The organism is Pseudoalteromonas sp. PAR1 (assembly GCF_947311895.1).
Taxonomy (GTDB): Bacteria; Pseudomonadota; Gammaproteobacteria; order Enterobacterales; family Alteromonadaceae; genus Pseudoalteromonas; species Pseudoalteromonas lipolytica_C.
Window position 1 is genome coordinate 173,015 of sequence record NZ_CAMZMY010000004.1, and the last position, 57,671, is coordinate 230,685.

At 40.9% G+C, this 57,671-nt stretch carries 56 protein-coding genes (2 of these 56 running past the window's edge); 25 read left to right on the forward strand and 31 right to left on the reverse strand.

The genetic code is table 11. The annotated features are described in order from the left end of the window. On the reverse strand, window positions 1-543 hold the 5' portion of the coding sequence (locus QL229_RS04795; protein ID WP_249930204.1) for a DMT family transporter. 315 nt of this gene lie to the left of the window's left edge; 543 of the gene's 858 nt are visible here — the first part of the coding sequence; its start codon is at window positions 541-543; its stop codon lies beyond the left edge, outside the window. A 134-nt stretch (window positions 544-677) separates the two neighbouring features. Here QL229_RS04795 and QL229_RS04800 point away from each other — a divergent pair, with 134 nt between their 5' ends. The 4 genes from QL229_RS04800 to QL229_RS04815 are packed head-to-tail and all read left to right on the forward strand — an operon-like array spanning window position 678 to window position 3,578. Beyond that, window positions 678-2,042 (forward strand): adenine DNA methylase, encoded by a 1,365-nt coding sequence (locus QL229_RS04800; RefSeq protein WP_138557365.1) that lies wholly within the window; start codon window positions 678-680, stop codon window positions 2,040-2,042. Between the two features lie 8 nt (window positions 2,043-2,050). After that, window positions 2,051-2,476: a YcfL family protein gene (locus QL229_RS04805; RefSeq protein ID WP_135926286.1), complete on the forward strand. Its 426-nt coding sequence runs from the start codon at window positions 2,051-2,053 to the stop codon at window positions 2,474-2,476. Between the two features lie 7 nt (window positions 2,477-2,483). Next, on the forward strand, window positions 2,484-3,098 hold the full coding sequence (lpoB, locus tag QL229_RS04810) for a penicillin-binding protein activator LpoB (protein WP_135925149.1): 615 nt from the start codon (window positions 2,484-2,486) through the stop codon (window positions 3,096-3,098). A 12-nt stretch (window positions 3,099-3,110) separates the two neighbouring features. Beyond that, on the forward strand, window positions 3,111-3,578 hold the full coding sequence (locus QL229_RS04815; protein WP_135925151.1) for a glycine zipper 2TM domain-containing protein: 468 nt from the start codon (window positions 3,111-3,113) through the stop codon (window positions 3,576-3,578). Between the two features lie 25 nt (window positions 3,579-3,603). Here QL229_RS04815 and QL229_RS04820 read toward each other — a convergent pair whose 3' ends face one another. Beyond that, the gene (locus QL229_RS04820) at window positions 3,604-4,821 is read right to left on the reverse strand and encodes a pyridoxal phosphate-dependent aminotransferase (RefSeq protein WP_135925153.1); all 1,218 of its coding nucleotides are present in this window, start codon (window positions 4,819-4,821) and stop codon (window positions 3,604-3,606) included. 93 nt (window positions 4,822-4,914) lie between these two features. Further along, on the reverse strand, window positions 4,915-5,259 hold the full coding sequence (locus QL229_RS04825; protein WP_135925156.1) for an Hpt domain-containing protein: 345 nt from the start codon (window positions 5,257-5,259) through the stop codon (window positions 4,915-4,917). Window positions 5,260-5,386: 127 nt separating this feature from the next. Here QL229_RS04825 and QL229_RS04830 point away from each other — a divergent pair, with 127 nt between their 5' ends. Continuing rightward, window positions 5,387-5,986 carry a tRNA-uridine aminocarboxypropyltransferase gene (locus QL229_RS04830; RefSeq protein WP_138557380.1) on the forward strand — a complete coding sequence of 200 codons (600 nt, stop codon included), beginning with the start codon at window positions 5,387-5,389 and terminating at the stop codon, window positions 5,984-5,986. Then, window positions 5,986-6,762 (forward strand): CLCA_X family protein, encoded by a 777-nt coding sequence (locus QL229_RS04835; RefSeq protein ID WP_138557364.1) that lies wholly within the window; start codon window positions 5,986-5,988, stop codon window positions 6,760-6,762. Before QL229_RS04830 ends, QL229_RS04835 begins: the two co-directional genes overlap by 1 nt. Here the strand turns inward: QL229_RS04835 and QL229_RS04840 are convergent. Further along, window positions 6,728-9,223 (reverse strand): EAL domain-containing protein, encoded by a 2,496-nt coding sequence (locus QL229_RS04840; RefSeq protein ID WP_138557363.1) that lies wholly within the window; start codon window positions 9,221-9,223, stop codon window positions 6,728-6,730. The genes QL229_RS04835 and QL229_RS04840 overlap by 35 nt on opposite strands. Before the next feature lie 129 nt (window positions 9,224-9,352). After that, on the reverse strand, window positions 9,353-9,940 hold the full coding sequence (gene dcd, locus QL229_RS04845) for a dCTP deaminase (protein ID WP_281546509.1): 588 nt from the start codon (window positions 9,938-9,940) through the stop codon (window positions 9,353-9,355). A 276-nt stretch (window positions 9,941-10,216) separates the two neighbouring features. Here dcd and QL229_RS04850 point away from each other — a divergent pair, with 276 nt between their 5' ends. After that, window positions 10,217-10,543, forward strand: coding sequence for a hypothetical protein (locus QL229_RS04850; RefSeq protein WP_135925164.1), 327 nt, complete (start codon window positions 10,217-10,219; stop codon window positions 10,541-10,543). An 82-nt stretch (window positions 10,544-10,625) separates the two neighbouring features. On the opposite strand, the gene QL229_RS04855 is transcribed toward QL229_RS04850, so the two are convergent. From QL229_RS04855 to apbC, 3 genes are all read right to left on the reverse strand, one after another. Beyond that, window positions 10,626-13,574, reverse strand: coding sequence for a TonB-dependent receptor (locus QL229_RS04855; protein ID WP_135925167.1), 2,949 nt, complete (start codon window positions 13,572-13,574; stop codon window positions 10,626-10,628). 76 nt (window positions 13,575-13,650) lie between these two features. Next, complete coding sequence (locus QL229_RS04860; RefSeq protein WP_253039532.1) at window positions 13,651-16,293, reverse strand: glycoside hydrolase family 16 protein; 2,643 nt, start codon at window positions 16,291-16,293, stop codon at window positions 13,651-13,653. 310 nt (window positions 16,294-16,603) lie between these two features. Then, entirely contained in the window at window positions 16,604-17,683 is a 1,080-nt protein-coding gene (gene apbC / locus QL229_RS04865) for an iron-sulfur cluster carrier protein ApbC (protein ID WP_235382506.1), read from the reverse strand. A 178-nt stretch (window positions 17,684-17,861) separates the two neighbouring features. Here apbC and metG point away from each other — a divergent pair, with 178 nt between their 5' ends. Then, window positions 17,862-19,886, forward strand: a complete 2,025-nt coding sequence (metG, locus tag QL229_RS04870; RefSeq protein ID WP_138557360.1) for a methionine--tRNA ligase — start codon at window positions 17,862-17,864, stop codon at window positions 19,884-19,886. Between the two features lie 62 nt (window positions 19,887-19,948). Here metG and lepB read toward each other — a convergent pair whose 3' ends face one another. After that, the gene (lepB, locus tag QL229_RS04875) at window positions 19,949-20,608 is read right to left on the reverse strand and encodes a signal peptidase I (protein WP_138557359.1); all 660 of its coding nucleotides are present in this window, start codon (window positions 20,606-20,608) and stop codon (window positions 19,949-19,951) included. Between the two features lie 185 nt (window positions 20,609-20,793). Between lepB and QL229_RS04880 the strand changes: the two genes are divergently transcribed. Further along, a complete protein-coding gene (locus QL229_RS04880; RefSeq protein WP_138557358.1) occupies window positions 20,794-21,252 on the forward strand; it encodes a hypothetical protein in 459 nt (152 codons plus the stop codon). Continuing rightward, entirely contained in the window at window positions 21,253-21,459 is a 207-nt protein-coding gene (locus QL229_RS04885) for a helix-turn-helix transcriptional regulator (RefSeq protein WP_054552938.1), read from the forward strand. It abuts the gene before it with no gap. 58 nt (window positions 21,460-21,517) lie between these two features. On the opposite strand, the gene QL229_RS04890 is transcribed toward QL229_RS04885, so the two are convergent. The 4 genes from QL229_RS04890 to aceK are packed head-to-tail and all read right to left on the reverse strand — an operon-like array spanning window position 21,518 to window position 25,076. Next, window positions 21,518-21,778, reverse strand: a complete 261-nt coding sequence (locus QL229_RS04890) for a DUF2999 family protein (RefSeq protein ID WP_054561248.1) — start codon at window positions 21,776-21,778, stop codon at window positions 21,518-21,520. Between the two features lie 53 nt (window positions 21,779-21,831). Further along, the gene (locus QL229_RS04895) at window positions 21,832-22,794 is read right to left on the reverse strand and encodes a zinc-binding dehydrogenase (RefSeq protein ID WP_138557357.1); all 963 of its coding nucleotides are present in this window, start codon (window positions 22,792-22,794) and stop codon (window positions 21,832-21,834) included. A gap of 8 nt (window positions 22,795-22,802) precedes the next feature. Continuing rightward, window positions 22,803-23,195: a hypothetical protein gene (locus QL229_RS04900; RefSeq protein WP_171040403.1), complete on the reverse strand. Its 393-nt coding sequence runs from the start codon at window positions 23,193-23,195 to the stop codon at window positions 22,803-22,805. Between the two features lie 51 nt (window positions 23,196-23,246). Next, window positions 23,247-25,076: a bifunctional isocitrate dehydrogenase kinase/phosphatase gene (gene aceK, locus QL229_RS04905; RefSeq protein ID WP_138557356.1), complete on the reverse strand. Its 1,830-nt coding sequence runs from the start codon at window positions 25,074-25,076 to the stop codon at window positions 23,247-23,249. A 105-nt stretch (window positions 25,077-25,181) separates the two neighbouring features. Between aceK and QL229_RS04910 the strand changes: the two genes are divergently transcribed. Both QL229_RS04910 and QL229_RS04915 read left to right on the forward strand, forming a co-directional pair. Beyond that, a complete protein-coding gene (locus QL229_RS04910) occupies window positions 25,182-26,129 on the forward strand; it encodes a LysR family transcriptional regulator (RefSeq protein ID WP_105180795.1) in 948 nt (315 codons plus the stop codon). 111 nt (window positions 26,130-26,240) lie between these two features. Then, window positions 26,241-26,684, forward strand: a complete 444-nt coding sequence (locus QL229_RS04915; RefSeq protein WP_138557355.1) for a hypothetical protein — start codon at window positions 26,241-26,243, stop codon at window positions 26,682-26,684. A gap of 5 nt (window positions 26,685-26,689) precedes the next feature. On the opposite strand, the gene icd is transcribed toward QL229_RS04915, so the two are convergent. The 6 genes from icd to QL229_RS04945 all read right to left on the reverse strand — a co-directional run bounded on the left by icd (window position 26,690) and on the right by QL229_RS04945 (window position 36,989). Next, window positions 26,690-27,955 (reverse strand): NADP-dependent isocitrate dehydrogenase, encoded by a 1,266-nt coding sequence (gene icd, locus QL229_RS04920; RefSeq protein ID WP_281546510.1) that lies wholly within the window; start codon window positions 27,953-27,955, stop codon window positions 26,690-26,692. A gap of 107 nt (window positions 27,956-28,062) precedes the next feature. Beyond that, the gene (locus tag QL229_RS04925; protein WP_281546511.1) at window positions 28,063-30,741 is read right to left on the reverse strand and encodes a 7TM diverse intracellular signaling domain-containing protein; all 2,679 of its coding nucleotides are present in this window, start codon (window positions 30,739-30,741) and stop codon (window positions 28,063-28,065) included. 37 nt (window positions 30,742-30,778) lie between these two features. Beyond that, complete coding sequence (locus QL229_RS04930) at window positions 30,779-33,043, reverse strand: TonB-dependent receptor (RefSeq protein ID WP_281546512.1); 2,265 nt, start codon at window positions 33,041-33,043, stop codon at window positions 30,779-30,781. Between the two features lie 142 nt (window positions 33,044-33,185). Then, complete coding sequence (locus QL229_RS04935; protein ID WP_138557351.1) at window positions 33,186-35,417, reverse strand: NAD(P)-binding protein; 2,232 nt, start codon at window positions 35,415-35,417, stop codon at window positions 33,186-33,188. A gap of 9 nt (window positions 35,418-35,426) precedes the next feature. Then, a complete protein-coding gene (locus QL229_RS04940) occupies window positions 35,427-36,290 on the reverse strand; it encodes an acetoacetate decarboxylase (protein WP_281546513.1) in 864 nt (287 codons plus the stop codon). Between the two features lie 123 nt (window positions 36,291-36,413). After that, window positions 36,414-36,989: a dienelactone hydrolase family protein gene (locus QL229_RS04945; protein WP_168246738.1), complete on the reverse strand. Its 576-nt coding sequence runs from the start codon at window positions 36,987-36,989 to the stop codon at window positions 36,414-36,416. A gap of 366 nt (window positions 36,990-37,355) precedes the next feature. On the opposite strand from QL229_RS04945, the gene QL229_RS04950 reads away from it, so the two are divergent. Together QL229_RS04950 and QL229_RS04955 are read left to right on the forward strand one after the other, a co-directional pair. After that, entirely contained in the window at window positions 37,356-37,523 is a 168-nt protein-coding gene (locus QL229_RS04950) for a hypothetical protein (protein WP_165381452.1), read from the forward strand. A 115-nt stretch (window positions 37,524-37,638) separates the two neighbouring features. Further along, window positions 37,639-38,502 (forward strand): TIGR02285 family protein, encoded by an 864-nt coding sequence (locus tag QL229_RS04955; protein WP_138557348.1) that lies wholly within the window; start codon window positions 37,639-37,641, stop codon window positions 38,500-38,502. Between the two features lie 22 nt (window positions 38,503-38,524). Here QL229_RS04955 and QL229_RS04960 read toward each other — a convergent pair whose 3' ends face one another. The 9 genes from QL229_RS04960 to QL229_RS05000 form a co-directional block, all read right to left on the reverse strand. Continuing rightward, complete coding sequence (locus QL229_RS04960; protein WP_138557347.1) at window positions 38,525-39,103, reverse strand: YceI family protein; 579 nt, start codon at window positions 39,101-39,103, stop codon at window positions 38,525-38,527. Between the two features lies 1 nt (window position 39,104). Next, on the reverse strand, window positions 39,105-39,659 hold the full coding sequence (locus QL229_RS04965; protein ID WP_281546514.1) for a cytochrome b: 555 nt from the start codon (window positions 39,657-39,659) through the stop codon (window positions 39,105-39,107). 242 nt (window positions 39,660-39,901) lie between these two features. After that, window positions 39,902-40,279 (reverse strand): hypothetical protein, encoded by a 378-nt coding sequence (locus tag QL229_RS04970; protein WP_138557345.1) that lies wholly within the window; start codon window positions 40,277-40,279, stop codon window positions 39,902-39,904. A gap of 218 nt (window positions 40,280-40,497) precedes the next feature. After that, window positions 40,498-41,349, reverse strand: coding sequence for a GNAT family N-acetyltransferase (locus tag QL229_RS04975; RefSeq protein ID WP_138557344.1), 852 nt, complete (start codon window positions 41,347-41,349; stop codon window positions 40,498-40,500). A gap of 94 nt (window positions 41,350-41,443) precedes the next feature. After that, window positions 41,444-41,944, reverse strand: coding sequence for a hypothetical protein (locus QL229_RS04980; RefSeq protein ID WP_135925212.1), 501 nt, complete (start codon window positions 41,942-41,944; stop codon window positions 41,444-41,446). A gap of 174 nt (window positions 41,945-42,118) precedes the next feature. Next, window positions 42,119-42,481, reverse strand: a complete 363-nt coding sequence (locus QL229_RS04985; RefSeq protein WP_138557343.1) for a hypothetical protein — start codon at window positions 42,479-42,481, stop codon at window positions 42,119-42,121. A gap of 232 nt (window positions 42,482-42,713) precedes the next feature. Further along, a complete protein-coding gene (locus QL229_RS04990) occupies window positions 42,714-43,550 on the reverse strand; it encodes a segregation/condensation protein A (protein ID WP_138557342.1) in 837 nt (278 codons plus the stop codon). Window positions 43,551-43,558: 8 nt separating this feature from the next. Further along, window positions 43,559-44,182, reverse strand: a complete 624-nt coding sequence (locus QL229_RS04995; protein WP_135925218.1) for an L-threonylcarbamoyladenylate synthase — start codon at window positions 44,180-44,182, stop codon at window positions 43,559-43,561. Window positions 44,183-44,191: 9 nt separating this feature from the next. Further along, the gene (locus QL229_RS05000) at window positions 44,192-45,031 is read right to left on the reverse strand and encodes a PHP domain-containing protein (protein WP_138557341.1); all 840 of its coding nucleotides are present in this window, start codon (window positions 45,029-45,031) and stop codon (window positions 44,192-44,194) included. 524 nt (window positions 45,032-45,555) lie between these two features. Between QL229_RS05000 and QL229_RS05005 the strand changes: the two genes are divergently transcribed. The 6 genes from QL229_RS05005 to trpA are packed head-to-tail and all read left to right on the forward strand — an operon-like array spanning window position 45,556 to window position 52,116. Beyond that, complete coding sequence (locus tag QL229_RS05005) at window positions 45,556-47,124, forward strand: anthranilate synthase component 1 (protein WP_138557340.1); 1,569 nt, start codon at window positions 45,556-45,558, stop codon at window positions 47,122-47,124. Further along, window positions 47,124-47,729, forward strand: coding sequence for an aminodeoxychorismate/anthranilate synthase component II (locus tag QL229_RS05010; protein ID WP_062565123.1), 606 nt, complete (start codon window positions 47,124-47,126; stop codon window positions 47,727-47,729). The genes QL229_RS05005 and QL229_RS05010 overlap by 1 nt, the downstream gene beginning before the upstream one ends. A 9-nt stretch (window positions 47,730-47,738) precedes the next feature. Further along, on the forward strand, window positions 47,739-48,758 hold the full coding sequence (gene trpD, locus QL229_RS05015; protein ID WP_138557339.1) for an anthranilate phosphoribosyltransferase: 1,020 nt from the start codon (window positions 47,739-47,741) through the stop codon (window positions 48,756-48,758). Continuing rightward, the gene (gene trpCF, locus QL229_RS05020) at window positions 48,751-50,115 is read left to right on the forward strand and encodes a bifunctional indole-3-glycerol-phosphate synthase TrpC/phosphoribosylanthranilate isomerase TrpF (RefSeq protein WP_138557338.1); all 1,365 of its coding nucleotides are present in this window, start codon (window positions 48,751-48,753) and stop codon (window positions 50,113-50,115) included. The genes trpD and trpCF overlap by 8 nt, the downstream gene beginning before the upstream one ends. Before the next feature lie 7 nt (window positions 50,116-50,122). Beyond that, window positions 50,123-51,307: a tryptophan synthase subunit beta gene (trpB, locus tag QL229_RS05025; RefSeq protein WP_135925232.1), complete on the forward strand. Its 1,185-nt coding sequence runs from the start codon at window positions 50,123-50,125 to the stop codon at window positions 51,305-51,307. Next, the gene (gene trpA / locus QL229_RS05030) at window positions 51,304-52,116 is read left to right on the forward strand and encodes a tryptophan synthase subunit alpha (protein WP_199526206.1); all 813 of its coding nucleotides are present in this window, start codon (window positions 51,304-51,306) and stop codon (window positions 52,114-52,116) included. The genes trpB and trpA overlap by 4 nt, the downstream gene beginning before the upstream one ends. A gap of 60 nt (window positions 52,117-52,176) precedes the next feature. Here trpA and QL229_RS05035 read toward each other — a convergent pair whose 3' ends face one another. Both QL229_RS05035 and QL229_RS05040 read right to left on the reverse strand, forming a co-directional pair. Next, window positions 52,177-52,749: a type 1 glutamine amidotransferase domain-containing protein gene (locus QL229_RS05035; RefSeq protein ID WP_138557336.1), complete on the reverse strand. Its 573-nt coding sequence runs from the start codon at window positions 52,747-52,749 to the stop codon at window positions 52,177-52,179. Between the two features lie 136 nt (window positions 52,750-52,885). Further along, the gene (locus QL229_RS05040; RefSeq protein ID WP_138557335.1) at window positions 52,886-53,155 is read right to left on the reverse strand and encodes an HU family DNA-binding protein; all 270 of its coding nucleotides are present in this window, start codon (window positions 53,153-53,155) and stop codon (window positions 52,886-52,888) included. 193 nt (window positions 53,156-53,348) lie between these two features. On the opposite strand from QL229_RS05040, the gene QL229_RS05045 reads away from it, so the two are divergent. Together QL229_RS05045 and QL229_RS05050 are read left to right on the forward strand one after the other, a co-directional pair. Continuing rightward, entirely contained in the window at window positions 53,349-53,936 is a 588-nt protein-coding gene (locus QL229_RS05045; RefSeq protein WP_135925239.1) for an inner membrane-spanning protein YciB, read from the forward strand. 58 nt (window positions 53,937-53,994) lie between these two features. Continuing rightward, entirely contained in the window at window positions 53,995-54,633 is a 639-nt protein-coding gene (locus QL229_RS05050; RefSeq protein WP_138557334.1) for a CPBP family glutamic-type intramembrane protease, read from the forward strand. A gap of 49 nt (window positions 54,634-54,682) precedes the next feature. Here the strand turns inward: QL229_RS05050 and QL229_RS05055 are convergent, their stop codons facing one another. Further along, the gene (locus QL229_RS05055; RefSeq protein WP_135925243.1) at window positions 54,683-56,107 is read right to left on the reverse strand and encodes a sodium-dependent transporter; all 1,425 of its coding nucleotides are present in this window, start codon (window positions 56,105-56,107) and stop codon (window positions 54,683-54,685) included. A gap of 198 nt (window positions 56,108-56,305) precedes the next feature. Here QL229_RS05055 and QL229_RS05060 point away from each other — a divergent pair, with 198 nt between their 5' ends. The 3 genes from QL229_RS05060 to QL229_RS05070 form a co-directional block, all read left to right on the forward strand. Continuing rightward, window positions 56,306-56,605, forward strand: a complete 300-nt coding sequence (locus QL229_RS05060; RefSeq protein ID WP_135925245.1) for a YciI family protein — start codon at window positions 56,306-56,308, stop codon at window positions 56,603-56,605. Window positions 56,606-56,756: 151 nt separating this feature from the next. Continuing rightward, window positions 56,757-57,008, forward strand: coding sequence for a PepSY domain-containing protein (locus tag QL229_RS05065; protein ID WP_138557333.1), 252 nt, complete (start codon window positions 56,757-56,759; stop codon window positions 57,006-57,008). A 2-nt stretch (window positions 57,009-57,010) separates the two neighbouring features. Continuing rightward, window positions 57,011-57,671: the 5' portion of a response regulator transcription factor gene (locus QL229_RS05070; RefSeq protein ID WP_054552907.1), read on the forward strand. It continues 14 nt past the right edge of the window; 661 of the gene's 675 nt are visible here — the first part of the coding sequence; its start codon is at window positions 57,011-57,013; its stop codon lies beyond the right edge, outside the window.

Here is a 57,671-nt window from a genome sequence, read left to right on the forward strand (position 1 = left end):
TAAAAAGTTAAAACTAGTTGCTTGCAGCGGTGATCTGCATGATTTTCCACGAATGCTGTAAATTCCCCACGCTACGCCACTTATTGCCATAAGCATAGCGGGTAAAAAAGAGGGCACTGTTGCAGAGGGCAACATTAAATAAATAAAGCCAGCAAAGGCTACAAACAACGCCCCCCACTGCACTTTACTAAGCGGCTCTTTGTTAAAAACACTATGGCCTATCATAGTCAGTTGCACCGCAGAAAATAAAATAAGTGCGCCCGTGCCGGTATTTAAATCAACGTAGGCAACTGAAAAGCAGAGCGCGTAAACAAATAAACTAAGCGCACTAATATTGTTACCTTTATCGGTTAAAGGCTTAGCTCTTTGCGATTTTAATTGCCACTGCAACAGTATAAGCAGCATCAATGCCCCACTTACCAAGCGTAAGGCAGTGAAACTTAATGGGTCAATATCACCACTTTGTAATGCCATACGACACAGCAAGGAGTTAGCTGCAAACGCACACAGTGCAATTAAAGTATAGAGTACAGTACTTAACAAATGTGGTGTTCCTTTAACATTAAAAAACACTAGACCAGTAAGTTGTCTATTAACTTACGATTTTTTACATAATTTATCATAGAAGGTTAAGCCGCGTATGCTAATCTGAGTACATTGTTTAAAAGGAGTGTTCAGTGCATCGACGTTTATTTATTGGCGCTGTTTTACTGTTATCAGGCTGCAGTACCATAGGTATTACTGATCTATTCCAAGATTATGCGACGCAGCTAAGACCTGTGCGCCAAGCTGTATCTCAAAATAATATAGAAAATGCGCAGCAATTGTTGCCGAGCAATAGCCGTGGCCACAGTAACTATTTATTGAATCAGCTTGAAACTGCTCGTCTTGAATTTTTAGCGAAACAGAATTCTCAGGCCAATGAGACCTTTGAAACTGTTTATCAAAACATGGAAAAAAAGCGTCAAGCAGCCAAAATACAACTAAGCACAAGTCTTGAACAAACAAATTCATTATTAACAAATGATTCAGTGATTGGTTATGAGCCTGCTGCCTATGAAATGACCATGTTACATAGCTACAAAGCACTGAGCTACGTATTTGATAACCAACTTGAATCAGCATTAGTTGAAGTTAGACGCGCAAATAAAGTGCAAGAAGATGCATTAAAAGACAACCAAGCTGTACTTGATGAACAAGCAGAAAATGCAGCTGAGGGTTATCCCGATATGGCCGAGTTAATTGGCAATGTTAAAAATGGTTTTCAAAATGCCTTTACGTTCTATTTATCGGGCCTCCTTTATGAGGCGGATAAACAGTTTGATGATGCCTATATCGACTATAAAAAAGCGCTCGAAATAAATAGCGATAATAGCTACCTACAACAAACTGTTTTACGACTTGCTAAAAAACAAGGCTTTGAGCAAGACTTTGAAGAATTTAGTAAACGCTTTGGTGAACTTAAGCAGCATAAGCCAAACACAGGCCAAGTAATTGTAATTGCAGAGCAAGGTTTAATACCAGCAAGACAAGAGTTTCAATTACGCTTGCCTATTTATTCGTCCCGTGGAGATGCGCGTTTTTATAGTATCGCTATGCCTGTATACCGCGGCGCACCTTATGCAAATAACGACAAGAACATTACATTGGATGGCGACAACTTCATCCTTAAACCAATCGTTAGGCTCGAGGCACTAGCAGCGAAAACACTTAAAGATCAAAGTACAGGAAGAATTACCAGACAAGTAATGCGCTTGGTTGCAAAAGAAAAGATGCGTGCTGAACTGGCAAGAAGCGGCGGCGATGTGGGTAATATTTTAGCCAATATATATAACATGGCCTCTGAACAAGCAGATACAAGAAGTTGGCTTACCTTACCAAGTCAATTAAGTATTGCCCAAAATACCATGACAACTGGTGAACATGTTTTATCTGTACCAGGTCGTGGCGAAATAAACTTTTCGGTTAGTAAGCAAGGGTTAACCTTAATTTTCCTAACCTCTATTAATAGCTACTATGACACACATGTCGTTCAACTTTAGGAGCAATGATGAAATATTTAGTGCCACTATTAACCATTTTACTTGTTGCGGCCTGCTCCTCACGCCCGACCACTTCTGGCATTGGTGTTGAGCAAACTGCAAAACAATATAACCAACAATTGATCGTTAATAACCCAGAACTAGGGCAAAAACTTGCAATTACAGATGTAAAAACACGCCAAACAAACGGCTTAACAGATGTGGTTGTGACATTGGCAAGCCAATATAAAAAATCACAGTATTTACAGTACCAATTTACTTGGTATGACGCTGATGGTTTTGTTATACGCGGCAATCACTCTCCTTGGCAACCCATTACCTTATTTGGATTTGCTAAAACACAGTTACCGGGCTTAGCCCCGACAGCCAATGCTGTCACCTTCTCGCTTGCAGTGCGTGAAGTGTCAACAGAAGCACAAGAATTTGAAGATTAAGGAAACCATGATGAAATTACTTTCTGTTAAATCGGCTGCGGCCATTGCGATAACTAGCACTTTGCTGCTTTCTGGTTGTGCCAATAAAGCGGTGGTTAGCTACGGCGATGCTCAGGCTGTTGAAACAACTGATATCAACTTTGGATCAACCGATCTACAAAAAGTAGCAAGCCAAATGACAGACTCGTTACTTGCTTCACCTGTGGTTGGCACAATGACAGCAAATAGTCGCCCAGTCGTGTTTGTAGAGCGTATTAAGAATAAAACCAGTGAACACATTGATACCGAATCAATCACCGATTCAATCTCAACACAATTACTACGCAGTGGTAAGTTTCGCTTTGTTGATATGACACGCGTTGAAGCGGTACGTGAGCAACTTAATTTTCAAAACGATGACCCGCTAGTTAACCCAAGTACAGCGATTGCATTTGGTCAACAAGTTGGAGCTCAGTACATGTTATACGGCAACTTATCGAGCATTGTTAAGTCAAATGCTGATAAGGCTGATGTGTATTACAAATTTACTATGCGTTTAATGGATTTAAAAAGTGGCCTAGTTGAATGGGCTGATGAAACTGAAATCCGTAAAACACGCGAGAAATCAACTTTTGGCTGGTAGTCAGGAGGATGTATGAAATACTTAGTAACAATCCTGGTAAGCTGTTTATTACTCAGCTCGCCTAGTTACGCTGATTATCAGCGTAATAAAGCAGTGCCAGTACAGCAGGTGTTATTTGGATCTGTGCAATCGGTACGAACGATTACTGATCAAGAGCTAGTTAGAGACAAAACTAATGGCTGGGAAACCTTTGGCGGTGCATTACTCGGGGGTGTTATTGGTAATCAGTTTGGCGGCGGCAGTGGTCGTACCGTCGCAACTATTTTAGGTTCAATGATTGGTGGCTCTGTTGCTCACAACCGTCAACAAAACAGTCGCGTTATACAATATCAACTCGTTGAATTAATGATAAAAGTAGAAAACGGTGAACAATACATGGTTGTTCAAGATAAAGACAACCAGATGCTGTTTAATCAAGGCGATAAAGTTCGCCTTGTGTATCTCACCGATAACACGGTGCGTGTTGATAAAGCTTATTAAAAAAGCGAGCCTCGGCTCGCTTTTTTTAGCTTTGTCGATAATCAGCGAAGAATCGCTGCATCTTACTCATCGCTTCTGTTAAATCATCTTTGTTTGGTAAAAACACCAATCTGAAATGATCAGGATCTGGCCAATTAAAAGCACGACCATGCACAAGTAAGATTTTCTCGGCTTTGAGTAAATCTAAAATCATGCGTTCATCGTCTTTAATATTAAAGTGCGCCGTATCTACTTTCGCAAATGCGTAGAGTGCCCCTTTAGGCTTTTTACAGCTAATGCCATCAATAGCATTCAATCCACGCCAAGCTATGTCGCGTTGCACATACAAGCGACCACCAGGGTTAATCAAATTGTCAATTGACTGCACACCACCTAAGGCTTGCTGAATAGCATATTGTGCCGGTACATTGGCACATAAACGCATTGATGCCAGCATATCCAAGCCACGGCTTAAATCGTCCATCATGCTAGTGCGGCCGCTTAACACCATCCACCCCATTCGCAAACCTGCTGCGCGGTATGTTTTAGCTAAACCATTAAAGGTGATAATTGGCACGTCATCGCATAAGGCCCCAATTGAGCTGTGAGTTGCACCATCGTATAAAATCTTCTCGTAAATTTCATCGCTCAATAACAGCAACTTATGTTCGCGAGCAATGGTAATAAGCTCCATAAGCAAGTCATCGCTGTAAACTGCACCTGTTGGGTTATTTGGGTTAATAAGTACCAAAGCTTTTGTTTTCGATGTGATTTTACTTTTTATATCAGCAATATCAGGAAACCAATCCTGCTCTTCATCACATAAGTAATGCACTGGGTTACCGCCAGCCAACTTAACTGATGCAGTCCATAATGGATAATCAGGTGCAGGGATCAAGACCTCATCGTCATTATCGAGTAATGCTTGTGTGGTCATTTGAATTAATTCACTTACCCCATTGCCAATATAAATATTATCGACATCAAGATTGTGTAAGCCACGCTGCTGATAGTGTTGATAGACAGCCACACGGGCTGAGTAGAGGCCTTTAGAGTCACAGTAGCCTTGGGCTGAATATAAATTACGGATGATATCTTTATGCATATCTTCAGGCATATCAAAGCCAAAGGCGGCAGGATTACCGATATTTAACTTTAATACTTTTTGGCCTTCATCTTCCATTTTTCGAGCTTGTGCAAGCACAGGCCCACGGATGTCATAACAGACACCGTCAAGTTTGTGACTCTTTTTTATTTGTGACATGGTTACCTCTACTAATGAGCCTTTAGACTACCCCAGTAAAGGGCCACCATGCTAGTGGATTTTTGAAGTTACAACTGAAATAAATTCAAGTTTTTAACGGCCAGTAAACCAAGCCTGTAATTTTTCAACTGAACCTATAACTTGCTCATCTAAATAGCCAGCTTTTTGCTCAGCCGTTGCGAAATCACTTTCGTTTAAAGCATGTTCAATCGCTTGAGCAACTTCTGACAAACTTTGCGCGCCAAATTGCGCCGCATTTGACTTTAAGCTATGTGCATGGCGTGCTGCAGCTTCAGTATCGGTGCCTATGTTAGCTAACACCTCTGAACCTAGTCGCTGAAACTCACTACAACAAAAGCTCAAGGTATCTGCAAACTGATCACCTAAAAGCGATTCCATTCCTTCAAGTGCACTTTCGTCTATGGTGATTGTCGTCATTTTTATCCCTCAATCAAAAACATAAAACTAGAACCGCAACTTTAGCTGTTCTTAGTCAAAAAGCAAACCTGCTTTGTAGGTTAAGCTCATGTATACTATGGATACTTTTACCGTATTCCGAGTTTATATGGCTAGAGAATTATGCTCCCACTGTGGCTTTTCTACTAAAACTTGCTTATGTGATTCTATAAACATAATCAATAATAGACTAAAAATCATTATATTACGCCACCCAAGTGAGGAAAAAATTACTAAAAACACGGCGCATTTATTGAATTTAGGCTTAGCCAATTGCCAAATTATTGCTGGAGAATCTGAGCAAGACTTTGTTTCGCTGCAAACTTTGCCAAAATCTAGCACTGCTGTTTTATACCCAAGCCATGACGCATGGTGTCTTGATGAGCAAAGCTCAGAAGTGAATATATTTAAACAAACATTAACACATCTGATTGTTATAGATGGCACGTGGAAAAAAGCATTTAAAATGCGCCAACTTACCCCTAGTTTACAACAGTTTAAGACCGTTAGTTTTAAGCAACTACCTCAAAATCAGTATTTAATACGAAAAGCTCCCCGTGAAGATAGCTTGTCAACATTGGAGGCTGTAGCCCATAGTCTTCACTTAATTGAACAGCTTGACGTTACGCCATTGTATAAATTACTCGCAGCATTAGTTGACAAGCAAACTAAGCACATGCCAGAAGATGTAAGGGCTCGATATCTTTAATGCGTGTTTCTAAACGATTGAGTGCAGGTTTTAATCGCCAAGGCCCCGACTACCGCTTTGATGATCAAGTTGATTTCAATGACATTCGTGACACGTTTGGGTTTCGTACTATGTTAGTGGGTAGCTGGGTGAACAAACAAGAGCGTCTACTCGCGGCTAATTTAATTTATGATGCCCTAGCCGATCTTGCTCAAATATTGAGCTTACCGCCAACAGCTATTGGTCTGCGGGGTAAGCTTAATTTTGCTTTTGGTCATGGCGGCCAAAAAGGCGTACAAGCACATTATAATGCCCATAGCCAAACGTTAGCACTGGCTAAAAATGCCGGGGGTGGCGCACTTGCACACGAATGGTTTCATGCCTTTGATCATCATATCTGCCAACATTTATTTGTGAATAGAAAAAGCATGCAGTTTTGTTCTGCCTTATGGCTCGAACAGTCACCAGATTTAAGTCACCCACTTAATCAGCGCTTAAATGATTTTTATCATCAGGTTTTTTTAGATAACTCAGGTGCAAACCCAAATGAGTATGTAAAACAATCTATGGCTTTTGATCAGCAAGTAAAACAGTTATATATGAGCATGCCTGAGGAACTCGCAGCTCGCTGTTTTGAAAAGTGCATTGCCATGCACCCTGATATAAAAAATAGCTTTTTGGTAAGTGGTTTATCAACAAGTGGCTTAATCTATCCAGATGAGCAGCATGCGATGCGCTGCTTTGCAGCACTGCTAAATTACTTTAATCAACTAGGTTCGCTGTTGCATCAAAACTAAGTTCAACTTTCTGCACCTCACTAATCCAAGCTAAATAATCATCAGCACAAAGCGGCTTTGAAAAATAATACCCTTGTCCAAACTGGCAGCCATAACTTTGCAGCATAGTTAGGCTTTGCTGATCTTCAATTCCTTCTGCAACCACCTGCGCGCCTAGTGTGGCAGCAATGTCGCAAGTTGCCCGACAGATACTCTGATCATTTACTGAAAACGGCAGATTTAACACAAATTGTTTATCTATTTTCACTTCATCAAAGCCAAGTTGACTTAAATAAGCAAGTGAAGAATAGCCTGTTCCAAAATCATCAATCGCGAGTTTTAAGCCAATTAAACGATAGTCATCGAGTGTGGCTTTAATCTTTTTACTCTCCTCTAATGTAGCTGACTCAGTCAGCTCCAGCATAACCGACTCGGCACGCACATTTTGTTCATTTAAAATGGTGATTAACAGCACAGGTAAGTCTTTATTTAATAGATCTTTAGCCGAAATATTAATGGAAATAACGTGATCGGGTATCAGTGTGCAAAACTTCGCTTGCCACTGAATTCCATTTTCGACCACCCATTCAGTGAGCTGATTGATCACCCCCGCAGACTCTGCAATTGGAATAAACACATCAGGGCTCACTGCACCAAATACTGGATGATGCCAGCGTAAGAGAGCTTCACAGCCCACTACTTTGCCTGTTTTCAAACAAACCTGTGGTTGAAAGTGTAAGCTTAACTGATTTTCATCTATCGCCATTTTAAGTCCTGCGGCAATCGATAATCTTTGTTCAGAAAGCCGCGCACTCTCAGAGTCGAACATTCGCCAACGCTCACCTTGTAAACGTTTTTCAGACATTGCTTGTATGGCACATTGTAAAATTTGCTTCGCGGTATTGCCGTGCATCGGATAATAGGCAACACCAATATCAACACTATCGACTAAATTAATACCTTCATGGGTGAGCCCTTCTTCAAATACCCCATGGATCAAACATGCAAACTGCTCTATATGACTGAGTTCTAATTCTCCTATCACTAAGCAACCAAATGTACTGTCATCAACATGAGCAAGCCATGCACTTCTACTGGCTTGAATTTCAAGCTTTAATGCATTCATGGTCTGTAGCTGAGTATTTAAGATACTTAATCTTTCATTGATACAAATATTTGCTTGCTCAAAACCAAACGTAGAACGCGCATTTGAAAGAACATGTGGTTTAAATAATAAGACAGAAAAGTGCTGTTTCTGCGATACTTTTTTCATCATTTGTGCGAGCAAAAATTGCTTATTAGGCAGTTTAGTCTCCGCATCATGCAGCATCGAATAATTAAATGCCGCTATTTGCTGACGATCTTTAAGTAACAGCACGGAACATATCGCCAGTGATGTGATAAGCAAAATGGTGTTATGAACACCATGGTAACCAATACCAAAGCCATTCCAAATGAATAAACTAAGCACCTGAGTCACAATCGTCATTAACATAAATACACGTAGATAGGTGCGGCTATTTTTTCGCTTCATTACACTAAAAAATACAGCAGCTGCAAAACTTAAAAACCCAATACATGAAACTATAAATAACCATTGATGATTAAACTGAGGCAATAGTGATGACAACACGGCCGCGCTGAGTAAACAAGCCATCATTACTTGCCACGCTTTTTTAAAGCGGGGTTTATAGGTATGGATTGCCAGAAAGTGATATAAGAAATAGCTCGCAAAATATAATGCAAACTCATTAACAGGCCATTTTGCTTCCCAATCTATGCCATTAACGAAATAGCTTATTAGCCCGTTATCAATCAAAAATCCGATACTAACCAGTACGAAGTAAGCATTCAGCAGCAGGTATTTTGGTTGCTGCGATACCACAAAATAAATAGCGCACACAAACATGCATATAATCAGCACACCTAAAATAGCGCCATAGCTTAAAATGATTTGATGTAAGTTTATTTCAAAGGTTTTAGCAGCAACTACCCCAACTTCTATAGTCAGCGCCCTATCGTGCTCAAAGTTAACCAGTGCCCAGCGATGACCTTGACTATGCTCTATTAACCAATGTGGTCGCACATTCGATAAGCTTTCAAGTGAGGCGAGCCGCTGATTATTGGTAGCCTGAGAATTTTCATCTAACAGATAAAACTTTACCCAGGTTAAATTTGGCTCACCTAGATAAACAACGTAATTTTTATTGTCGGGTAGTTGCAATAAATCGATTATTAACCAGTGGGATGTTTGCGGGGCAAGGCGGATTGAACTGCTTTCGAGAGCGTTTAGCTGTTCTGCATTTTGAAGTGATTGTTCCAGCGATTGACTTAATTTGGCAAGAGGCTCGGCAGAGTCAAGCAGCCAAATCGATGAACTCTCATTGGCAGCAAAGGTACTAAAGCTGTGTAAAAATACACAACACATTGTTATGAGCAGCGTTCTAACAACCCGATGGATGTGCTTGCCAATAAAATGCATTTTAGCTCCGTGCTTTAAACACCAGCTAAAAGTATGGGGGTAATACGCTTAAATTGCCAATTATGCAGACTTTAATTAGGTAAAAAGTTTAGGCGTATGGGCGTGTGGCACTAAAAGCCACACAATACTTTACTTATTATCATCGCTTATTCGACTTGCAACAGCTGAGTTTTGATCCTTATATTTTGCATCTTTACGTGTGTTGTAAGGGTTCTCAGCAGGACTTGTCATGGTTTCAAAACTCATAGCGCCAATCTTCATCATTGGGCGTAGCGCTAATGGCAATTTACCTGAGTTATAAAACTCCAAAACAATATTTCCTGACCAACCGGGATCAATACGATGTGCAGTTACATGTACCATCAAGCCAAGTCGTGCTAACGATGAACGACCATCTAACCAACCTACAATATCAGCAGGTAAAGATACTTTTTCATAGGTAATTGCCAAAGCTAATTCACCTGGATGAAGGAAAAAAGCTTCTTCTTCAGCAAGCACAATTTCATCACTCATAATGGATTCCATCGCCTTGTTTAGCTGATCTTTTGGACCACTTAAGTCAACATAAGCTGCGGTATGATCTTGGAAAACTCGAAATTTATTGCCCAAACGCAAGTCCACCGTCACACCTGAAATCATTTCTTTACTCGGTGTAGGCTCAATAACTATACGGCCTTCGTCAATATACTGCTGAATATGGGTATCTGATAATCTCATTTATTATTCTACCTAAAACAACTTAAACATATGATTTTAAGCTGAAAAAACACGCTAAGCTTAAACTTAAAAACACAAAGAGTTTATTGTGTAGCAGTTAAGCAAAATGGAATGGACATAGTGTGACATATATTACACAAATCAGCAGCGTGTTGCGCTAATAAATCTCGATTAAATAAGTCTTCTCAGGTAACAACATCAGCTGTTTCTGATTTATCTGAAGTCATGAGTTTTGTTCTAATTGCCGAATTACAGGGAAAGTGAGGATGAGTTGTTATGGATTACGTTATTTTATCCGTAATAACATTGCCAGCATGTGTTGTTGCTATTTTAATCGCCAAACACTACGCTAAAAAACAAGAAATTTGGCACGGCTTTCTCGTCTTCATTGGCTCATTGTTACTAACAAGCTGGTCGGTGGTTGGCCTAGTCGCAAACGAAACTTTCTTTTTCCCGCTACCTTCATTACTCACCATGGTCTTTTATCTTTATTGTTATGGTGAAACCGACATTGTGTTTATGCCCAATTTATTAATTAACCCCGGCATTGCTATTTTCTGCTATTTTTCAGCTTACTTTTTCAGTCGCAATAAACTTTTTTAAGCGCTGTGTATCCTTTTTATATTTACTAAAATAAAAAGCCGCTCATTGAGCGGCTTTGGTTCTCATTAGGGTTCATATGAGATTAAAAGCTATAACGTGCACCGATTGTGTAACGAGGTCCGTATTGACGAGCAAATAAGAACTGCTCTTCATAACGGCCATAACCACGTTCAGTTTCGTTGTTAAGGTTTATACCTTCAAAGAAAACTGTCATGTTTTCATTAATGTCGTAGTTAACGCTTAAGTCCCATTGACCAAACGTATCGCCAAATTGTGGCGGCGCATCAGATGAGCCTTGCGCTTGACCAACACCAATCAAGTACGAATCACGCCAAGCGTAAGTAACTTTAACTGACAAGCCGTCTTTATCGTAGAATGCTTGGAAGTTAGCAGAATCACTCAAACCTGATAAAGGCGCTTGCTGTGTTAAACTATTAACATCAAATTCAACATCACCATCTACAAATGTAGCGTTAACACCTAAACCGAAACCACTTTCACCAAACAAGTGCTGTACAGCAACTTCAAAGCCATCTACCGATTTGCTATCAGTATTTTGTGGCTGAGAAATATTCCATACCATTAGTGGGTCTGCACTAGTTGGCTCGATAGCACCATCCGCATTACCATAACCAAGTGCCAGCATTTCATTGAAGATTGCATCACTCGTTGCTTGCTCACCGCGTGCTTCAACTGAAGCTACGGCCTCTTGATAACGTGGACCATTTAGAATGTCATGTAGACCTTCTATCGTTGTTTCAGTAATTTGCGTTTGAATAAAGTTATCAACGTCTTTTTTGAAGTAGCCAACTGATGCATAGCTGCCTTCGCCATAGTAATACTCAAGCGATAAGTCTAAATTCGTTGACTCAAACGGCAACAGGTTAGTATTACCTTGACCACCTGTACGCGAACCTGGTTTTGGACTACCAGTTAAGCTTCGACCACCAGCAAGGTTACCAAGCGGTGCACGTGCCATGGTTTTACCCCACGAAACACGTCCAACAAGTTCATCTGTGATCTCAACTTTTACGTCGATATTCGGTAACCAGATATCATAATTACCTTCTTCTTGGTAAAAGTTATCTGTACCACCAGTTTCGTATTGCATGATCCATTCAGATGCACTCACCCAGTTAACTTGGCTTTCAACACGTTGACGAACCGTACTGGTTACATCAGTCTCTTCGTAACGTAAGCCTGCATTAATTTGAACAAAGTAGTCAGATAACTCAAACTCCCAAAGTGTATTGACGTAGAAGCTTTGCGTTTTTTCTTCTACATAGCTTTCACTGTCGATACCATCAAAAAATGGGTCAATTGAGTATTGGTTATCGCCCAATAAATCTTCGTTTAAAAAAGCAAGCTGACGAGCCAAAGCTTCTTCAAAGCTATATGTGTAATAGTAATTTGGTTCAAGGGCACTACCACCACCAGCGAACTGATCTAGCATGTCACCAGTATCATTATAAGTGAACATACCGTCTGGGAAGATCTCTGTAAATGATGGGTTAAAGCCAGGACCACCACGTAAGCCACTCCACGCAGTAAAACCACCCATAGTTTGCTTGGTATTGGCAGCACCAAATTTCACTTTAACAAGTGGAATTTCAAAGCTGTCATTTAACCACGTAGCATGAAGCTGCGCTTGCTCTACATTAGACTCACCCGGCGAATAAATAAACTGGCTGAAGTTAGAATCAATTTCACTTGGATCAAGTACAGTAGTACCGTTTTTCCAATTCACATACGCATGTGGGATTTCACCAGTGCGATAGTCATACACCTTGCTACGGAGTTGGTCAGAACCAAGAATGATCTGGCCGTCAGAACCTAAACCGTCATCTGCACCATTGTCTGTTTCATTCTTCGAATCGTGATAATCGAACTCAACTTCCCACGCATCGTTGATTTGCCACTCTAAATTTAAACCAATTGAGCGTGCTTTTACTTCTGTAGTGCCACGGCTTGCAGTAAATGAACCATCGTTACCACTAATATCGGCATAAAGTGCAGTACCATTTTCATCTAGCTCATAGCTATTAATGTTGCTGCCAAACTCATTCCAAATACCCCAACCTGTTGTTTCAACGCCTGTAATTGCACGGCTTGCCGTGTAATCAACCGTTGCAGTGAAGTTTTCAACTGGTGCATATTGTAAAGTCACTTGGCCGTTAGTACGCTCACGTTCAACATCAGCAATGCTGTAGTTCATATCTTTTGGAAAGAAATGGTTACCAACACGGTTGCCTTCACTATCTACTGGGCGTGGGTCAATGTAGTCACCTTCATCTAATGATGGTAAATCTACATTCGCTTGCCAGCCTTGAATGTTTGCGCTTTGTTGTTGGAAATCACGCTCTTGATGTGAGAATGAAACGGCAAAGCCAACTGAATTATCAACATATGTATTACTGTACATCGCTGAGAATTCAGGAGTTACATCATCCCCTTTTTCATTTGACGAGTCGTGAATAGCCTTAATAGACGAACTAAATTTTTCACCTGGGCTATTTAAAGGGCGAGTCGTTATAATGTTTACTGTTGCCCCAAGACCACCACTTGGTACATCTGCTTGACCTGATTTTGCAACTTCAAGTGCACTTACACCGTCAGCGGCGATATTTTCAAGGGCGTAAGAACGTGTATAACCAGTACCCGGCATTTGACGGCCGTTAAGCATTACCAGGTTAAACTCAGGGCCAAAACCACGCACTGTGATTTCGCTGCCTTCGCCGTTTGAACGACTAACAGATACACCGGTAATACGTTGCAGTGACTCGGCTAAGTTAGTATCTGGGAATTTACCCATTTCTTCTGCCGAAATCGCATCAACTACACCTGTAGCATCGCGTTTCATATCCATGGCGCGGATCAAACTGCCACGAATACCTTTTACTTCAATAATTTCTATTTCTTTGTCAGCTTGCTCATCTTGCGCGTAAGCCATCGGCATAGTGCCAAACCCTGCGGTTAAGATCATCGCCACTGAAGCTGCAAGAGGCGTTTTAATAAATTTTGTGCTTTTCATGATTTACCTGCTTTTGCAATTTGTTGCCATGGTATGTAGGTGCCAGTTTGGCACCCACCATTGTTGCCAGTGTTAATTAAGGATTCGCAATGACTGCATTATCGATACGGTAAACCGCACCTTCACCCATGCCCCATGAAGGGAACACCATAACAACGTCGATTGCACTAATATCAAGGCCTGCACTTAGTAAATCGGCAAGTGTATATGTGTATGTTTGCCATTCACCAACCACTGGCTCGACACCTTCTTGGCTTGCACTTAGTGGAAGCTCCACAGCTTGCCCTGCATCGTTTGATTCGATTTTAAATAACCACTGCGCATCTTGGTTACTTGCGTTTGAAACGATTTTCATTTCAAAACGAACTACACCTTGAGATAACATGTGTGATGCATCAAAACTCACGCCATCTGCTGCTAAGAAACCCATTACAGTTGGTTGAGCACCAATTTGAAACTCAGCAACTGAGCCGTGTGCTTCGTCGTCTGTTTCTACAGTTGGTGTACTACCAGCACAACAATCCCAAATGCTCCATTGGTCAGCTACGCTATCTGCAAATAAAGTGAGATCTGATTGCGGCTGCGGTGCATAAATACGTGCATTATCTATGCGGTACACAGCACCCTCACCTTGACCCCAAGCAGGGAAAATCATGATGACATCGATAGCACTCACATCTAAACCAGCTTGTAGTAGTGTGCTTACAGGGAATGTGTAGGTTTGCCACTCACCCGCAACCGGATCAACACCTTCAGTACTCGTATTAAGGTTAACTTCAACCGCTGTTGCCCCTTCATTTGACTCTACCTTTAACATCCATGGTGCATCAGGAGTTGATGGTAGCGATGTTATTTTCATCTCAAATTGCAACATACCGTCATCAACAAGCGAAGTCGCATCAAATTGAGTACCACTACCACCTGATGAGGTGCGGTTAATAAAGCCCATTACTGTTGGCGTTGCACCAATAGAAAACTCAGCAGTTACACCATGCTCTTCATCATCAACTACTTCAATAGGTGTTGAGCCCGCACAGCAATCCCACAGAGGCCAGTCTAGGTTAGTCTCATCAGTGAACAGTGTTAGTGAAGGTAATGTTGTTGAACCACCGTTAGTGATTTCAACATTATCAACACGGTAAACAGCGCCTTCACCTTGACCCCATGCAGGGAAAATCATTACAACATCAATCAAAGATACATTTAGGCCTGCGTCAGCTAATGTTTGTAATGGGAAGGTATATGTTTGCCACTCACCAGCTACAGGACTAACACCTTCAGTGCTAGCGCTTAGGTTTAGCTCAACGGCTGTCGCGCCTTCATCACTTTCAATTTTGAAAAGCCAAGGTGCATCAGGAGTAGAAGGTAATGAAGTCACTTGCATATCAAAACGCACATAACCGTCTTCTAGCATAGCGCTTGCGTCATAAGGAGTGGCTTGGCCGTTTTCATCGGTAATAAATGCATCACGGCTAATGAAACCATTTACCGTTGGTGATGCACCCACAACAAATTCAACAACATCACCGCGCTCAGCATCTTCAACAAGTGCAGGAGTTGAACCGCCACAACAATCCCATGCAGGCCAGTTAGGGTTAAAGCTGCTATCAAAAATAGTAAGCGGTGTTACTGTACCATCACTAGGTGGTGTAGGTGCAGGAGCTTTACCTTGTACTAGTGCATCTTCTAAATTATCGTAACCAGGGCGAACTGTTTCACAGCCTTTGCCTGTATCTGGGTCTTGCGCACATTCGTAAACACGAACATAGTCAACTTCAAAAGTTTGACCATTTTCAAATGCACTTGCGTCAATGCCCGTTGCATTAACGTTTTCTGGCCAGTCACCGCCTACAGCAAAGTTTAAGATTAAATAAAACTCTTGGTCATAAGGAGATGCATCCCAGAAAGTTGTTAACTCACCGGTTGTTTGATCAAAGTACTCTGTGTACCAACCTTTGTGTTTAAGTGCCAGAGCTTCGCCTTTAGCATTGTAAAGTAACTCTGATTTGCGCTGTGTTGCATATAGATAGTCGTCTACATACCAACGAATTTCACCTTCTTGCCATTCAATTGCATAGGTATGAAAATCATCCGCTGGGTTAGTGCCTTGATCAAATGTATAAGCCTTACCGCTTTGATCATTATTTGGCCACTCTTTACCATAGTGAAGCGTACCGTAGATATTTGACTCGACACCGTCATCTGTTGGGACTTTCAAGTTAACCGACTCAACGATATCAATTTCACCAGAGCGTGGCCAACCACCATACACTTCATCTGTTGGCATCATCCAAAATGCAGGCCATGAGCCTTGACCACTTGGAAGTTTGGCACGGACTTCGAAGCGTCCATATTTAAAATCAGCTTTGTAACGTGTGTTAATGCGCGCAGAGGTATAAGGTTTTGCAGCACCCTCTTCTGCAGGTAATGCAACGATGTTTAGAATACCATCAGCTACGAATGCATTTTCTTCACTGTCGGTATAACATTGCTTTTCATTGTTACCACCGCCAGCGCAATCTATTTCAAAATTCCATTTGCCCTCATCAATGGAATCGCCATCAAAGTTGTCTTCCCATACCACAACCCAATCTGAAACGGGCTCACTTGGGTCAATGGTATCGATTTTTGTGTCTGTGGCAGAGCCACCGCAGCCTGCTAACGTCGCCACAGATAGTGCCATAGCGAGTTGCGTTAAGTGTGTTTTTATTTTGTTCATTGCATTGAACCCTAACATTCTGTGTTTGTTAGTTTACAGCTGATATTAATAACAAATATTAGTTTCAGCCAATTTGTAAGCGCTTACAATTGAGGTCAAATAAAAAAGAACAAAAATGTAAGCGCTTACATAGAGTATGACAAGGTTACTAAAACGTCAATAAATTATTAACAAATAAACCGAGTTTATTCCTAAATTTATCAATCATGCTTCAGTAATGCGTAAATACAGGAGGATGCCAAATAAAATAAGATTATTTCATTAAAAACCAATGCAAAATACACACTAATTAATGACTAAATTTCAATAATTAGTCTTCTGTAATAACAATATCTACTTTGCTGGTCTGGGCTTGTTGATAATATAAACTACTAGCAAGGACCCGAGCTGCCGTTTTATAAGTACAACTTATTTCAGCCGCACTATCCTGCGCTATCAGATCACCTTGCTCTGAGCTCTCTCGAATTTCAATTGCCAATGGGATATTAGCCAGCACAGGCACACCATGGCGATGAGCCAATGTTACAGCGCCATCTTTGCCAAAAACATGGTTTGGTTGCCCACAATGACCACATAAGAAGTAACTCATGTTTTCAATTAAGCCAAGCACGGGGACGTTCACTTTATTGAACATAGCAATGCCCTTTTGCGCATCGGCTAAGGCTAAATCTTGAGGAGTGGTAATAATAACCGCACCACTAGCAGGTACTTTTTGGCTCATGGTCAATTGAATGTCACCTGTGCCAGGTGGCATATCAACGATTAGATAATCAAGCTCTCCCCAAGCAGTTTCGTTCATTAATTGATTAAGTGCTCCTGATGCCATAGGACCACGCCAAACAGTTGCATCATCACTTGGTACTAAAAAGCCGATCGACTGCGCCTTGAGGTTATGTGCCTCAAAAGGAAGTAAGTTTTTATTATCCTCTGTTTTAGGCTCAGCTCCTTGTAGACCCAATAGCAGAGGAATAGACGGACCATAAATATCGGCATCTAAAATACCAACCTGTGCACCCTCTTGCTGTAAAGCCGAAGCAAGATTCACTGCCGTCGTTGATTTTCCTACTCCACCTTTGCCTGACGCAACGAGTACAATATGTTTTATTTGCTTAAAACTATATACGTTCGGTAACCTGACCTGAGCAGTAATTGACACAGGCACAGATAGTTTATCACTGACAAACTTTTCAATTTCGTTGATTTCGCCACAGCCAGCAAAAGGTAGGCTTAATTTGACTTGCCAGCTTTTATCGCTGTTTTGATTTAGCTCTTCGAGCCAGTCTTGCTCAATGCCAATAGCAAATGCGCTACTACGATAGGCGGCTAAGGCAGCAATGATAGGCGCTTTTTCAGCCGATTTACTTGAGAATAGTTTTGACAGTCCAAACATAGCAATAAATTAGCGTTTCTTTGATGAAAAGTGCTGCGGAATTATGTAACATTCAAGGCATTAAAACCAGACAATTAGATAATATCATTGCTTTAGCTTGTATATAAACAACTGGCAATGGATTAAATAATGATATTCGTGCATGTTTGCATCGAACTAATCTCAATTCGGAATGATTATGGCACAGCGAAAGATCCTGATTACTAGCGCATTACCTTATGCCAATGGCCCGACTCACTTAGGTCATTTACTAGAATACATCCAAACTGATATTTGGGCGCGTTTCCAAAAACAACAAGGTCATGAAACCTACTACGTTTGCGCGGATGATGCTCACGGCACACCAATTATGCTTAATGCGCAAAAGCAAGGGATCACGCCAGAAGAGATGGTTAAAAACGTCAGTGTTGAACGTCAACGTGACTTTGCTGATTTCAATATTGAGTTTGATAACTATCACAGCACGCACAGTGAAGAAAACCGTCACTTTAGCGAGCTAATCTACAATCGTTTAAATGAAGCGGGTCACATTAAAAAGCATACTATTTCTCAACTTTTCGACCCAGAGAAAGGTATCTTCTTACCTGATCGCTTTGTAACAGGTACTTGCCCAACGTGTAAGTCTGAAGATCAAAACGGCGACAGCTGTGATTCTTGTGGTGCTACATACAGCCCAACTGAACTTATCAACCCACGCTCTGTAATGTCGGGCGCTGAGCCAATCTTAAAAGATTCGGAGCATTACTTCTTCGACCTTCCTGCTTTTGAAGACATGCTTAAAGAGTGGTTACACTCAGGTACGATTCAACAAGAAATGGCAAACAAGCTTGATGAATGGTTTGCTGATGGCTTACAGCAGTGGGATATCAGCCGTGATGCACCTTACTTCGGTTTTGAAATCCCTGGCGCACCGGGTAAATATTTCTACGTATGGTTAGATGCGCCAATTGGCTACATGGCGAGCTTTAAAAACCTGTGCGACAAAAAAGGGATTGATTTTGATGCATTCTGGCGCGAAGACTCAGATGCAGAGCTTTACCACTTCATTGGTAAAGACATTATCTATTTCCACAGCCTATTCTGGCCGGCAATGTTAGATGGTGCAAAATTCAGAAAACCTACTAATGTTTTTGCACACGGTTTTGTGACTGTAAATGGCGCGAAGATGTCTAAATCAAAGGGCACCTTTGTAAAAGCGCGTACTTACCTTGATAACCTAGATCCTGAGTATCTTCGTTATTACTACGCAGCAAAACTAAATAACGGCATCACTGACCTTGATTTAAACCTTGAAGACTTTGCACTGCGTGTAAACTCAGACTTAGTAGGTAAAGTGGTTAATATCGCAAGTCGTTGTGCAAGTTTCATCACGAAGAAATTTGACGGCAAGCTTAGCGACGCCGTAATGGACGAAGCGCTATTAGGTGAGTTCCAAGCAGCTTCTGCAAGCATCGCAAATCACTATGAAAACCGTGATTACAGCCGTGCAATTCGTGAAATCATGGCCCTTGCTGATAAAGCAAACCAATTCATTGATGCTAAAGCGCCGTGGGTGTTAATTAAAGACGAAACAAAACAACAAGAAGCACACGATGTTTGCTCACTTGGTTTGAATATGTTCCGCGTACTTATCACTTACTTAAAACCTGTTCTGCCAGGTATGGCAGCAAACGTTGAAGCCTTCTTAAACGACGGTTTAACATGGCAAGGCGCGCAAACTGCGCTTGTTGGTCACGCAATTAATAAGTTCAAACCATTAATGCAACGTGTTGAAATGGATAAAGTAAACAAAATGATTGAAGAATCAAAAGAAAGCCTAGTTGCTGAAAAAGACAAGATTGATCCAAACAGCCCACTAGCTAAAGAGCCAATCAGCCCTGAAATCGAATTTGACGACTTTGCTAAAGTTGATTTACGTGTAGCGAAAATTGCTAAAGCAGAACATGTTGAAGGCGCAGATAAGTTATTAAAACTAACTTTAGATTTAGGTGGCGAAACGCGCCAAGTATTTGCAGGTATTAAATCTGCGTATGCACCAGAAGACATCGAAGGCAAGCTAACGGTTATGGTAGCGAACCTTAAGCCTCGTAAGATGCGTTTTGGTATGTCTGAGGGCATGGTATTAGCAGCAGGCCCTGGCGGTAAAGAAATTTATATTCTTAACCCAGATGAAGGCTCAGAGCCTGGTATGCGTGTAATGTAATTGCACAATTACTAGCTTATAAAAGAACCGTTGTGTCTAGGCACAACGGTTTTTTTGTTTAGCTAAGGTGCTAAGTATAAATCATGCAAAACCCGCTCTTTTCGAGGTAAGTAATAATCATCATAATCGAGTGATACAAGCACTCTTTTAGCTTTACCTAATAACTCACTGCGAGGCACTAAGCCAATTACTCGCGAGTCTGCACTATTATCGCGGTTATCGCCCATCGCTAAATACATGTCCTTGGGGATAACGACAGGGGCAAAATGCTGCATCACCGAAGGCGTTTTTGATACTTGAATAGCGTGTTGAACACCAGCAAGGTTTTCAATAAGTGTCTGCTGCTGTTGCTCATCATTATCTAGTTCGTAATCAAGCGCTTTGCCGTTAATGATCAATTTATTATCTACTAATGTCACTGTATCTCCCGGCACGCCAACGACACGCTTTATTAAGCGATTATTTGCAGCTTTAGAGTCAAATACAATGATATCACCGGCTTTTGGCTCATCTGTGCGCATTAGCGAAATATGACTAAATGGCACACGCAGATCATAAGCCATTTTATCCGTTAAAATTCGATCCCCTTCAACGATGGTCGGGTTCATTGAACCTGTTGGCACTTCATACCAATCAGCCACCGCACTTCTAAAAACACTCATCAAGCAGATAAATAAAATCAAAGAGCGGTTATTTTTCCATACTTTCAAAAGCCAGTTCATATTCGTTCCTTATTTGTTGTTTGTTTTCATAAGAGCCACTGCGGTTCGAATTAGTTCTTAACTAAATGTAACGAAATACGTCAATGATAAAAATACCATACATGATGTCAAAATTATTTGACACCACAAGTAATGAGTAGTTTACTTAACATCAAGTCAAATATTTTTTACATTGGATAATAACGATGAGCTACAAAGAAATGACAATTTGGGGCACCTTGGTGGTAACCATTGGCCTTTTAAGCTATTACCTTTTAGGGATTAATTCACTTCAAGATGCAGGTGAGCTTAACCAAGATACCATGGTGTCTTATTTGTATAAGGTTGTTGTAGTAGCGGTGATCTTAGAGATCATTATGCAATCTGTGCTTGCGGGTATTAAACACAAAGAAGCAGACTTAGGAGATGATGAGCGCGATAAGCTTATTGAGCTAAAAAGCACCAAACTTGGTCATTGGTTTTGCTCTGCAATTATTTTAATGTGTGTATTTTTAACAACGCAAATTGAGCGTGTGTCTGGGCGTATGCTGTTACCTGAGGTCTCTGATCTATATAATATTATGCACTTTCTTATTATTGGTTTTTTAGTGAGTGAAATTATTACTATTACTAGCAAAGCGTATTTATATCGAAGAGACAGCTAAATGACAAAACAGCTCAGTAATACCATTCGAGAACTTCGATTTCATCACAATGAAATGACGCAACAAGCATTAGCAGAGGCTGTTGGTGTTTCAAGGCAAACCATTGTAGCGATTGAAAAAGGTAAATATTCCCCCTCTCTTGAGGTGGCTTTTAAGATTGCACAGTTGTTTGATAAAAAACTGGACGACGTGTTTTCGTATCAATAATACTAACAAAAAAGGTTAGCCAAATAGCTAACCTTTTTTCAATTCGAATCATTCAATTTTATGACTGCTGATTTTTGAACTGCGCTTTGGCTTGTTCAACTTCATCATCACTGATGCCAACTGATTCAGCCGCTTCTTTAATAAGATGTGGCTGAGTCATCACTAATGCCATCAGTTGCTGAAGCTTCTCTGGTGGAATACCTAACTGTTGAACCAAACCCATTGCCATCATTGGGTTTTCCATAAACGCTTGGAACAACTCACGCACTTTTTCGTCACTGACATTGTGCTCTTTGAGCATTGCAATAATTGGGTTCATACTAACCTTTACTTTTAACTACTAATAAAACCAATAATATGGGCAAATTGCTGTTATTCAACTAACAGAACCACTTTTCCCGAATTTTCGTTGTTATCTAAAATGCGGTGCGCCTCATTTGCCTCTTGCCAATTTAAGGTTTTATAGATATTGCAATCGAACAACCCTTTAGCCAAATCATCATAAAAGCGCGATATAAACTGCTCTTTTAAATCGCGCTTAAATTCAATTGAACGGTTACGTAACGTTGATGCATGAAATGAAATCCGCTTACTAAGTAGCCTTGCAAAGTCAACCTCAGCAAAGCGTGCATCTAAAAATGCTAACATCACAATTTGGCAATCCATGGCTGCAACAGCAGCATTTTTATTTAAATAGCTTCCTGATACAGGATCAACAATGGTATTGGCCTGTAAATTATTGGCTTTAAAATATTCTACAAAGTCGGTGGTTTTATAATTGATAGTATGGTCTGCGCCAAGCTGTTTGGCATGCTCGCACTTTTCATCGCTACCCGCGGTAATCACTACTTGAGCGCCTGCGCGCTTTGCCATTTGAATTGCCGCACCACCTACACCACTGGCTCCCGCATGGATCAGTGCCGTTTGCCCTGCTTTAAGCTGACCAAATTGAAACAAAGCAGAAAAAGCCGTTAAGTATACTTCGCTGATAGCTGCGCCCTCTGCCATTGTCATTTCATCTGGTAAAGGCATCACTTGCGCAGCATCAACGGCAACATATTCACTATAAGCACCACCCGCACACAAGGCAAAAACGCGCTTATTAAGCAGGTCACCCGATACTGCACTACCTTGCTCAACAATGGTTCCGGCGCATTCTAAACCTAATATTTCACTGTCACCTTTGGGTGCTGGATATTTGCCCTGTCGCTGTAAACAATCTGCGCGATTAACGCCGATCGCCGCTACAGCAATAAGAACTTCGTTATCTTTTAGAGTTGGTTTATCTGTTTGCGCAAAATGTAACTGTGAGTCTTCGTGCTTAATATAACGCATATCACCTTCTATTTAATTCGTTGCCAGACCTCAGCTTCGACTAATTTGCCATTTTCATACAAGGTGTGGTGCCACAAATCACCTTCTATTTTGTAATCAAATGCCATGGTCTTACCAAGTAATGAAGGTACATTACCATAGGAAAAAGTTTCGATAAATTGCTGGTCTTGCAAAACATATTTGCCGCCACCAGCATAATGAAAGTTGCCTTGCTTTTGGGTGATATAGCTAAAATGACTGGGTGTAATCAGTTTAACAGAGGTAATTTCTGGCGCTTTTGCCGTCACATAGCCGTCATTGGTTGCATATTTGCCTTCAACAAATTGCCAGCTACCTAATAACGGATTGGCGCTTACCATAGACGAAATAAATAAACTCGATAATAACAGTGTGTTTTTCATAGTGCGTTCCTTAGCAATTTTTCAATAGCATACGCTAACACTATGTTCCTATTAAACAGTTGTAGGATGAGATTTTTTCATTTGAGCTCTCATCGAAGAAAAACGCCAAGACTGTTTATAAGGATATACATCAAGCAATTGCCCATCGTTTATAGCCGCTTGGAGTTGCTGCCACATAGTAGCTGTAAATATATCTTGATGGGCTGCATTAAAGTGCTCAAAGGCCCGCTTATTGGCACTAAAAAACACTTTAAACTGGCTCGGAAATACGTCGTTTTCGGCAATATCGAAGTAGCTCTCGCTACTGAGTTCATCCAATGAATCCTCTGTTTTTGGCAGCTCTCTAAATTGACACTCTGTCAAAGGGCAAATTTCATCGTAATCATAGAACACCACTCTTCCCCAACGTGTAACACCAAAGTTTTTCATCAGCATATCACCGGGAAAGATATTAGCCCCCGCGAGCTCTTTTATTGCCTTACCGTAATCAACCATAACTTGCTGCAGTTTTCGCTCATCACAGTCGTTGATGTACAAATTAAGCGGTGTCATTTTGCGCTCTACATACACATGGCGCAAAATAAGTGCATTTCCCGAAATCACTAGGCTATCAGCAATTTGCTGCTGCATAGTTTGTATGAGCTCTTCACTAAACCGGCTCAAATCGAACGCTAAATAGCGAAATTCATGGGTATCGACTAGCCGGCCAACTCGGTCGGCTTGTTTAACAAAGTCGTACTTGGCCATTACTTGTTGCTTGGTGGCCGTTTTTGGTGCGCTAAATTTATCTTTTATTACCTTGTACACATAATCTGAGCCTGGGGTGGTAAATACCAGCATCACCATGCCTGGCGTACCCGGCGCAAGTGTGTATTTATCGTCAACAGGACTATTACGGGTGGTATCAACTTTGTAACGATAAAACTCGGTTTTCGCGTGTTTGATAAAGCCTATGGCATTAAACAACTCAAAGCGTTGCTTATGAGGCATTAATACACTGAGGTAATCAACGTATCGGGCGGGTTGGTCAGTATCGACCATAAAATATGTACGCGCAAAGCCAAACAACAAGCTGAGTTGATCAGCTCCCATCATCACAGCATCAATGTGCAGACCTTTTTCACTGTTTAATAGCGCAATCGCAAATGGCATGTTATCGCCATTTTTAGCAATACAGCGACCTATGATGTAACAGGCTTTATTTCTAAAAAACAATGAATTAGCGTATTCAATATAGCCATCATTAAGAGCAAGCAGCTCATAAACTTGTGGGCATTGCTGTTTTGCTCCAGCAATCAAGGTGCGCTGTAACATGGCAACATCATCAGCAAAGTTAGCGTATTCTGAGCGAAACACATGACGTTTGATCAAGCTGCTGATCGCAGTTTCAAAGCCATTTTGCAGGGAAATACGGCTAACCAATGAATCAAAGGGCCTTGGCCCCAATTGATAGCGCGCTTTTAATACAAACAAGTGCACATTGCGGATTTTTCGAGAGTCCCAGATTGCACCGAAGGTTGAATTAAAAAACGTATGAGCAATGGGCTGATTTTCGTGGCTTTGCACCATCTCTGCGTATATTTGTTTGGCTAATAGCCAAAGCGCTGGGTCGTCCACTTCACTATAAGCAATAATTTTTACCGCTTGGCTTACCTTTTTGACTTGCCCCTCGTAAACCTGCAATCGCGATTTCATAGCCCCTTGAACTTGATGCCACTGGCGCTGTTCAAAGCGACTTTGCGCACCGAGGGTAATATTTAAAAATTCTGCAAACATAGCCTCAAAGCCAGCATACACCGCACGGGCAAGCTTAGTCGCTACGACCTGATTTAACTGTTCGCTGTGTGATTTAACAGCCAAATGTGAACTCTGCTGTGGCATTATTTTTATCGCTTATGCTGATTATTTTAGTTGCCTTGTTTACACACAATAGCAAGCGCGCTTTAATTTAGGTAATTAATAAAGATAATAAATAAGATTGATCAAATGAATATTAGGCACGTCGACCTCAACCTATTGGTGTATTTAAATGTCCTCATTGATGAACAAAGTGTGTCTAAAGCCGCCAATAAACTGGCTTTGACTCAACCTGCAATGAGTAACGCACTTAAACGTTTGCGTGATTTATTTGATGATCCATTATTAGTGAGAGCCGCAGGCACAATGACGCCAACTGCAAAAGCACTCAGCCTCAAACCTGAAATAGAATCACTGTTAAAAATGGCCGAAGAAATTACTCAGCCAAGTGAAATATTCGACCCGAGCACAGCAAATATTACGTTTCGGATCATGGCAAACGACTACCTTGAATCAACGCTTATTGCGCCGTTTATCACCCAGCAACTAGCAAAAAATCCGGGGCTTAATTTTGATATTTTGAGCCCAAGCGATGTTAACCTTCAGGATATGGAAAAAGGCACCATCGACCTTGCAATTAATCGCTTTAACGGCCTACCCCGCTCATTCCATCAAGCCAGTGTGTGGCGCGACAATTACTGCTGCTTAACACACCCAGACAACCCTTATTTACAGCAGCAAAACCTTGAAGGCTATCTGGCTCAAGAACACATTTGGGTGAATCGGGCTGGTTGGGGCGTAGAAGCGGCCGTGACGAATAAATCAGGCAGCCAAAAACTCGGCTGGGTCGATGAGGCCTTATGGCAACTAGAACAAACCCGCAATATTCGTGTATTCACCCGCCATTACATGGTGGCAAGCTTGCTGTGCCAATCACCAAAACTTATCGCCACACTCCCTCGCCGCCAAGCCATGTTATTAGCAAAACACACTGATTTGGTGATAAGTCCAGTGCCATTTCAAATAGTTCCTATTGAAGTGAAAATGTTATGGAGCCCTTTGTTACATCACGCAAACCCGCACCAGTGGCTGCGCAGAGAGCTACTTGCCTTTGCCGGTACGGTGGCTGATCGCTAAAAACAACATAATATTGATTAAATCAATATCAGTTATTGAAAACAACAATTTCATAAATAATGAGTGAAGGGCTAGAGTGAAGTTAAGCACATAAACAAAGAGAAAATGATTATGGAAACTTCAGCGCAATTCACTCAACAGGACGGCCTTTACATCAATGGTCAATTACACTCATTCATCGAGCAGCAGCTTTGTAAAAAAAGCGATTTAGCTTGCGAAGAAATTTACCAAACACTGGCAACGATGGTTGATGAGTTTGGCTGCCAATGCCGTAAAACCAAACATCAAGATGATGATGTTTTACAAGCAGACACACTGTTAAAAGCATATAGCTCTGTACGTTCTCACCCGCATTGTCATGTAGATGCGCAAACTACAACCGCAGTGCTCGATGAATACTGTTGCCAAGTACCGGCAATTTTAGTGGTAGCGTTAATGGACACATTAACAGGCATAACAAGTAACGAACCAGGTGCAGAGCACATTTACCAACGTGCAGCACAATTAACAGGTAAACCATGTGTCTACGCTGTTAAAAATGCCAATGCCGCTTAATATGGTTAATTATTTGAGTTACTTATTCGAGCGATGATGCTTTTTGCAAAATCACTGCAACTAAGCATCGTCGCAACGGCTACTAGGTTAGCTAAATCAAACGTCATTTCATTTGCGCTAAGCGTCTGTTCAAGCGCCTTTTCAATGTTATCCGCAGCTTGATGCCAGCCCATAAAACGTAGCATCATGACCGCACTTAAAATACTGCTTGTTGGATTTGCACTGTCTTCACCGGCGATGCGATTAAATGTACCATGAGTCGGTTCAAAAAAAGCCACTTCATTATTTAAATTTGCTGCAGGCATAATACCCACGCCACCCACCTGAGCTGTAAGCATATCAGCCAGGTAATCACCGTTTTGATTTGTTGTCACCACTACATCGAATTGCTCTGGGGTGAGCAGCGCTTGTTGTAGCATATTATCGGCAATCACTTCTTTGATGATTAAATCATCTTGATCGTCTCGTTCGATCACTAACCAACGACCATTTTCATGCGCTACAGCGTTAAACTCTTGCTCAGCAAGGGCAAATGCCCAGCGTTTAAACGCGCCATCGGTAAATTTAAGTACATTGCCTTTGTGCACCACCGTCAGTGATTCACTGCGCTCTTTAAGGGCAAAGTTGAGCGCGTAACGCATTAGTCGCTCTGCAGCCTCTTTCGAGCTATTTTTTATGCCAATGCCACATTGGTTATCAAAACGAAGTCGGGTGACCCCCATTTCTTGGCACAGAAAATCAAGCATACGTTCGTTGTCAATACTGCCAGCCTGCCACTCAATGCCCGAGTAAACGTCTTCAGAGCTGTCGCGTATTACAGTGATATTGGTTTTTTCTGGTTCTTTTAAAGGTGATGGTAAGTGTGGATAACTACGAATGGGCCGCATGTTAACGAATAAATCCATCTCATGACGAAGAGCCACATTTAAAGAACGAAAACCACCACCAAGAGGAGTAGTTAACGGCCCTTTGATAGCAATTTTATATTGCCTGACAGCATGTAAGGTTTCTTGCGGGAACCAATCACCATCGTAAAGCGCAGCAGCTTTTTCGCCATTGAACACTTCCATCCAATGTATTTGTTTATCACCTTGATAAGCATGACTCACCGCAGCGTCGACAATATTACGCATTACAGGAGAAATATCTTGGCCAACACCATCGCCTTCAATATAAGCAATAACCGGATTGTCAGGAATATGCCATCGCCCTTTACTATCGATAGTAATTTGTGCGCCCTTTGCTGGCACCGAAATGTGTTGATACTGCATCAAACTTTCCAAGCAATATGTTTTAACATTATTAGTATCAAGAAATAGCTAATTTGTCTGTGCTCATAGCGAAATAACGAGCATTCAACTAATTGATGTATCAATTATTAGTGAATGACATTGGCTATTTCATCTTCCATAGCGCAGAACAACGAGGCGATAAGTTGTGTATCAATCGTGACGGTGTCGTTTTTCAGCGCAGTATCTACGGCAACGGCCTTAACATAAAGCTTTTCACATTCGAACATATTGGCTGCGCCTTTTAACATATGCACATTTCTACTTAAACCATCGATATCCATGTTTTTGTACTGTTCACGCATTTCTACATACTGGCTTTCAAGGCCTTTAATATAGTCATCTTTGAGGGCCTGAAATTCTTTTTCGGGCAACTTGATGTCTGCCAATTCATCACAATCTAAATAGCTGGCAATTTTGTGGCTAAAGCCATTTCTGTCGATTGGTTTGGCTATTAAATCATTAAAGCCTTGTTTCATATAACGGGTGACTTCATGTTTCATAGTATTGGCTGTTAGGGCAATGATAGGTGCAGTAACACCTGTTGCCTGCATCATTTTTAATGCTTCTTGACCGTCCATAATCGGCATTTGAATATCCAGTAGAATAAGGTCAAAGCTGTCTTCGAGGGTTGCTTGCACAGCGTCTTTGCCATTTTCAACGGTGGTCACTGTCAGCCCCATACGCTCTAATATTCGTGCAATTAAACGTCGGTTATCTGGGTGGTCTTCAGCAAGTAGCACGCGCCCTTTTAGATTTTCTGGCGCATCGAGTTTACTAAATGGTGAGGTTTCAATAAGCTTCACTTCGCTCATGTCATTGAGCCAACGTGTGTTATCTGTGGTGTACACCGACATGGTGAAAATAAATTCACTGCCAGAACCCACATTACTTTTAACGCTGATATCACCATCCAATTTCTGCGCAAGGCTCTTTGAAATGTTAAGGCCAAGCCCGGTGCCACCATACTGGCGAGAAATACTAGAATCCGCTTGATAAAAGGCACTGAACAAGGCTTGTTGCTCTTTGTCTGTCATGCCGATACCGGTGTCTTTTACGCTTATCGACAACTTATCGTTATGACAGCTCACCGTTAAGGTTATACGCCCCACTTGAGTGAACTTAAGGGCATTGGTTGTGAGGTTTAATAAGATTTGCCTTAAACGACTCGGATCGGTGATCAAGTAGTCTGGCAACGGGAACTGATAATCCACACTGAATTTTAAGCCTTTATCGCGTATTTGCTTACCGATCAAAGACTCAATATTGGCAATGGTGGCAAACAAATCTGTTTCGACTAAATCAATCTCTAGCTTGTTTGCCTCAATTTTTGACATATCGAGTATATCGTTTATTAACCCAAGAACATGGCGGCTATTTTGTAAAATAACGCCAATACCATGATTACGCTCATGAGGCTTGATATCACCAAGCATAATGCCGTCTGCATAGCCAATTATTGAGGTCATTGGGGTACGAATTTCGTGGCTGATATTTGCCAAAAAGCGACTTTTGGCTTCATTGGCATCTCGTAATTCATCAGCCAACTCTTCAAGCTCTAAGGTTCTTAGTTGTACTTTTTCTTCTAAGTTTTTGTTTAGCTCTACGTTGTCATCATGTAATAACCTAAACTTGTCAGCAACAGCAAATGCTAGCAACATAGCGTCCATTGCCGTGCCTATCAAACCCAATAAATACAAATTAATTGAGGTGGCTGGCAACAAGCCTAAATTAGTTAAATTCCCGACCATGTTCGGTAGCATCATGGCAATATAGGCAAGCACAAAATAACGTGCCGGCTTAAAGCCAATCAGCATACAACGAATACCAATGTACAAGCCTAAACACAAAGCAACACCGGTAACTAATGTCGCCCAATAAAGACCAAAGCTTGGCCATAAAACACAAAAAGGGATGCCTAAAGTCGCAATAACCCCTACCGTTAAGGATAATTGAGCGAGCTTAGGGAACGTTTCTTTTAATTTGAGTAAATTATTGTAAAACAGAATATTGGTTAATGGTGTTAAGGCAAAACCTAGCCAATGAAGGTGCGGGTTATAGTAGCCAAACAATTGGTCTGATATATGAAAAAAATGACTCCATGCAAACACCCAAGATGCCGTAAATAACGCATAGTAAAGGTGAGTAACATCACGTGAGACTAAATAAATTAATAAGTTATAAAGTCCTAACGCAATCCCCACTCCAAAACAGAGCATCATGATCATATTTTCAAGAGTAATGGTTTCAAAATAATCTTGATAAGGTGTTAGTACCAGTTTTGCTGGGGTATAAAAGTAATCACTTTCAAAATAAGTGATTAGCGTATAGTGTTTATCTTTTTCAAGAGATAAGCGGTTACCATAGTGAAAGGCAAATTGATTTGGTTTTACACCGCCTGTAACAAACTGCTGAACCGGTGAGTTTGGATCAGTCATGTCGTAGATTCGACTTTCAATTTTTGATACAAGAGTGTTGTAGGGATAAAGTACTAAATCTTCAAATTCACTTTGATTTTCTATTTCAACGATTAGCCAATAACTGCCTCCAACTGAGCTAATACGAGATTGTGGCTTTTTATTTGCGCGCCATTTAGAGGTCTCAGCCACTGACGACGGAAACATATTATCGTTTGCGCTTAAAACTTGCCCAACATCATGCAGGTTTTGCTCCGCTGAGACATTCGTGTATACAAATGTCTCTTGTGCAAAGACCGAAGAACATAACAATAGAAAAAGCAGACCACAAATACACAGCTTTAACCGCATTCACTAGACTCCTTCACTACAACAAGCCTGCTGGTAATTAAAATTGAAAAGAAACGTCAAAACCATATCGTCTCCCTTCTCCTTTAAAGTCTTCAAGCATGCCTAGGAACGAGCTTAAATCGAACTTTAACTGACTGTATTCAGTATCAAATAAATTTTTGCCCCACAAAGTAAATGACCAATTATCAACATCGTATTTTAGATGCGCATTAACAATACTGAAGGCTTCTTGGCGGGCATAGGGATTCATGTTCTGGTCAAAATAAAACTCAGACTGATAATCGTAAATAATGTTGGCCGATAACGGATACGACGCCAAGCTGGTATCGTATTTTAATCCCGCTGAGACATTCCATTTAGAGGTAAAAGGCAGTTGATTATCGGTAATGCTATTACCAAGTGGGTCAACATAGTCCTCAAATTCTGCATGGGGGATATAACCCACAGCAAGTAACATGGCTAATTGCTTAGTTGCTTGATAGTTAATTTCAGTTTCAAGGCCATAGATTATTGAATCAGCAACATTTTCAAGTAATTGCACAGGCGGCATTTGTGGTGTTTCTGACGCTTGGTTCATAAACACTTGTTGGTCGTTGTAATCATAATAAAACGCCGCCCAGTTCATTCTTAATTGTTGCTTAGGCCAGTACGACTCTAAGCCAATTTCATGGGCATTCAAGCGCTCTTTACCGTAATTCGCTAAAATTGCTTGTTCTTCAGATGATAAGAATCCGCCATTGTAGCCGCCACTTTTACTGCCATTTGCAAATCGATAATAAACATTGCTTGCATCAGAATAACGGTAATTAACCGCAATTTGCCCTGTAAAACCGTTATCTGATTGCTCATCAGTAACGCGATAAAATGGCACCAGCACACCACTTAAATCGTTCACATCAACCACGGTATTTAATGTGGCGATTGAGTCATACTCTAGTGATTCATAGTCATATCTAAGACCTGCTGTAATCATCCATTGTTCTGCGACAGGCACTTCAATTTGGCTAAATACAGCCAAATTTTGCATCTTGATTTCGTTATCGTAAATAAAGGTCGCGGTTAAGTTTGTCGGTAAAATGCCGCGAAAATCGCGTAAAATATCATTTAAATTATCTTGCTCAATGGTTTCATCCGCGAAATAAACACCACTCGTTAGCGTGTAATCTGCAAATTCATTTAACAATCTAAATTCTTGGCTAAACATTTGGGTATCTAACCCAAGTACCCCTTCGCATAAGCGAGCTGGTGAACCATCGCAATTAAAGGCATGACTTCTTTGTAGATCATTAAAGCTCGACAATGAAGTAAATGTAGTTTGCTCGTTTACATGCCAATTTACTTCAGCGATAAAGCCATAGCCATCAGATTTATGAGGTGAGTCATTATTTACGCTTACCTCAAAAAAGTCGTCACTACCATCATTAAAGCCAAAATTATCAACACAGCGTGTTGACCCCGCCTCTGCTGGTGAACAAAGTTCACCGGTTAAAGGGTTCGCTACAACACCAATACTCCCTACAGGCTGGACAATACCGTCCCAATCTTCAATATGCGCTTGCAGGTAAAGATCAACCTCATCCCATTCAGACGAAAAAGATACACGGGCATTTTTTTGCTCCATGCCTGCCGTTGGCGAATCTGCAAAGGTATTTTTTGTTGAATATTGGTAGTCTTGATAGTTAACAGCAATACGCAATGCACTAGAGTCAGTTAATTGCTGATTCCACACGCCATCGAGGCTCGTGCCATTGTTATTGGCTACTCCTAAGCTCAATGATCCATAGCTATCAAGCTCAGGCCGATTTGAGCGAATAAGGATAGCCCCCCCCGTTGAATTACGACCAAATAAAGTCCCTTGTGGGCCGCGTAAAATTTCGAGTTGCTCAATGTCGTACAAATTCACAATTTGGTTATTGGCTGAGCCAACAGCCACACCATCAAGATACATGGCAACAGGTGACGTATTTGCGGTGTTGTAGTCAAGAAGACCCACCCCACGAATACTTATTGCGGGAGGTGTCCCCTCTGCGGCGTTTTGCGTTATTTTTACATTAGGTGAGAATAAACCAATCTCAGTTGAATCTTTAATATGTTGATTCTTGAGTAATTGTCCTTTCACTTGGCTCACCGCCACGCTAACGTCTTCAATTGCTTGAGGACGCTTTTGTGCGTATACACTAATGACTTCCATGTCTTTTCTAGTCTCTGCAGCCTGCGCAGCAGCGCTTGCAATGACACAGAGTACCAAGCTTGAACAAGATAGTGTCTTCAGCTTTGGATCAATAAGAAAAGGACGCTTCATTCGCATTTTGACCTTAAAAGAGGGAAACCTGTTAAATTCTTGTAATTTCCAGCTTAGTATAGACCAAAACAAAGATTAAAGTCGCATACAAATAACAAAGGCTAGTTATTTGTAATCAACACCATAATTGCTATCAGCATGATCATTCTTTTTCAAACGCATGTTCACCGCTAATCGTTTTGGGTAGACCGCAAATAGAACGTGCCGTTTGCATACCAGCCATTACAGCAGCTTCAACACAGCCCGCATTAACTCCGGTTTTTATCCAATCGCCAGTGATCCGTAAATTGACAAACTGACTACCATCAGTTGCAAGGCGGTATTTACTCGAATCAACCACAGATAACACATAGCGCTCACTGGGGTCTATATTAACGCGCCAGTACTGCTGTTCTGATACTGGTAAAATACTGTGAGGATCACTATAAAAAACCTGCCAATCAAATTTGTTATCAACATACGCATCAGGCCAAAGTGCCTGCATATCTGAACTAAACAAATTATGCATATTGCGTTTGACTTCTGCCTTCATTTGCTCTGGAAACTGATGCGCAGTTGCAGGAGGGTAACTATCACAACTAAATGCACTACAAAAATAAGCAATATTTTGTGGGCCACTGTCGCTTGGCCAATCTTCTTTATCGACTAAATTACCCATCGCAGCCCAGGTATCAAACGGCTCAACAAAACCACTTAATATAGGCCCCTCATTGCTTGGCACTGTGTCTTTAAAACCCAGTTGCTGGTTAGTTTTATTCAACCAGACTTGGCAAGCTTGCGTAGCCACACTTTGAACTTTTGTTGCTTGCAGAGAGAGCGCATAATCAACAGCAAGTAATTCTGGGGCTACATGCTCAAGTGAAGCAACCGACACACCTAAAATAAGCGTATCAAAGTCGATACCATGACGAAGAGTGATAGATGGCAGTGCTGTATTAAAATGCTCTTGGTAAACTTCTGGCCAGTTACTCCAAAAAGACTCAAGGTTTATTTGATACTCTTGCAGAAGGTGTGCTTGTTCAGAATTAATTTGTGAGTAAATTGGCTCACTTGGCCAACAAGGTAATTGTTTAACATCAATTAACGGCTCATAGTCTTCATTTTTTAGCCTCACTTGCTGACAAAGCTCTATTTCACTTACCAGCGGCTCACCTTGGTCAGTTTGCCCAGCAGATAAGTTAGTTAACTGATGGAAGAACTTAAACTTAACGCCACGCTGTTTTAATAATTCATAAATTGGCGCGAAAATAACATCGCCCATACCCGCTTGCATTTTCCACATTACACCGCCTTTATAGCAAAGGCCAATACGTAACATAGCAAGCGCAGCCACACCGGCCTCAACATTCGGCTTATTAAAATCACCATTTGGATAAGCAAACACTAAATCATAAAAACCGCGTACCGGTGCTGAATTCACACTGTAAGTTTTGTTAGCTCCATTTTTTTCAAGCCACTGACGAAAATCGTAGCAATTAATGACACCAAAGCCATCTCGGTAGACTTTATCTTTTATCAGCCCTGTGAGCATAGCAATGGCTAAGTCAGCGCAGATATAAAGTCGTCTTAATTCTGCGTTTTCATCCAGTAAGTCAATTATCTGCTCTTTGAACCAACGCTTTATCTTGCGAACGATATACCAAATAACGAGGCGATCAGCTTGTTTACTTGTGTGGGTTGTTTGCTGCGAAGTAAACTGCAATAAGTGCGTCAGTAATGAGCGAGGGCTTGATACTACTTCTGCCGCTCCCGCCTCAATATCATCGATAAATTGCCTTGCCCCACTAAGCTGGGTATCAATATCCGTTTTGATCTCTTGGTACATATACTTAAGTAAAGACTGATCTCGTGATTTTTTGGTCACCAATTTTGTTTTAGCTTGGTGCTGCTGACACACTAGCTCAATGCCTTCTGTCCATTTTTTGAGCCATGCTAATGTCATGGTGATAAAATCCCACACCGAAATATCAAGGCTGCCATCAGCAGGATTTCCAGCAACTGTTGGAAAATCAATAGGCCAAGTTTGCCATTCGTTATCAATGAATTCTTGCAAAGCAATAAAACTATGCGGTTTGAATGCCTGCTGCCAGGTTGCCAGCGAACAACTAGCAGGTCGGTTGAGTGAGTTATATACTCCTTCAAGGGTACGAAAACTATTTACATAAGCACCAAACCACACATGTAAACCATGCTCTTCAATACGCTGACCAAAATGGCTATTACGACCACTTGCGCCCTTGCCTCCTAAGCGCCAGCCCTGTTGATACACGGTTATTTCACGATGTTGCTGCCAGTCTGACTGCTCTGTCAGATAAACTGCTGCGGTCATTGCTGCTACACCGCCACCGACAATAGTAATTTTTTCTTTTTGCATGGTTATCCTTTACTCTGGTAAAACTTGAGTTGCGCCAAGTTGGTCAAAATCCATATTGACGTAAAACGGTAAGTGAACAGATTGTTTGCCAAGTGCTATGCCGAACATGTCATTAAGCGGAAAACTCGCCAGAGATTTAACATTAAGCTTAAAATCATTATGTAAAAGTGTTAACTGATGGACTTTTTTGATTACAGACGGTGAATGAACCACGCTCTGATAAACTGCTTTATCACCCTCTCCATCGGGAAATTGCTTAAACAAAATTTGATCCATCTGGGGATGAATGAAACCCTCTAACAATTGTTTTAGCAGTGCTAAGTCAATACCTTTAACTTGAGGGTCAAATAAATCAGCAACGCGTTTTGAAAATCGTGAAACGTTGTCGAGCAAATTTTCAGAGATGCTCGCGTCCGTTTGCTCAATAGTTAGCAACTCATGCATTGCTAATTTAGAATCAGGTTTAAACACATCAAAGCATTCAAGGGATATAGCAAACCGACCAGCGTCATCTAACGCAGATGGCATTTGATATTCACATAAATATTTATTGTAACCCCACGCCTCTCTGCCATTAATTAAAGCATAAATGTTATTTACGCTGATAAACGCCGGATACCAGTAGAGGTGATTAATATCTCCCTTGACCATTTTTGCTACGGGAAGCCAAATAATGATATCCGTTTCTTGCATCCACCCATGCTCTGAAAAGGGAGGTGTCAAAGAGGAGATTTTTTCTATGTCAGTAAAGGTGAGCAAGCAACTGCTACCTAATACATTAAAAGAGACTGAATCTGTAGCCAGTAAATTCAATGTGGTATCAACATAAGCCTGCATCTTTTGCTCACATGCTGAGACAAAAAAACCATACATTTGCGCATTCGTCATGCGACAGGGGGGTTTAGCAACAGGGTTCGATAAAAAGTGGCTGTAATTTGAATGGTCCGTCATAGTTATTACTTATAATATTGTTTAGTAATAACTATAGACTAGTCTTTATGCATTAGTCACGAGTTGTTCGCAATCATGGCTGAGCAAAAGTTGTTTTGTAAAGTACTGAAAAGCGCGTTGATTAAAGTTATCTGATAAAGGGTTCATAAACCCATGCTCATATTGTGTAATGTCACATTGAACACCTGCTTTGGCTTTTAAAGCAGACACCACCGGAGCAAGCTCAAAATGCGTTTCTTTTTTAGGAAAAATAAACCTAAAAGGAATAGACGCCTCAAGCTCAAGGTGATTTCTCACTTGTGATGGGTAAAAAGCAATAACCCGTTTTATCGCTGTATTTTTCAACTCTGCTTGAGCACGCCAAACGGCTGTTGCTCCAGCACTAAACGCGATAATTGTTGTAGGCTCACGCAGGGATGACATCTTCAGATGCACTTTTTCGAGATAACCGTCATGGCCACAATGAGTCAGAAAGTGTTGATATTGAAACTGTTCATTAATAGGAAGTTGAATTTGACCCGAATATGGATCACATAGGCACGTTTTGCCACGAAGCTGCTGAGCAAGCTGGGTTAAATGCGCAGTTTTCCCAAAAATATCCGTTACTAACAGGTAATTCATGATCATACCTATTTATTGTTGTTTTTGTGCCAATTCACACTACACTTGTTTCGAAAAAATATCCAGAAATTAATTGCTGTGTTTAAAAAATAAACCTTGCACTATGAAAAATCTTAACGTAATCTAGTCCTCTGGTTTTAAAAAACCTCGCGGTTAACCCCTTACCTTGATCCAGTAATTCCCGCATATTCGTATAAACACTTGCAACCCGAGTTGCTAAATGACATTTAGATGAATTTATAAATCATCACTAAACTGTCACAAACTTAGTCAACACTGTATGCAAGACAACAAATGTCGGTCTGTATTTTTTAATGCCTTTTAAAGCTCTACAGACACAGACAAAAAGAAAGAGTGAGTTTTATTATGTCATATAAATACAATGGATCTTTGATCCAAATCGCACATCCAGTGCAATCAATTTCGGTTAACAAACAGCGTGTAATCTTTAGTGACACGCAGGGCTTGAAAAATGCCATTTTCCAAAAGGCGAGTGATGCCCGTCAATTTGTTAAGTGGTTAAAAGCCAACTAAAACCAACCGATTAACGCCAGCTACAATGCTGGCGTTATAGTCTACATACCTACTATCACAAACCTAAATCCCTGCTAAACTTAGATTTAACAATACTTAATTATAGGTAGTAACAATGCGTCGTTTCTGGTTGCTTTTGTTATTTTTTTGCAGTGCTGTTTCACAGGCAACTGAACAACCAAAAGTCATTGAGTGGATCATGGTTGATTTTGCTCCCTACTACATCATGAATGACAAGTATGAAGGTACAGGGCGAGATGAGAGCGTAATCAAACTGCTTGAACAAGCGATGCCTGATTACACTTTTAAGCGCTCCCTGTTTCCTGCAAGTCGCGCAGTGCATGAGCTATCAAATCCATATAATAATTACTGTATGCTATCTTTGTACCAAAGTGAGCATCGCCGTCAGCATATTGTTTTTTCTAAACATACATCAACAGTTGGGTTATCCCCTTCTATAGCAATTAGAAAAGAGTTAGTGAATACTCTAGATCTGAACACAGCAAAGCCTGTTTCATTAAAAACATTACTTGCAGATAAGCACCTTGCTCTTGGAGTGTCTATGAGTCGCTCATTTGGTAAGGACATAGATAATGTTATAAACACCAGCCATGATGCCAATATTATCTCAAGACCCGGTCGCGACACTTTAGCAAGTTTGACATACATGCTTAATAAGAAACGAATTGATATACTGCTTGGCTACCCCAGCGAGCATTACTATTTAGCTCGTTCAATGGGATTTGAAGATGAGCTCACACAATTGACACTGTCAGAGGCGCCCGATTTAAGCCTTGGTTATATTGGCTGTACGAATAACGAACAAGGTAGTGAGCATATAAAACAGTTAGATATTACGCTTGAAAAAATAGCCCATAGTCAGGCTTTTCACGATGTGATGATAAGGTGGCTACCCGATAATTTGCAGCCTATTTTGGAAAAGAGATTAATTAAAAGAAATGAAAGTGCCGCCCATTAAGCGGCACTGATTTAAACTGTTGTTACTTACGAATACCTTCAATAAATAAACCAATATCAACATGTGTTGATGCTGGGCCAAGGTTGTAGTCGATACCATAGTCAGCTAGTTTTAGGCTTGTTTCGCCTTCAAAACCAACGCGGTAACCACCCCAAGGATCTTTACCTTCACCAATTTTATCAATTTCAAAAGTAATGGTTTTAGTAACACCATTTAAGGTAAATTCACCTGTAACATCCGCTTCATCACCGTCTTCATCAAACTTGATTGAGGTACTTTTAAATGTTGCAGTTGGGTATTTATCAACATTTAAGAAGTCTTTGCTGCGTAAGTGCTTGTCACGCTCAGCATGGTTTGAGTCGATGCTTTTAGTATCAATCGTTACATTGATTTTAGATGCATTAGGCGCTTTATCGTCATAGCTAAAATCACCTGAGAAAGTATTAAAGCGACCATGTAACCAGCTGTAACCTAGGTGCTTAATTTTAAAAGTTACAAATGCGTGTGCACCGTCTGTATCAATAACGTAGTCAGCTGCATTTGCGTTTGCTGTTGAGAAAAGTGCAGCACTTAGTGCTGTGCCTAATAGTAATTTTTTCATATTAATCATCCTTCAATGGTTTGATCATTCTAATTAAGGTTTTATCTTTATCGATAAAATGATGTTTTAGTGCCCCTAAAGCATGTAAAACAACCACAGCTATTAGCCCATACGCGGCATAAAAGTGAATTTTACCTGCAGTATCTTCTTGGTTTGCGACCGACTCTGGTAATGCCGGTACAGCAAATAAATTAAATACTTCAATTGCACGGCCATCAGCCGTAGAAATTAAATAGCCCGATGTCACAATAACGATTAGAGCTAAATAAATCAGTTTATGTACTGAGTGAGCAACATGATTCATTGCCTTTGAGCTACCAGCAACAGGCTCAGGTTGAGTACCTAACAAGCGCCAACCAAAACGAAACAACAATAATGCCGCTAAGGTAATACCCACGCTTTTATGTAAATCCAAAGAGCCTTTGTACCATGCATCATAATAGGTTAACTCAACCATATACACGCCTAAGCCAAACAAACCAAACACCCCAAGTGCCATTAACCAGTGCACTAAGATGGCGACCCAGCCATAAGTTGACTTTGAATTCTTTAACATACTCATTTCCTATGAGAATTACGAAACTAAGTACAGCTTAGCTTAGGATTTATATAATGAAAATAGCGTAAAACGAACAGCTTCTGTGCGTATATGCACACCCTTAGGCAAAGTTGAAAGGGGAAAGTGGAAAGGAAAAAGACAGAAGGTGTTAGGTACTATACGGTAATTTGATATAGGCAATTTCGACTTTTTTCACCAAAAAAACAAAGCCAACTTCTGCTGGCTGTGGTTTCAAATCATTACCTCCAAGGGGAGTCAGAACGACCAATTCTCCAACCTGAGCAAGGGTTATATTCAATATATTCTGAATTAGGGCAGAAAACATGAAACATTTCGTCGTCCTCATCTGATAAACACAGAATTTCTACAAGAACAAAGTTATCAAAAGATAAAGTTACGTCGCCAACATCATTTTGAGATACAGCCCTAATTGAACCAAAACTGATAGTTTTAAGTTTTTCATCTAGCTCTTCATTTGTTTCAACGTCATCTAAACATGCACAAATTACCTGTTTATTTTTAATAACTCTCCAATTACTTGAATATGTTCCAATTTCCCATTCACGGTACTCTCCAGAACTAGCTTCGTTATCTTTTTTTCCAAAGCCTAAACTCAAGGATGTGCTATTACCAACTGCTTGGCGAACACAATACAAGTTAATAACTTCATTTATTTTCTATTACACTATTAATCATTATCCCCCCAAAGATTTTAGCCTGCTTGTAACACACATTATGACAATTAATATAGAGATAACCTCACTATCTTAGACAATGGAATACACACTCTTTAGTAAAGTTTAATTGGGAGATATAAGTTAATTCTAAATCTAACTCAGCCGATTTCAAAAGAAGTGACACCAAAAATACGATTTAATGGCAAGCTCGGACATTCGCCGGTAAACATTCTGGCGGTTTCAAATGACACCTGCATGTTGTATTTCTGTGCCAAAGCGACAGCAGCTTGATTGATTTCTGGCGTATCAAGGAAAATAGCTTCAGATGCAGTCACTTTAGATTTTAAAGCAAGGAACAAAGATTCACCCACTTCTGGTGAGTCGGCAAATAAAGGGCCAATTTTAAAGCCGTTCTGACATTTGCGAATTACCCCGTATCCTGCCAATTCCCCATTGCTCATTACGCCCAAAGCGTCGCATTGGGGTTGGCTTAACCAGGCTTTAGTAAAGTTTGCCCTATTTACTGGGAAAAAAGCCTGTTCGTATGCGTCAATAATTTCGAATGGCACAGTGGCAAGATCAACAATATCTGAATTTTGCCGTGAATTACCACCACCGACTCCTGCAAAACGAATATTGCGATAGGCCAGGTTAAAACCAGACTTTTTATAGTTTTCTTGCTGTTCCACCACACCATCAAGGCCGATATTCAACCCTTCAAGGCGCTTTAACGCGGCATTCCAAATTTGTATTCCGTAACCTTTGCCTCGGTAATCAGGTTTAACAATGTAAAAGCCGATAAAGCCAAATGCATCGTGATAATTAATGGCAGAAATTGTAGCAATAGGCTCATCGCCAAGAAAACCAACCAGAAATCCTTCAGGATCAGCAGCAAAATAACACTCTGCATCATTAAGGCCTGGATTCCAGCCTTCTGCTGCAGCCCAATCAATCATGAGCTCGACTTCCTTCTTGGTCATGGTTTTGATTGTAAAGTGTTTACTTTGCATCTGCTTTCCTTAAAATTTCCGTTTGCTAATCAGTGAATTAAATAATACTAAAATCGCACTATCTAAGTAGATTGATTCAAATCTGAATCGCAAATTATGCGCATTCACAATTAATAATAGGCTCTAGCTTATTATGGTTATAAATATACAAACCAAAAGTATCAAACATATCTCTACCAAATTCCGAGGAAATATCCACGTAATTTTCTAGACCTTGATAGCTGTATAAAATAGCAACCTTGCCTTCGAAACCAAGAGGAACAGGCTTTCCTTTACCGACAACATTTGCGTTATCGCCATTGATACCATCCCACCCATATTTTTCTGGGTCAAAAATTAATTGCACAGAACCACAATTTAAACATTCAAGGTATATCGGAGGTAGAATGTTCACATTTTCTCGTTTGCGAAAGAAACCCTTAACTTCAACTTCTTTGTGGCCTAAAACAGAATAAGCATCGTGCCCGCATTTACAATGAACAGCTTTGCTCACAAATAGCTCATCAAGTTGAAGTTGTGGTAGCTCTAAACTCTTTAATACGAAATTCGAAAAACAATTTGGTGAGTGAGCTTTCAATTCTTCTAGTGTATTCATTTTCTCCCCTAGGAGCTAATGCCCTTAAAATACTCAAATCAAGCATTTTAGGTACTTTTTATCTTGTTTATTGAAATCTATTTTTTATTAGTTCACTACTTAGTCATTTTAATGATTTCTTGCACTACTCGGTGTTTAGTATTTTCAATAAACACCTGGGTAGATAGTTAGCAATTATATTTTACTTGCTGTTATTTCAATCCTGTACACTTCAACACCCTCAGTTCCAACCTCAATCGTTGCAGGTTCGTTAAGGTTTACCATTAACTTAGGTTCCTGAAATTTATTGTAAGAGCCATTTTCAAATTTATAGAGTGCTGATGTTAGTGTCACAATTTGCTCGTCCAATGTAGGGGTTACATCAAATTTAAGAATATCATCTGCAGTCACTGTTTGAGTTTTGTCTTCTTCAGTTTTAACAACGTGCGTTTTTACAAGTTGATTATTCAAATAAAGGTTAAGGTCTAATTGCAAATTTTCTGCAGCTGAGGCTCCAAATGCAACGAGAGATAACAGTAGCATTCCTAACTTTTTCATTATATTTTCCTTAATAGTAGGCTTACCCCAAAATGGGAAAAACCAACTTATCAGCTACTGAGTCTTGGCGCAATTGTTTAACACTTTGTAAGTTATGTGTTTTATTAGAATACAAAGCAGACTTTAGTGATTATCTTGATTGTTGATGACCTACTTGCCATGAAGAAGGCACAGATTTTGAAACTTAAATCTAACCACTTAAAGCTTTAAACAGAAAAATTTTAGCTTCCAGCTATTCGCTCTCTTCCACTAAACCAACATATATCTGGCTATTGGCATCTACCTGAAAGCAGCTGATCAGGTTTTCTTTCACCAGTTCTAACATGGCGATAAAGCTAACTACAACACCGCTTCTGCCCTCTTCAATAGTAAAAAGAGTACTAAAAGGCAACTGTGATTGGGCTTCTGAGAGCTTATCTAAGATTAAGCTCATACGTTCACGGGTCGATAAAGCCTCTGCGGTAATATGATGGTGCTCAAATGTTTTAGCTCGGGCCATAACGTCGCTTAGTGCAACTAACAAGTCTTTCATATCAACGTCAGGTAACAGTAACTCACGCTCACCAAATTCTGGCACCATTGCTTCGGCTACAAAGATATCGCGGCCTTCGCGAGGAATTTCGTCAAGATTTTCGGCAGCTTTTTTAAATTGTTCGTATTCCTGTAAACGTCTTACAAGCTCAGCTCGTGGGTCTTCTTCTTCTTCAAGCTCTTCATGTTTTGGTAGCAATAATCTTGATTTAATTTGTGCTAATAACGCTGCCATGACAAGGTATTCACCAGCCAGTTCAAGCTGAAACTCACTCATCATTTCAACATAACTAACGTATTGCTCAGTAATGCTAAAAATAGAGAGCTCTAGCACATCTAGTTTGTGTTTTTTGATTAAATACAAAAGTAAATCAAGAGGGCCTTCAAAGGTCTCTAAAATGATCTCCAACGCATCGGGAGGAATATATAAGTCTTCAGGTTTGTCGACCACCGCTTTGCCATGCAAAAAAGCCAGTGGCAGCTTTTGCTGTACTGGCTCTTGTAAGTTATCTTGGGCATCAAGCTCTTGGCTAGTCAATGAAGTCTCTACAGTTCAAATGGTTTAGTATCACCACAACCCACACGTAAAATTTCGATATCATCATCCGACAAATCAATCACTGTGGTTGCCTGTTCAGGAAGATAACCACCATGAATAATTAAATCAACTTGCTTTTCAATGCGATCGCGAATTTCATCAGGATCAGCTTCTGTAAATTGCTCACCCGGTAAAATTAAAGAACACGACATTAAAGGCTCACCTAACTCAGCCAATAAAGCACAAGTGATCGGATGTTCTATAACACGAATACCAATGGTTTTTTTCTTCTCGTTCAATAAACGCTTTGGTACTTCTTTAGTGCCTTTGAAGATAAAAGTATAAGGCCCTGGAGTGTTATTTTTAATTAATCTGAATAACTGATTATCAACGCGAGCATAGGTTGATAGCTCCGATAAGTCGCGACATACCAAAGTAAAGTTATGATGTTTTTCAACACCACGGATACGCTCAATGCGCTCTTTTGCTTGCTTATTACCAATACTACAACCAATTGCGTAGCCTGAATCGGTTGGATAAACAATCACACCACCTTGTTTAATTATATCAACCGCTTGGCTGATCAAACGTGGTTGCGGATTATCTGGATGAATATGAAAAAACTGACTCATTATACGCTCCTATTGCCCTTCCCATGCTTGCCAAACCCCTTGGCAATCTTTTGGTAAGTATAAATTTTTACCCAGCTCTAACCAACTTGTCGGAAAATGAAAATCTGAACCTTGCGATGCAAGTAACCCGTATTCACGACTCAATCCACCTAAAAACTGGCGCTCACTCGGCGCTTGCTGCGGTTGTGCCACTTCCATAGCATCGCCACCTGCGTCTTTAAATTCAATAATTAACTTACGCAGCCACTTGTTCGACATTTGATAACGCCCAGGATGTGCAAGTACAGCAACTCCACCAGCTTGATGAATAGCAGCAATTGCTGTTTGCATATCGCACCAACTACTTGGCACATAGCCTGTTTTTCCTCGCCCTAAGTATTTTTTAAATACGCCTGGGAAGTTTTTAGCTACACCACGCTCAATCAGTGCACGGGCAAAATGCGCGCGTGTGATTTGTGCGTTTTCAGCAAATGTTTTTGCTTGGTCGTAAATGCCTTCAAAACCATTTTTAGCAAGGCGACGACCGATCTCTAAAGCGCGCTCTTCACGCTTGGCTTGTTGCGCCTGTAACAATGACAACAGCGCGTCATTTTCATCATCAACATTTAAACCAACAATATGAATTTCAAAGCTTTCCCATTTTGTTGATACTTCAACGCCAGAAATTAATTTAAGCGGTAAATTATCATCTGCAATGACTTGGCGAGCTGGTTTTATTGCACTTAACGTGTCGTGATCGGTAATTGCAAACACATCTATGTTTTTCTCAACCGCGCGATGTAACAATTGCTCGACTGATAGCTGACCATCTGAGTATGTGGTGTGGCTATGTAAATCGTATTTTATCAAAGGGAAAGACTGCTTTACGTAAGTTCTTGAATCAATGATGTGAGTATAACAAAAATTTAGTGCCAGGGCGTGATTATCTTTTTAGGTTAGACACATATACCCACATAAATGGGCAATTACGAGAGGTAAATGCCCAACACGTATTAATATGTAAATTAATGCTTGACAGTATCGGCATAGGTACGCTTTACTGTATGCACTTTCAGACACGTTAAATAAGTAATAACAATGAACAAAACAATTCAAATCACAATTTGGTGGTGGCACTCGTAACTAGCGGGTGACGAATTGTCGTGTCTAACGATTTCAAAACCCGCTCATGTAGCGGGTTTTTTTATATCTAAATTTTAAGGCTTTATAATGAATTACATAGCAACTCTTACACATCATTGGTGGTGGCGCCTGGCTTAGCGGGACGGTAAGGGTCTATCTAATTTATAGGCATCTTTATACGAACCCCGCCAAGCATCGCTTCGCGGGGTTTTGTTTTTTAAAGAGTTTTTGGGAATGAGGGAGAATGAGGTTTGATTTTTAGTCATATAACAACGACACCGGGTGAAGTAACCAGTATCACTCAAGTGCGCGACTACATCAGTAGCCCACTTGCGTTATACAGTTTACTCGATAAGCCTAATTCACTGCTGTTAGAGTCTGCTGAAATTGATTCTAAAGACAGTGTAAAAAGTCTAATTTTGGTTGACTCAGCGCTACGTATTGTTTGCCAAGGCAAACAGGTCACACTCACTGCACAGTCAAATAACGGCAAACAATTACTGCCTTATTTACAAACTCATGTGCAAAATTGCTCTGCTGAGCTTGTAGAAGACACATTAACGTTAACCTACAACGAGGTAGCAAGCGACATTGATGAAGCCAGTAAACTAGTTGCAGATAACGCATTTAGTGCGCTACGTAGCTGTATTAATAGTATTAAAAGCACCACAGACAACCCATTTTCTGTGTTCTTAGGCGGTGTATTTGCCTACGATATGGTTGCTAATTTCGAAACTCTTTCTGATGTGCCTGACGGCGAAAACAGCTGCCCTGATTATGTTTTCTACCTAGCCGAAACGTTAGTTGTCATCGACCATCAAGCAAAAACAACCGAGCTAATTGGCAATGTATTTAACGGCCCTGAAGTTCATGCTAATTGCTTTGAGGTTGGTCAACAGTTAGAGCGTTTAAATGCCGTATGTGACAATGCACAAAGCTACCAAGGGCAAAAGCAAACAGGCTCAAACCCAATTTCTGTCGATGTTAGCGACGAGCAATACTGCGAACACGTCATCAAGTTAAAAAAGAACATCGTTGATGGCGATATTTTCCAAGTTGTTCCATCACGTACTTTTTCTCTCGCCTGCCCAGACTCACTTCATGCTTACAGCCAACTAAAACAACAAAACCCAAGCCCATATATGTTTTACATGCGCGATGAAGAGTTCGTATTATTCGGCGCATCACCCGAGTCAGCCCTCAAATATTGCGCAGAGAGTAAACAAGTTGAGGTATACCCAATTGCTGGTACTCGCCCTCGTGGCAAGTTTGCTAACGGGCAAATTAATCCAGACCTAGACAGCCGCATTGAGCTTGAACTTCGTAACGACCAAAAAGAACGTGCCGAGCACCTGATGTTAGTTGATTTAGCGCGAAATGATGTAGCCCGTATTAGCGTACCAGGCACACGTCACGCGAAAGAATTATTAAAAGTAGACCGCTACTCACAAGTGATGCATTTAGTTTCACGCGTGGTGGGTACTTTAAAACCCGAACTCGATGCGCTGCATGCTTACCAAGCTTGTATGAACATGGGCACCTTAGTGGGTGCACCTAAAGTACGCGCTGCTGAGTTAGTTCGTCAAACTGAACAAAAACGCCGCGGCAGCTATGGCGGTGCTGTGGGTTATTTAACGGGCGATGGCGCCATGGATAGCTGTATTGTTATTCGCTCTGCCTTTGTTAAAAACGGCACAGCCTACGTGCAAGCAGGTGCAGGTGTGGTGTTTGATTCAGATCCACAATCAGAAGCCAATGAAACCCGCGCTAAAGCACAAGCTGTGATCACTGCGATTCAATCGACTTACGAGGCACAATAATGACGACAACATCAGCCTATAAAATCTACTTTTTAGATAACTTTGATTCATTTAGTTATAACTTAGTCGATGAACTTTCTATGTTAGGGTGCCAGTTAGTGGTATACCGTAATAACATCAGTGCACAAAGCATCTTTGACAAAATGTGCCAAGAAACCGTACCTGTGTTATTAGTACTTTCACCCGGCCCTGGCGCACCATCTGATGCGGGTTGTTTAATGGAACTCATTGAACTGTGTAAAGGCCGCTTCCCTATGCTGGGCATCTGTTTAGGCCAGCAAGCACTAACACAAAGCTACGGTGGGGTTATTGGTCATGCAGGTGAAACAGTGCATGGCAAGTCATCAATTATTACGTTGACTGAGCACCCTGTATTTGCGGGTATGGGCGATAAAATGCCGGTTGCTCGTTATCATTCATTAATGGCAACCAAAGTCCCTGATGACGTTGAAGTAATTGCTTGTTATGAAAATATTCCGATGGCAATTTACCATCAACAAGATAATGCCCTTGGCTATCAGTTTCATCCTGAGTCAATTTTAACGCCAAATGGCGCATTGCTATTACAACAAAGCATTGAATTTTTAACAGCACGCGTGCAGTAGAGGAATAACATGGAAGCAACAACTCAAACCCAGTTAAACCAATTATTAGCAAAGCAAGATTTATCATTTTCGCAAGCAACTGAATTGTTTGACGCCATCATGAATGGCAAACTTAATGATATTGAATTAACTGCTGCACTTATCGCCCTAAAACTAAAAGGCGAAACAAGTGATGAAATCGCCGGTGCTGCAGCATCAATGCGTGCCAATGCAGTGCCATTTCAAACCAACAAAACCTTGCTTGCTGATAGCTGTGGTACCGGTGGCGATGGCTCAAACACCATTAATATTAGTACCACAGCTGCTATTGTTGCCGCCGCTGCGGGCATCAATATGGTCAAACATGGTAATCGCAGTGTGTCGAGTAATTCGGGCTCAGCGGATTTACTTAAAGCCTTGGGTATCAATATCGATATGAGCCCTGAGCAAGCTGCCCATTGTTTAGACAATACTGGGTTTACATTTTTATTTGCACCGCATTATCACAGTGGTGTACGCCATGCGATGGGCGTGCGAACAGCCCTTAAAAGCCGCACAATTTTTAATATTTTAGGGCCGCTGGCAAACCCTGCAGCCCCTGAGGTGCAATTGCTTGGTGTTTATGACCCTTCGCTGTGTTTACCAATGGCCGAAACCTTAAAAACCCTTGGCACAAAACGCGCCATGGTGGTTCACGGTGCAGGCACTGACGAAATTGCCTTGCACGGGACAACCAAAGTGGTTGAGCTAAATAACGGTGAACTGAGCGAATACACGCTAACAGCGAGCGATTTTGGTCTTGCAAACTATTCACTTGAACAACTTGCAGGCCAAGGGCCAGAATATAACGCAAAAGCAAGCTTAGCGATTTTACAAGGTCAAGGTGAGATGGCGCATAACGCAGCCATTATAGCCAACGTTGCCGCCCTTCTTTATTTAACCGATAAAGCAAGTGATTTAAAAGCAGCCGCAGATCAAGTAAGCGAATTATTAGCATCATGTAAAGCGATGGACACATTGAACGCAATTATTGAGGTAAGTCATGGCTAACGTGTTAGACAAAATTGTTGCCGACAAACGCATTGAATTAGAACAAAGAAAAGCACAGCGCCCGCTTGAGTCATTCATTGGCGATGTTGTGCCAACCAAGCGTGACTTTGAAGCGGCGTTAGCAGCAACAGGCACACAATTTATTTTAGAGTGTAAAAAGGCCTCACCGTCAAAAGGGCTTATTCGCGAACCATTCAATTTAGACGAAATTACATCGGTTTATAAAAAATACGCAACTTGTATGAGCGTATTAACTGACGAAAAATATTTCCAAGGTAGCTATCAGTACCTCGAATACGTGCGCAGCCAAGTGGAGCAGCCGCTTATTTGTAAAGACTTCTTTATTGATGAGTACCAAGTTTACTTAGCACGCTTATCTGGTGGTGATGCCATTTTATTAATGCTCTCAGTCCTTGATGACGAGCAATATTTAGCGCTTCACAAAGTGGCTGACTCTTTAAACATGTCGGTACTAACAGAAGTCAGTAATGAGCAAGAAGTAAGTCGTGCACTTGCACTTAATGCCAGCCTAATTGGTATTAATAACCGCGACCTTCGTGATTTAAGTACTGATCTTGCAACAACAGAGCGATTACGCCAGCTTATCCCAAATGACAAAGTGGTTATTTCAGAGTCGGGCATTTATACCCATAAAGATGTAAAACGCCTTGCGCCACTGTGCGATGGCTTTTTAATTGGCAGCTCACTAATGGCTGAGCGCGACTTAGAAGCCGCATGTCGTAAAGTCATTTTAGGTGAAAACAAAGTGTGCGGTTTAACTCGTTCACAAGATGCGATGGCAGCCTATGCCAGTGGTGCGGTGTATGGTGGCTTAATTTTTTATCCTAAGTCACCGCGCTATGTTGATATCGACTGTGCCAAGCAAGTTACGCAAAGTGCCCCACTCGCGTATGTAGGTGTGTTTGTCAATGCGCCTCTTGAACAAGTGGTCGATTATGCTCAAAGCTTGAAACTAGCTGCAGTGCAATTACATGGTGACGAGAATAGCGAGTATATTCAAAGTCTCAGAAAGCAATTACCGCTTGGCTGTGAAATTTGGAAAGCCCAAGCCGTTAAAGGTGAATTACCTAAACCGCTTGAAGGGGTTGACCGCCATTTATACGATACTTACAGCAAAAGCCAAAAAGGCGGCACTGGCGAAGCATTTGATTGGTCTGTGCTAGAGACGGCAACGGTACCTTTTATGTTAGCCGGTGGTTTAAACCCAGAGAATATTCATGCAGCGCTTTATCGCGGTGCTAATGGCCTTGACCTAAATTCTGGCGTTGAAACGTCAGCGGGCAAAAAGTGCCAAACAAAATTACAAAATGCGTTTTCGCATATCAGAAATTATTGAGGTTAGAATGCAAAATCCAGCTTATTTCGGTGAATTCGGTGGTATGTTTGTACCACAGCTGCTTGTGCCAGCACTCAAGCAACTAGAAGCAGAGTTTAATAAATCACAAAACGATCCAGCTTTTCAGGCTGAGTTTGAAAAACTATTAAATGAATACGCAGGTCGTCCTACGCCATTAACTCTGACACGTAACTTAGTTAAAAATCCTAAGGTAAAACTGTATTTAAAGCGTGAAGATTTACTCCATGGTGGTGCGCACAAAACCAACCAAGTACTTGGTCAGGCATTGCTCACCAAGCGTATGGGTAAAAAAGAAGTGATTGCAGAAACAGGTGCCGGCCAACACGGTGTTGCAACGGCCCTTGCGTGTGCCCTACTTGGCTTAAAATGCCGTGTTTACATGGGTGCAAAAGACGTTGAACGTCAGCAACCAAACGTATTTCGTATGAAACTAATGGGTGCAGAGGTTATTCCTGTCACAGCAGGCTCTGGTACTTTAAAAGACGCAGTAAACGAAGCATTGCGTGACTGGTCAGCAAATTATAAAGATGCTCACTATTTACTAGGCACTGCAGCAGGCCCTCACCCATTCCCAACCATGGTGCGTGAGTTCCAAAAAATGATTGGTGAAGAAGCAAAACAACAAGTGCTTAAAGCTGAAGGTCGCTTACCGGATGCAGTGCTGGCTTGTGTAGGTGGTGGTTCTAACGCCATTGGTATGTTCACAGACTTTATTGATGAGCCAAGCGTAAAACTAATTGGTGTAGAACCCGCTGGTAAAGGCTTAGATACCCATCAACACGGTGCTACGCTATGTAAAGGCACAAAAGGCATTTTACACGGTACCTATACTTATATTATGCAAAATGACGATGGCCAAATTGAAGAGTCTTATTCTGTATCAGCAGGTCTTGATTACCCAGCTGTAGGCCCACAACATGCTCATTTACATGAAACTGGCCGTGCAGAGTACGTTGGTATTAGCGATACTGAAGCGCTTGAAGCGTTCCAACTACTGGCTAAAAACGAAGGGATTATTCCAGCGCTTGAATCAAGCCATGCCCTTGCATACGCCCTTAAATATGCCGAACAACAAACCGAAGACACTATTTTAGTAGTAAACCTAAGTGGCCGAGGCGATAAAGATTTGGCTCACGTACACAGTGTTTTATCAGAAGGAGGCGCGCTATGAGCCAGACTAACCGTTACGGACAAATGTTCGCCACATTAAATGAAACGAATCAAGGTGCCTTTGTACCGTTTGTTACTATTGGTGATCCTAATAAAGCACTCAGTGTTGAAATCATTAAAAGCTTAATTGATGGCGGTGCTGATGCCCTTGAGCTTGGTATTCCGTTTTCAGATCCGATTGCAGATGGCCCGGTGATCCAAGCTGCCAACATTCGCGCGCTTGATGAAAACATTAATACCCAAGATTGCTTTGATATCATCAAACAAGTGCGCCAGTACAATGCCGATATTCCAATTGGCCTGTTATTGTATTCAAACCTTGTGTTTAAGCGTGGCCTTGAAAAGTTCTATCAAGATGCTAAAGAAGCAGGCGTTGATTCAATTTTAGTGGCTGACGTACCGCTGCATGAGTCAAAGCTATTTCGCCAAACAGCAATGAAAAATGGTATTGATCCAATTTTTATTGCAACACCGAATGCAGATGATGACACTCTTCGAGAATGTGCTTCATATGGTCGTGGTTATACGTACCTTCTTTCACGCGCGGGTGTAACGGGTACAGAAACCAAAGCACAAATGCCAGCAGATTCGTTAGTTAAAAAGCTAAAAGATTACCATGCTGCACCGGCATTATTAGGCTTTGGTGTATCAACACCGGAAGATGTTAAATCAGCACTCGATTCAGGGGCTGCTGGTGCGATTTCAGGCTCTGCGGTTGTTAAAATCATCGAGGCGAACCTTGATGACCAAGCAGCAATGCTAACTGGTTTAAAAGAGTTTGTAGCCAGTATGAAAGCCGCTACAAAGTAAGTTGTTTTATTACTTAAAAAAGGGCCTTAAAGGCCCTTTTATGTATCTACTCATTAATTATTAATGGTGGCGGTGCACACCCTCTTTAATCTCTTCGATAAACTTACGATTAAAAGCCTCTAAATCGGCTGGGCTTCGGCTTGTGACTATGCCATCATCAACACACACCTCTTGATCAACCCAATTTGCACCAGCATTGATTAAATCCGTTTTAATACTTGGGTATGACGTTACTTTGCGGTCACGTAGTTTGTTAATTTCGGCTAGTAACCATGGGCCGTGGCAAATCGCGGCAATGGGTTTGTTTTTGCCTGCACTGAAAAAGCCATCAACAAAGGCTTTAGCTTCACTGTTTTGGCGTAAAGTATCTGGATTAAATAAACCGCCCGGTAGTAATAGAGCATCATATTCACTTGAATCTGTCTCACTGACTATGCGGTCAACGCTTACACGTTTTCCCCATTGATTTTCATCCCAACCAGTAATGTCATCTCTTTCAAGCGAAACAACTTCGACTTCAGCTCCTGCTTCAAGCAACGCACTGCGCGGTGATAGCAGCTCACTCTGCTCAAAACCATTTGTTGCTAATATCGCTACTTTCTTACCGTTTAGTTGGCTATTTAGATTTGACATGCTATCTCCTTATTTGTGAAAACTCACACTAATACAGCAGACACCATGCCAAGTATAACCAACTGAAAATATTGCATTTATTAAAAATTCAAAGCGACACACCCTGTAAAAGCTACAAGACCTTTGCAAATCCTGCTTATAGGGCGTCTTTTAGGGCTTTTGCAGGTTTAAAAACAGGTTTGTTGGCGCCTTCAATTTCAATTTCTTCACCAGTTTGCGGATTGCGCCCTTTTCGTGCAGGGTAATAACTCAAGGCAAACGTACCAAAGCCATTAATTTGCACTTGGTCACCCTCAGAAAGAGACTTTTCGATAGCATTTAACATGCTCGTTAAAGCTGCTTGTGTGTCTTTTTTTGTTAATTCGCTGTAGGCAGCCATTTGAGATACTAGTGCGGCTTTATTCATAAAAATGCTCCAAAATACGCCGCTTAATCATCTGAGGTTAAGCGGAAACAGATAAGGTAAAACAACCTAAACGCAGGTTTAGGCCAGATTGGCTCGGGAGGCTAAGCTTTCAGGGCAACTAAGTCAACCTTGTATCTTGCGCAATAACTTGATACAACCCAGTATCATTTTAAATTAGAGCATTTATAAACCTATGCATGCGATTATTGAATACATCCCGCTGATTTTGTTTTTTGCGGTTTTCAAGTTAGTTGATATTTATTGGGCAACAGCCTTGCTGATGCTAACCACCTTAATTCAAGTTGCTTATTGTTATTTTAAAGATGGCAAAGTACCAACCCGTCACTGGGTGTTTTTTGCTATAGCGGTGGTATTAGGTACGCTGACCTTAGTATTCCACGACGAGCAGTTTGTAAAATGGAAAGCCACCATTGTTTATGCCATTTTCAGTGTCACTTTGTTAGTAAGCCGCTATGTGCTTGGCAAAAATCTTGTGAAAAAAGCACTTAGCTCAGTTTTAGAAAATGCCTCTGAAAGTAAACAAGAAATTGATGTACCAGAAGCACTATGGAATAAACTTAACCTGTTTTGGGTTGCAGTGACCGCAGGTATCTCTGCGCTAAATATCTACATTGCCTATAACTTCTCGCTCGATTTTTGGGTTAACTTTAAAGTGTTTGGTTTAATGGGTATTACCTTTGTTTGCGTGTTAGCAACGATCATTGCCCTTTTCAAATACTTACCTGAAGATGACGAAAAGAAAGATCCTAAGCAATCTTAATGTCATAAATCTGTCGTCTTAGCTTGTTAGCGTAAATAAAAAACACGCTGAGACGACATTGAACGCTAACCAATACCGCTGGTTTGAATTTACCCTCATATTTGTTTCTTTTCCGCTATTAGGCTTTTTTCTGCGTGCCTATCTCGCGAACTGGCTTATTCCTGCCCTTATTATTTTAATGACTGTTTGCGGCATGTTGCTGTTATCAGACCCCCATTTTAAGCGTTTTCGTTTAACTAGCCTTGGGCAATTTAGTGCGGTAAAACGTCGCTTATTTAGTTTTTTCTTTTTAGGAGCGCTATTCTCAGGGATGTTTTACGGCATCATGAATCAAGAAAACTGGTTTTCACTGCCAAGAAATTCATTTAACGATTGGCTAATGTTGCTATTGCTCTACCCCATTTTATCGGTGATGCCGCAAGAGCTTATTTTTAGAACCTACTTTTTTCACCGCTATAAACGGATTATGCCAAGTAAAACCGTGCGTATCATCGTCAGTGCATCGGTGTTTGCGTTGGCTCACATTGTCTATGCGAATGTACTCGCAGTACTGCTAGCATTTTTAGGTGGACTGCTGTTTTCTTACACCTATGCGCAAAGCCGTTCTACCTTCGTGTGTGTTATAGAGCACAGCTTATGGGGGTTATGGATGTTTACGCTTGGCTTAGGTGATGTGCTTGATGCAGGGGCATTCTAGGGCTATAAAAAAGCCGCGCAAAGTGCGCGGCTAAGTATTGAACTGGTTTTTAAAATCCGAAAATACTAAATGCAAAAAACTTAGTCGCCACCGTATTTACAAAGATTAGTAATAAAATGGCAGGGATAAACGTTGATAGCGAGAAGTTCACATACTTCTCTGTAAAGCTACCAACATAGCCTTCACAGCCTTGGCTTAACTCTTCAGAAAGATTCGCTTTTTTCCAACGATACATAACGAATAAACACACCATTAAACCATTAAGAGGTAAAATCGTGTCGTAAAACACATCATAAACAATATCGAATAAGCTCTTATCTGCCCCGCCGTAACTAACAAAATTTGTTAATGATTCAACCATACCAAACGACATTGTACACAGCACAGTTAAAACACCGGTTGATAGAGTTAAAATAGCTAACGCTTTTTTACGGCTAATGCCTTTGCGATCACTTAATGAAGCTGTCGGTACCTCAACAATCGATACAAGCGATGTAATTGCAGCAAAAAAGACTAATAAGAAGAATACAAACGCTACAATTGATGCACCCACGTAACCAATATCAGCTTGAAGCGCTAATAAAATTTTCGGTAAGTATACAAAAATCATCGACACTGATGAGTCAGATAACGTACTTGGATCTGTATTCGGGTTAAAACTAAAAATAGCCGGTAACACCATAAGACCCGCAATAAAGGCAACAAGAGAGTCTGTTACAGCAACCATTTTAGCACTGCCAACTATATCGTCTTTCTTAGAGATATAAGATGCATAGGTCATTAAAATACCCATACCCAGTGACAATGAGAAAAACGCTTGAGCTAATGCACCATTTAAAACGCTCGCATCCATTTTACTGAAATCAGGAACGATGTAGTACTTCACACCAGCCATGGCATTATCCAGTGTTAAAACGTAAACAACCAGCGCAGTGAGTAGTACAAATAAAGCTGGCATCATAAACTTAGCCGCTTTCTCGATACCTTCTTTTACACCACCAACCAGAATCAAGTTAACAATGATTGCAACCACGGCCATATAGCCAAACACTGTGTAGCTATTGATAAAAGTGCCAAAATTATCAGGCTGTGCCAAGGCATCCAGATTACCGAATGCAGTTTGCGATAAATAACCGAAAATCCATACGGTGATCACCATGTAAAAAACGGCAATCATAAACGGCGTTAATACAGCTAAAAAGCCAGCAAAGTTCCATTTTGGATCATTACCCGCTAAGATTTTGTATGAACCAAGCGGATCTTTCTGTGCTTTTCGCCCCATCGCCATTTCGGCCATCATCACAGGCAAACAGATAAAAATCACAAACAGTGCATAAACTAAAAGAAAAGCACCACCACCGTTTTTTGTAGCTGAAACAGGAAAACCTACTAAGTTTCCGATACCTACAGCAGAACCGGCTGCCGCTAAAATAAAACCGAGGCGGGAGCTAAAGTGCTCGCGTTTTTCGCTCATTTAAAAACCTTATTATTATTTTCTCAACCCAGCGACTCTACCAGTGTTACACCGCGTATTTCAAGCTTTATAAGTGAAAGCTATAAGCAAAGCTGTAAAGATTATTTAGCAAATGAACACACATGTATGACACAATAATCTCTCGTCTATTGCTAGCAATATGCTACTATTTTCTAAAAATAACATTGAGAACTCACTATGCTGTATATGATTTATTCAACTGATGTTGAAAATAGTTTAGAAGCCCGCAAATCTGCACGCCCAGCTCACTTAGCTCGCCTTCAAGAGTTAGACGATCAAAATCGTTTATTCACAGCAGGCCCTCTTCCTGCAATTGATAGCGAAGACCCAGCTGAGGCTGGTTTTACTGGTTCATTGGTGGTCGCGCAATTTGATTCATTAGAAGCAGCACGCGAATGGGCAGCAAACGACCCTTATATTGCTGCAGGTGTTTATGACAACTCAGTAGTAAAACCATTTAAAAAGGTGTTTGGTTAAAGCCTGAACTCAACTGAATCAATAATTCAGTGTTTGTTCACGGCTTATTAACTAAGATCTGGCTATCAAATTACAGAATTTAACGTAATTACTTGAATTTTAGTTAATTGGTTAATTAAACTAAATGGGTCTGGTTTAGGAGTTCCCCGTCATGCGCATATTATTAGCCTTCAGTTTTAGTCTTTTATTTGCATTATCAAGCTTTCATGCTGATGCCAATAAAAACCAAGCACCTGAGGTGACTAAAAAGCAAGCTGTGATGATTGCCAAAAAGTCTGAAGATGGCCGAACCCTAAAAATCACAGAGCAAGACAAAGTATTTACCGTAAGAATTTTAAAAACGAACGGCCATGTGGTTGACGTCCATGTGAACAAAAAGACTGGCGAAGTGAAAAAGGATTAAGAATGCGAATTTTAGTTATTGAAGATGATTTACACTTAGCAGATAACCTTCGTAATGCTCTAGAAAAAGAGCGTTATAGCGTTGACCTTTGTCACGATGGTGAAGCTGGTTTATTCCACATTACTGAGTACCCGCTTGACATGGCGGTGGTAGATTTAGGCCTTCCAAAAGTAGACGGTATCGAATTAATTACCAAAGCTCGCGCTCAAGGCATTACCATCCCTATTTTGATTTTAACGGCGCGTGACCGTTGGCAAGACAAAGTAGAAGGCCTCGATGCAGGTGCTGATGATTACCTTACAAAACCGTTTCATGTTGAAGAGCTAATTGCCCGCTGTAATGCCCTTATCCGTAGAAGTGCAGGTAAAGCAAACCCAGAAATGACAGCTGGTCCTATCAAAATTCATACTCGCTCACAGCAAGTGTGGGTTAACGATAAAGAACTTAGCTTAACTGCATACGAATACAAAGTGTTAGAATACCTCATGGTTAACCCTCAAAAGGTAATTTCTAAATCTGAGCTAACAGAGCACATTTATGATCAAGACTTCGACCTTGATTCAAACGTAATCGAAGTATTCGTATTGCGTTTACGTAAAAAGCTTGACCCTGATGGCACCCTTAACCCAGTTGAAACATTACGCGGCCGTGGTTATAGGCTTA

Coding starts and splice junctions, on each gene's coding strand:
- QL229_RS04805 (WP_135926286.1), top strand. CDS start 2,051: ATGAAATATTTAGTGCCACTATTAACCATTTTACTTGTTGCGGCCTGC.
- lpoB (WP_135925149.1), top strand. CDS start 2,484: ATGATGAAATTACTTTCTGTTAAATCGGCTGCGGCCATTGCGATAACT.
- QL229_RS04815 (WP_135925151.1), top strand. CDS start 3,111: ATGAAATACTTAGTAACAATCCTGGTAAGCTGTTTATTACTCAGCTCG.
- QL229_RS04820 (WP_135925153.1), bottom strand. CDS start 4,821: ATGTCACAAATAAAAAAGAGTCACAAACTTGACGGTGTCTGTTATGAC.
- QL229_RS04825 (WP_135925156.1), bottom strand. CDS start 5,259: ATGACGACAATCACCATAGACGAAAGTGCACTTGAAGGAATGGAATCG.
- QL229_RS04830 (WP_138557380.1), top strand. CDS start 5,387: ATGGCTAGAGAATTATGCTCCCACTGTGGCTTTTCTACTAAAACTTGC.
- QL229_RS04835 (WP_138557364.1), top strand. CDS start 5,986: ATGCGTGTTTCTAAACGATTGAGTGCAGGTTTTAATCGCCAAGGCCCC.
- QL229_RS04840 (WP_138557363.1), bottom strand. CDS start 9,223: ATGCATTTTATTGGCAAGCACATCCATCGGGTTGTTAGAACGCTGCTC.
- dcd (WP_281546509.1), bottom strand. CDS start 9,940: ATGAGATTATCAGATACCCATATTCAGCAGTATATTGACGAAGGCCGT.
- QL229_RS04850 (WP_135925164.1), top strand. CDS start 10,217: ATGGATTACGTTATTTTATCCGTAATAACATTGCCAGCATGTGTTGTT.
- QL229_RS04855 (WP_135925167.1), bottom strand. CDS start 13,574: ATGAAAAGCACAAAATTTATTAAAACGCCTCTTGCAGCTTCAGTGGCG.
- QL229_RS04860 (WP_253039532.1), bottom strand. CDS start 16,293: ATGAACAAAATAAAAACACACTTAACGCAACTCGCTATGGCACTATCT.
- apbC (WP_235382506.1), bottom strand. CDS start 17,683: ATGTTTGGACTGTCAAAACTATTCTCAAGTAAATCGGCTGAAAAAGCG.
- metG (WP_138557360.1), top strand. CDS start 17,862: ATGGCACAGCGAAAGATCCTGATTACTAGCGCATTACCTTATGCCAAT.
- lepB (WP_138557359.1), bottom strand. CDS start 20,608: ATGAACTGGCTTTTGAAAGTATGGAAAAATAACCGCTCTTTGATTTTA.
- QL229_RS04880 (WP_138557358.1), top strand. CDS start 20,794: ATGAGCTACAAAGAAATGACAATTTGGGGCACCTTGGTGGTAACCATT.
- QL229_RS04885 (WP_054552938.1), top strand. CDS start 21,253: ATGACAAAACAGCTCAGTAATACCATTCGAGAACTTCGATTTCATCAC.
- QL229_RS04890 (WP_054561248.1), bottom strand. CDS start 21,778: ATGAACCCAATTATTGCAATGCTCAAAGAGCACAATGTCAGTGACGAA.
- QL229_RS04895 (WP_138557357.1), bottom strand. CDS start 22,794: ATGCGTTATATTAAGCACGAAGACTCACAGTTACATTTTGCGCAAACA.
- QL229_RS04900 (WP_171040403.1), bottom strand. CDS start 23,195: ATGAAAAACACACTGTTATTATCGAGTTTATTTATTTCGTCTATGGTA.
- aceK (WP_138557356.1), bottom strand. CDS start 25,076: ATGCCACAGCAGAGTTCACATTTGGCTGTTAAATCACACAGCGAACAG.
- QL229_RS04910 (WP_105180795.1), top strand. CDS start 25,182: ATGAATATTAGGCACGTCGACCTCAACCTATTGGTGTATTTAAATGTC.
- QL229_RS04915 (WP_138557355.1), top strand. CDS start 26,241: ATGGAAACTTCAGCGCAATTCACTCAACAGGACGGCCTTTACATCAAT.
- icd (WP_281546510.1), bottom strand. CDS start 27,955: ATGCAGTATCAACACATTTCGGTGCCAGCAAAGGGCGCACAAATTACT.
- QL229_RS04925 (WP_281546511.1), bottom strand. CDS start 30,741: ATGCGGTTAAAGCTGTGTATTTGTGGTCTGCTTTTTCTATTGTTATGT.
- QL229_RS04930 (WP_281546512.1), bottom strand. CDS start 33,043: ATGAAGCGTCCTTTTCTTATTGATCCAAAGCTGAAGACACTATCTTGT.
- QL229_RS04935 (WP_138557351.1), bottom strand. CDS start 35,417: ATGCAAAAAGAAAAAATTACTATTGTCGGTGGCGGTGTAGCAGCAATG.
- QL229_RS04940 (WP_281546513.1), bottom strand. CDS start 36,290: ATGTATGGTTTTTTTGTCTCAGCATGTGAGCAAAAGATGCAGGCTTAT.
- QL229_RS04945 (WP_168246738.1), bottom strand. CDS start 36,989: ATGAATTACCTGTTAGTAACGGATATTTTTGGGAAAACTGCGCATTTA.
- QL229_RS04950 (WP_165381452.1), top strand. CDS start 37,356: ATGTCATATAAATACAATGGATCTTTGATCCAAATCGCACATCCAGTG.
- QL229_RS04955 (WP_138557348.1), top strand. CDS start 37,639: ATGCGTCGTTTCTGGTTGCTTTTGTTATTTTTTTGCAGTGCTGTTTCA.
- QL229_RS04960 (WP_138557347.1), bottom strand. CDS start 39,103: ATGAAAAAATTACTATTAGGCACAGCACTAAGTGCTGCACTTTTCTCA.
- QL229_RS04965 (WP_281546514.1), bottom strand. CDS start 39,659: ATGTTAAAGAATTCAAAGTCAACTTATGGCTGGGTCGCCATCTTAGTG.
- QL229_RS04975 (WP_138557344.1), bottom strand. CDS start 41,349: ATGCAAAGTAAACACTTTACAATCAAAACCATGACCAAGAAGGAAGTC.
- QL229_RS04980 (WP_135925212.1), bottom strand. CDS start 41,944: ATGAATACACTAGAAGAATTGAAAGCTCACTCACCAAATTGTTTTTCG.
- QL229_RS04985 (WP_138557343.1), bottom strand. CDS start 42,481: ATGAAAAAGTTAGGAATGCTACTGTTATCTCTCGTTGCATTTGGAGCC.
- QL229_RS04995 (WP_135925218.1), bottom strand. CDS start 44,182: ATGAGTCAGTTTTTTCATATTCATCCAGATAATCCGCAACCACGTTTG.
- QL229_RS05010 (WP_062565123.1), top strand. CDS start 47,124: ATGACGACAACATCAGCCTATAAAATCTACTTTTTAGATAACTTTGAT.
- trpD (WP_138557339.1), top strand. CDS start 47,739: ATGGAAGCAACAACTCAAACCCAGTTAAACCAATTATTAGCAAAGCAA.
- trpCF (WP_138557338.1), top strand. CDS start 48,751: ATGGCTAACGTGTTAGACAAAATTGTTGCCGACAAACGCATTGAATTA.
- trpB (WP_135925232.1), top strand. CDS start 50,123: ATGCAAAATCCAGCTTATTTCGGTGAATTCGGTGGTATGTTTGTACCA.
- trpA (WP_199526206.1), top strand. CDS start 51,304: ATGAGCCAGACTAACCGTTACGGACAAATGTTCGCCACATTAAATGAA.
- QL229_RS05035 (WP_138557336.1), bottom strand. CDS start 52,749: ATGTCAAATCTAAATAGCCAACTAAACGGTAAGAAAGTAGCGATATTA.
- QL229_RS05040 (WP_138557335.1), bottom strand. CDS start 53,155: ATGAATAAAGCCGCACTAGTATCTCAAATGGCTGCCTACAGCGAATTA.
- QL229_RS05045 (WP_135925239.1), top strand. CDS start 53,349: ATGCATGCGATTATTGAATACATCCCGCTGATTTTGTTTTTTGCGGTT.
- QL229_RS05055 (WP_135925243.1), bottom strand. CDS start 56,107: ATGAGCGAAAAACGCGAGCACTTTAGCTCCCGCCTCGGTTTTATTTTA.
- QL229_RS05060 (WP_135925245.1), top strand. CDS start 56,306: ATGCTGTATATGATTTATTCAACTGATGTTGAAAATAGTTTAGAAGCC.
- QL229_RS05065 (WP_138557333.1), top strand. CDS start 56,757: ATGCGCATATTATTAGCCTTCAGTTTTAGTCTTTTATTTGCATTATCA.